This window comes from Bradyrhizobium pachyrhizi (genome assembly GCF_029714545.1).
Taxonomy (GTDB): domain Bacteria; phylum Pseudomonadota; class Alphaproteobacteria; order Rhizobiales; family Xanthobacteraceae; genus Bradyrhizobium; species Bradyrhizobium pachyrhizi.
Genome location: NZ_CP121667.1, coordinates 1,535,004 through 1,591,213 on the forward strand (window position 1 = coordinate 1,535,004; position 56,210 = coordinate 1,591,213).

52 protein-coding genes (2 of these 52 cut by a window edge) are annotated in these 56,210 nt (G+C 64.8%); 24 read left to right on the forward strand and 28 right to left on the reverse strand.

Features of this window, described 5'->3' with window-relative positions; translation table 11 throughout:
* The 3 genes from QA639_RS06940 to QA639_RS06950 all read right to left on the reverse strand — a co-directional run.
* Positions 1-1,091: the 5' portion of a tripartite tricarboxylate transporter permease gene (locus QA639_RS06940; protein WP_028332963.1), read on the reverse strand. Its footprint begins 418 nt before the window's first position; only the first 1,091 of its 1,509 coding nucleotides appear in the window; the start codon lies at positions 1,089-1,091; its stop codon lies beyond the left edge, outside the window.
* Positions 1,092-1,097: 6 nt separating this feature from the next.
* Positions 1,098-1,583 carry a tripartite tricarboxylate transporter TctB family protein gene (locus QA639_RS06945; RefSeq protein ID WP_028332964.1) on the reverse strand — a complete coding sequence of 162 codons (486 nt, stop codon included), beginning with the start codon at positions 1,581-1,583 and terminating at the stop codon, positions 1,098-1,100.
* Positions 1,584-1,820: 237 nt separating this feature from the next.
* Positions 1,821-2,786 (reverse strand): Bug family tripartite tricarboxylate transporter substrate binding protein, encoded by a 966-nt coding sequence (locus QA639_RS06950; RefSeq protein WP_028332965.1) that lies wholly within the window; start codon positions 2,784-2,786, stop codon positions 1,821-1,823.
* Between the two features lie 378 nt (positions 2,787-3,164).
* Here QA639_RS06950 and QA639_RS06955 point away from each other — a divergent pair, with 378 nt between their 5' ends.
* From QA639_RS06955 to QA639_RS06985, 7 genes are all read left to right on the forward strand, one after another.
* Complete coding sequence (locus QA639_RS06955; RefSeq protein ID WP_283089432.1) at positions 3,165-3,581, forward strand: hypothetical protein; 417 nt, start codon at positions 3,165-3,167, stop codon at positions 3,579-3,581.
* Positions 3,578-4,441, forward strand: coding sequence for an alpha/beta fold hydrolase (locus QA639_RS06960; protein ID WP_198400177.1), 864 nt, complete (start codon positions 3,578-3,580; stop codon positions 4,439-4,441). The genes QA639_RS06955 and QA639_RS06960 overlap by 4 nt, the downstream gene beginning before the upstream one ends.
* 30 nt (positions 4,442-4,471) lie before the next feature.
* The gene (locus QA639_RS06965; protein ID WP_028332968.1) at positions 4,472-5,389 is read left to right on the forward strand and encodes an amino acid ABC transporter substrate-binding protein; all 918 of its coding nucleotides are present in this window, start codon (positions 4,472-4,474) and stop codon (positions 5,387-5,389) included.
* Positions 5,390-5,539: 150 nt separating this feature from the next.
* Positions 5,540-6,271: an amino acid ABC transporter permease gene (locus QA639_RS06970; RefSeq protein ID WP_050385176.1), complete on the forward strand. Its 732-nt coding sequence runs from the start codon at positions 5,540-5,542 to the stop codon at positions 6,269-6,271.
* A 2-nt stretch (positions 6,272-6,273) separates the two neighbouring features.
* Entirely contained in the window at positions 6,274-6,966 is a 693-nt protein-coding gene (locus QA639_RS06975; protein WP_026192237.1) for an amino acid ABC transporter permease, read from the forward strand.
* A gap of 69 nt (positions 6,967-7,035) precedes the next feature.
* On the forward strand, positions 7,036-7,767 hold the full coding sequence (locus QA639_RS06980) for an amino acid ABC transporter ATP-binding protein (protein WP_016845632.1): 732 nt from the start codon (positions 7,036-7,038) through the stop codon (positions 7,765-7,767).
* Between the two features lie 175 nt (positions 7,768-7,942).
* Positions 7,943-8,803, forward strand: a complete 861-nt coding sequence (locus QA639_RS06985) for a D-amino-acid transaminase (protein ID WP_028332971.1) — start codon at positions 7,943-7,945, stop codon at positions 8,801-8,803.
* A 155-nt stretch (positions 8,804-8,958) separates the two neighbouring features.
* On the opposite strand, the gene QA639_RS06990 is transcribed toward QA639_RS06985, so the two are convergent.
* The 3 genes from QA639_RS06990 to QA639_RS07000 form a co-directional block, all read right to left on the reverse strand.
* Positions 8,959-9,417, reverse strand: coding sequence for a carboxymuconolactone decarboxylase family protein (locus QA639_RS06990; protein ID WP_028332972.1), 459 nt, complete (start codon positions 9,415-9,417; stop codon positions 8,959-8,961).
* 27 nt (positions 9,418-9,444) lie between these two features.
* The gene (locus QA639_RS06995; protein ID WP_283089433.1) at positions 9,445-11,058 is read right to left on the reverse strand and encodes an MDR family MFS transporter; all 1,614 of its coding nucleotides are present in this window, start codon (positions 11,056-11,058) and stop codon (positions 9,445-9,447) included.
* A gap of 309 nt (positions 11,059-11,367) precedes the next feature.
* Complete coding sequence (locus QA639_RS07000) at positions 11,368-12,516, reverse strand: HlyD family secretion protein (RefSeq protein WP_283089434.1); 1,149 nt, start codon at positions 12,514-12,516, stop codon at positions 11,368-11,370.
* A 142-nt stretch (positions 12,517-12,658) separates the two neighbouring features.
* On the opposite strand from QA639_RS07000, the gene QA639_RS07005 reads away from it, so the two are divergent.
* The 4 genes from QA639_RS07005 (at position 12,659) to mctP (ending at position 16,678) form a co-directional block, all read left to right on the forward strand.
* On the forward strand, positions 12,659-13,570 hold the full coding sequence (locus QA639_RS07005) for a LysR family transcriptional regulator (RefSeq protein WP_283089435.1): 912 nt from the start codon (positions 12,659-12,661) through the stop codon (positions 13,568-13,570).
* A 303-nt stretch (positions 13,571-13,873) separates the two neighbouring features.
* Positions 13,874-14,845, forward strand: a complete 972-nt coding sequence (locus QA639_RS07010; protein ID WP_157344515.1) for a tripartite tricarboxylate transporter substrate binding protein — start codon at positions 13,874-13,876, stop codon at positions 14,843-14,845.
* Between the two features lie 145 nt (positions 14,846-14,990).
* The gene (locus tag QA639_RS07015; protein ID WP_157344517.1) at positions 14,991-15,176 is read left to right on the forward strand and encodes a DUF3311 domain-containing protein; all 186 of its coding nucleotides are present in this window, start codon (positions 14,991-14,993) and stop codon (positions 15,174-15,176) included.
* Positions 15,177-15,187: 11 nt separating this feature from the next.
* The gene (mctP, locus tag QA639_RS07020; protein ID WP_028332978.1) at positions 15,188-16,678 is read left to right on the forward strand and encodes a monocarboxylate uptake permease MctP; all 1,491 of its coding nucleotides are present in this window, start codon (positions 15,188-15,190) and stop codon (positions 16,676-16,678) included.
* Here the strand turns inward: mctP and QA639_RS07025 are convergent.
* Positions 16,649-20,125, reverse strand: coding sequence for an indolepyruvate ferredoxin oxidoreductase family protein (locus tag QA639_RS07025; RefSeq protein ID WP_157344519.1), 3,477 nt, complete (start codon positions 20,123-20,125; stop codon positions 16,649-16,651). The two genes, mctP and QA639_RS07025, sit on opposite strands and share 30 nt — an antisense overlap.
* Before the next feature lie 156 nt (positions 20,126-20,281).
* Between QA639_RS07025 and QA639_RS07030 the strand changes: the two genes are divergently transcribed.
* A complete protein-coding gene (locus QA639_RS07030; RefSeq protein ID WP_157344521.1) occupies positions 20,282-20,737 on the forward strand; it encodes an Lrp/AsnC family transcriptional regulator in 456 nt (151 codons plus the stop codon).
* A gap of 172 nt (positions 20,738-20,909) precedes the next feature.
* On the opposite strand, the gene QA639_RS07035 is transcribed toward QA639_RS07030, so the two are convergent.
* On the reverse strand, positions 20,910-21,404 hold the full coding sequence (locus tag QA639_RS07035; protein WP_157344523.1) for a hypothetical protein: 495 nt from the start codon (positions 21,402-21,404) through the stop codon (positions 20,910-20,912).
* A 57-nt stretch (positions 21,405-21,461) separates the two neighbouring features.
* Positions 21,462-21,809 carry a hypothetical protein gene (locus QA639_RS07040; protein WP_244978565.1) on the reverse strand — a complete coding sequence of 116 codons (348 nt, stop codon included), beginning with the start codon at positions 21,807-21,809 and terminating at the stop codon, positions 21,462-21,464.
* Positions 21,810-22,001: 192 nt separating this feature from the next.
* On the opposite strand from QA639_RS07040, the gene QA639_RS07045 reads away from it, so the two are divergent.
* Complete coding sequence (locus tag QA639_RS07045) at positions 22,002-22,922, forward strand: LysR family transcriptional regulator (protein ID WP_028332983.1); 921 nt, start codon at positions 22,002-22,004, stop codon at positions 22,920-22,922.
* Between the two features lie 250 nt (positions 22,923-23,172).
* On the opposite strand, the gene QA639_RS07050 is transcribed toward QA639_RS07045, so the two are convergent.
* Genes QA639_RS07050 through QA639_RS07060 form a run of 3 tightly spaced genes read right to left on the reverse strand, consistent with a single transcriptional unit; the run spans position 23,173 to position 26,412 of the window.
* Positions 23,173-23,958 (reverse strand): fumarylacetoacetate hydrolase family protein, encoded by a 786-nt coding sequence (locus tag QA639_RS07050; RefSeq protein WP_050384255.1) that lies wholly within the window; start codon positions 23,956-23,958, stop codon positions 23,173-23,175.
* 12 nt (positions 23,959-23,970) lie between these two features.
* The gene (locus tag QA639_RS07055) at positions 23,971-25,335 is read right to left on the reverse strand and encodes an LLM class flavin-dependent oxidoreductase (RefSeq protein ID WP_028332985.1); all 1,365 of its coding nucleotides are present in this window, start codon (positions 25,333-25,335) and stop codon (positions 23,971-23,973) included.
* A 24-nt stretch (positions 25,336-25,359) separates the two neighbouring features.
* Positions 25,360-26,412, reverse strand: a complete 1,053-nt coding sequence (locus tag QA639_RS07060) for an Ldh family oxidoreductase (RefSeq protein WP_157344525.1) — start codon at positions 26,410-26,412, stop codon at positions 25,360-25,362.
* 402 nt (positions 26,413-26,814) lie between these two features.
* On the opposite strand from QA639_RS07060, the gene QA639_RS07065 reads away from it, so the two are divergent.
* On the forward strand, positions 26,815-30,930 hold the full coding sequence (locus QA639_RS07065) for a bifunctional diguanylate cyclase/phosphodiesterase (protein ID WP_283089436.1): 4,116 nt from the start codon (positions 26,815-26,817) through the stop codon (positions 30,928-30,930).
* On the opposite strand, the gene QA639_RS07070 is transcribed toward QA639_RS07065, so the two are convergent.
* From QA639_RS07070 to QA639_RS07080, 3 genes are all read right to left on the reverse strand, one after another.
* Positions 30,904-31,245 (reverse strand): hypothetical protein, encoded by a 342-nt coding sequence (locus QA639_RS07070; protein ID WP_028332988.1) that lies wholly within the window; start codon positions 31,243-31,245, stop codon positions 30,904-30,906. The genes QA639_RS07065 and QA639_RS07070 overlap by 27 nt on opposite strands.
* A gap of 56 nt (positions 31,246-31,301) precedes the next feature.
* Positions 31,302-31,541 carry a DUF2171 domain-containing protein gene (locus QA639_RS07075; protein ID WP_016846164.1) on the reverse strand — a complete coding sequence of 80 codons (240 nt, stop codon included), beginning with the start codon at positions 31,539-31,541 and terminating at the stop codon, positions 31,302-31,304.
* Between the two features lie 70 nt (positions 31,542-31,611).
* Positions 31,612-32,082, reverse strand: a complete 471-nt coding sequence (locus QA639_RS07080; RefSeq protein ID WP_244978566.1) for a cupin domain-containing protein — start codon at positions 32,080-32,082, stop codon at positions 31,612-31,614.
* 218 nt (positions 32,083-32,300) lie between these two features.
* Here QA639_RS07080 and QA639_RS07085 point away from each other — a divergent pair, with 218 nt between their 5' ends.
* A complete protein-coding gene (locus QA639_RS07085; protein ID WP_028332990.1) occupies positions 32,301-32,900 on the forward strand; it encodes a 3-keto-disaccharide hydrolase in 600 nt (199 codons plus the stop codon).
* Positions 32,901-32,948: 48 nt separating this feature from the next.
* Here the strand turns inward: QA639_RS07085 and QA639_RS07090 are convergent, their stop codons facing one another.
* From QA639_RS07090 to QA639_RS07120, 7 genes are all read right to left on the reverse strand, one after another.
* On the reverse strand, positions 32,949-34,436 hold the full coding sequence (locus tag QA639_RS07090) for a hypothetical protein (RefSeq protein WP_050384252.1): 1,488 nt from the start codon (positions 34,434-34,436) through the stop codon (positions 32,949-32,951).
* A 123-nt stretch (positions 34,437-34,559) separates the two neighbouring features.
* The gene (locus QA639_RS07095) at positions 34,560-35,666 is read right to left on the reverse strand and encodes a glycoside hydrolase family 5 protein (protein WP_283089437.1); all 1,107 of its coding nucleotides are present in this window, start codon (positions 35,664-35,666) and stop codon (positions 34,560-34,562) included.
* A 429-nt stretch (positions 35,667-36,095) separates the two neighbouring features.
* Positions 36,096-37,043, reverse strand: a complete 948-nt coding sequence (locus QA639_RS07100) for a DUF5996 family protein (RefSeq protein ID WP_283089438.1) — start codon at positions 37,041-37,043, stop codon at positions 36,096-36,098.
* Between the two features lie 133 nt (positions 37,044-37,176).
* Positions 37,177-38,793, reverse strand: coding sequence for a B12-binding domain-containing radical SAM protein (locus tag QA639_RS07105; protein WP_283089439.1), 1,617 nt, complete (start codon positions 38,791-38,793; stop codon positions 37,177-37,179).
* 248 nt (positions 38,794-39,041) lie between these two features.
* Positions 39,042-39,641 carry an NAD(P)H:quinone oxidoreductase gene (wrbA, locus tag QA639_RS07110; protein WP_028332995.1) on the reverse strand — a complete coding sequence of 200 codons (600 nt, stop codon included), beginning with the start codon at positions 39,639-39,641 and terminating at the stop codon, positions 39,042-39,044.
* An 89-nt stretch (positions 39,642-39,730) separates the two neighbouring features.
* Positions 39,731-40,429: a pirin family protein gene (locus QA639_RS07115; RefSeq protein ID WP_283089440.1), complete on the reverse strand. Its 699-nt coding sequence runs from the start codon at positions 40,427-40,429 to the stop codon at positions 39,731-39,733.
* Between the two features lie 75 nt (positions 40,430-40,504).
* A complete protein-coding gene (locus QA639_RS07120) occupies positions 40,505-41,257 on the reverse strand; it encodes an SDR family NAD(P)-dependent oxidoreductase (RefSeq protein WP_028332997.1) in 753 nt (250 codons plus the stop codon).
* 117 nt (positions 41,258-41,374) lie between these two features.
* Between QA639_RS07120 and QA639_RS07125 the strand changes: the two genes are divergently transcribed.
* From QA639_RS07125 to QA639_RS07140, 4 genes are all read left to right on the forward strand, one after another.
* Positions 41,375-42,289: a LysR family transcriptional regulator gene (locus QA639_RS07125; RefSeq protein ID WP_016846155.1), complete on the forward strand. Its 915-nt coding sequence runs from the start codon at positions 41,375-41,377 to the stop codon at positions 42,287-42,289.
* A 172-nt stretch (positions 42,290-42,461) separates the two neighbouring features.
* Positions 42,462-44,897, forward strand: coding sequence for a Nal1-like putative serine protease (locus QA639_RS07130; protein WP_283089441.1), 2,436 nt, complete (start codon positions 42,462-42,464; stop codon positions 44,895-44,897).
* A 397-nt stretch (positions 44,898-45,294) separates the two neighbouring features.
* Positions 45,295-46,284, forward strand: a complete 990-nt coding sequence (locus QA639_RS07135; RefSeq protein WP_050384270.1) for a tripartite tricarboxylate transporter substrate binding protein — start codon at positions 45,295-45,297, stop codon at positions 46,282-46,284.
* A 141-nt stretch (positions 46,285-46,425) separates the two neighbouring features.
* Positions 46,426-46,806 carry a hypothetical protein gene (locus QA639_RS07140; RefSeq protein ID WP_168856521.1) on the forward strand — a complete coding sequence of 127 codons (381 nt, stop codon included), beginning with the start codon at positions 46,426-46,428 and terminating at the stop codon, positions 46,804-46,806.
* Here the strand turns inward: QA639_RS07140 and QA639_RS07145 are convergent.
* The 4 genes from QA639_RS07145 to QA639_RS07160 are packed head-to-tail and all read right to left on the reverse strand — an operon-like array spanning position 46,803 to position 49,782.
* The gene (locus QA639_RS07145; protein WP_283089442.1) at positions 46,803-47,276 is read right to left on the reverse strand and encodes a YbaK/EbsC family protein; all 474 of its coding nucleotides are present in this window, start codon (positions 47,274-47,276) and stop codon (positions 46,803-46,805) included. The two genes, QA639_RS07140 and QA639_RS07145, sit on opposite strands and share 4 nt — an antisense overlap.
* A 5-nt stretch (positions 47,277-47,281) precedes the next feature.
* Positions 47,282-48,025 (reverse strand): haloacid dehalogenase type II, encoded by a 744-nt coding sequence (locus tag QA639_RS07150; RefSeq protein WP_028333001.1) that lies wholly within the window; start codon positions 48,023-48,025, stop codon positions 47,282-47,284.
* Positions 48,022-48,861: a dienelactone hydrolase family protein gene (locus tag QA639_RS07155; RefSeq protein ID WP_283089443.1), complete on the reverse strand. Its 840-nt coding sequence runs from the start codon at positions 48,859-48,861 to the stop codon at positions 48,022-48,024. Before QA639_RS07155 ends, QA639_RS07150 begins: the two co-directional genes overlap by 4 nt.
* 36 nt (positions 48,862-48,897) lie before the next feature.
* Complete coding sequence (locus tag QA639_RS07160; RefSeq protein ID WP_018269758.1) at positions 48,898-49,782, reverse strand: 4-hydroxyphenyl-beta-ketoacyl-CoA hydrolase; 885 nt, start codon at positions 49,780-49,782, stop codon at positions 48,898-48,900.
* A gap of 453 nt (positions 49,783-50,235) precedes the next feature.
* On the opposite strand from QA639_RS07160, the gene ykgO reads away from it, so the two are divergent.
* Together ykgO and QA639_RS07170 are read left to right on the forward strand one after the other, a co-directional pair.
* Complete coding sequence (gene ykgO / locus QA639_RS07165; RefSeq protein ID WP_002718645.1) at positions 50,236-50,361, forward strand: type B 50S ribosomal protein L36; 126 nt, start codon at positions 50,236-50,238, stop codon at positions 50,359-50,361.
* Positions 50,362-50,484: 123 nt separating this feature from the next.
* Positions 50,485-51,153, forward strand: a complete 669-nt coding sequence (locus tag QA639_RS07170) for a tetratricopeptide repeat protein (RefSeq protein WP_051376054.1) — start codon at positions 50,485-50,487, stop codon at positions 51,151-51,153.
* Positions 51,154-51,250: 97 nt separating this feature from the next.
* Here the strand turns inward: QA639_RS07170 and QA639_RS07175 are convergent, their stop codons facing one another.
* Positions 51,251-51,427 carry a hypothetical protein gene (locus tag QA639_RS07175; RefSeq protein ID WP_018269760.1) on the reverse strand — a complete coding sequence of 59 codons (177 nt, stop codon included), beginning with the start codon at positions 51,425-51,427 and terminating at the stop codon, positions 51,251-51,253.
* Positions 51,428-51,786: 359 nt separating this feature from the next.
* On the opposite strand from QA639_RS07175, the gene QA639_RS07180 reads away from it, so the two are divergent.
* Together QA639_RS07180 and poxB are read left to right on the forward strand one after the other, a co-directional pair.
* Positions 51,787-52,749, forward strand: coding sequence for an alpha/beta fold hydrolase (locus tag QA639_RS07180; RefSeq protein WP_157344546.1), 963 nt, complete (start codon positions 51,787-51,789; stop codon positions 52,747-52,749).
* A gap of 111 nt (positions 52,750-52,860) precedes the next feature.
* Complete coding sequence (gene poxB, locus QA639_RS07185) at positions 52,861-54,597, forward strand: ubiquinone-dependent pyruvate dehydrogenase (RefSeq protein ID WP_157344548.1); 1,737 nt, start codon at positions 52,861-52,863, stop codon at positions 54,595-54,597.
* Between the two features lie 187 nt (positions 54,598-54,784).
* Here poxB and cycA read toward each other — a convergent pair whose 3' ends face one another.
* A complete protein-coding gene (gene cycA / locus QA639_RS07190) occupies positions 54,785-55,180 on the reverse strand; it encodes a cytochrome c-550 CycA (RefSeq protein ID WP_028333007.1) in 396 nt (131 codons plus the stop codon).
* Positions 55,181-55,415: 235 nt separating this feature from the next.
* Between cycA and QA639_RS07195 the strand changes: the two genes are divergently transcribed.
* Positions 55,416-56,210: the 5' portion of an FAD-linked oxidase C-terminal domain-containing protein gene (locus QA639_RS07195; RefSeq protein ID WP_028333008.1), read on the forward strand. 699 nt of this gene lie beyond the right edge of the window; 795 of the gene's 1,494 nt are visible here — the first part of the coding sequence; it begins with the start codon at positions 55,416-55,418; its stop codon lies beyond the right edge, outside the window.

Genomic DNA, 56,210 nt, shown 5'->3' on the forward strand with positions numbered 1-56,210 from the left:
ATATACATGCTGGCGACGATGCCCCAGAACAGCGTCGGATTCTGCGAGATCATCAGCGGTCCCGGCTGCAGGCCGTGGATCACGAAGGCGCCGAGCAGCAGCGCCATCACCACATTGGGCGGGATGCCGAGCGTCATCAGCGGAATGAAGGCGCCGCCGGCCGCGGAATTGTTCGCCGATTCCGGCCCCGCGACGCCCTCGATCGCGCCGTGGCCGAAGCGCTCCGGATGCTTCGAGAGCCGCTTCTCCAGCGCGTAGGAGGCGAACGACGCCACCACGGCGCCGCCGCCGGGCAGGATGCCGAGGAAGAAGCCGAGCACCGTGCCGCGCGCCACCGGTCCGGCGCTGGCCTTCCAGTCCTCCTTGCTCGGCAGCAATTGGTTGATCCTGGTCTTGATGATGTCGCGCTTGATCGCCTGCTCGGTGTTGAGCAGCACCTCGGCGACGCCGAACAGGCCCATCACGACCGGCACGAGGCCGATGCCGTCGATCAGCTCGAGGCGGCCGAAGGTCAGCCGCGGCTGCGCGGTGATGCTGTCGAGCCCGACCAGGCCGAGCACGACGCCGATGCAGGCCATCAGCAGCGCCTTGGCCATCGAGCCCTGGGTGAGGAAGGTCAGCACCACGAGGCCGAGCACCATCAGGCTGAAATATTCGGCCGGCCCGAACGCGATCGCGACGCTGGCAAGCGAGGGCGCCACCAGCATCAGCGCGATCAGCGCGAAGGTGCCGGCGATGAACGAGCCGAAGGCGGAGATGCCGAGCGCGGGGCCGGCGCGGCCCTGCTTGGCCATCTGGTGGCCGTCGATACAGGTGACGACGGAAGCGGCTTCGCCGGGGATGTTGACCAGGATCGAGGTGGTCGATCCGCCATACATCGAGCCGTAATAGATGCCGGCCATCATGATGATGCCGGATTCCGGCGTGCCTGACAGCGTCACCGGCAGCAGCAGCGACATCGCCGAGATCGGGCCGATGCCGGGCAGCACGCCGACCAGCGTGCCGATGAACACGCCGATGAAGCAGTAGAGCAGATTGATCGGCAGCAGCGCGACGCCGAGGCCGTGGGCGACGTTGACGAGAGTATCCATGGGCGCTCAACCGATCTCGAACATGCCGCTCGGCAGCTGGATCGCGAGCAGGTGCTTCAGCACCCACCACATCCCGAGCGGGGCAAGGATGGACAGCGGGATCGCCAGCGACCAGCGCACCGGATCGATCACGCGGAGCAGCAACAGCATCAGCGGGATCGCCGACAGCAGGAAGCCGAGCGGCTCCAGCGCAAAGGCGAACGCGGTGAGGCAGACGATGACCAGCACCGGCTTGCCCCAGCGCGCATTCTCCCAGCGCGAGGCGAAGGTCGGGCCGCCCTCGGTGACCGCCGCGATCATGATCGAGGCCGCGAACACGCACATCAGGATGCCGGTGTAGAACAGCACGTAGCCGGAGCCGGGATCGTTGATGGTGCCGAGCTTCAGCTTGAGGCCCGACCAGATCACGAAGGCGCCAAGCCCGAGCCCGATCAGCCCGCCCCACAGCTCGGAGTTGTTGAGGCGGAATTTGACGTTGGTTTGGTCAGTCATGTGGAGTGCCTTTAGGTCACCGTCGTCCTGAAGTGGCGAAGCGCCATCATCTCCCCACGCGTCGTCCCGGCGAAAGCCGGGACCCATCACCACGGGGTCAGGTTGTTGAAACGAGCTGTGGCCCCAGCGTTGCGTGACAACAACCTTCGGTGGTTATGGGTCCCGGCTTTCGCCGGGACGACACAGTGGGTGGTTCTCGCGCATCCCGTTGTTAGTCCCGTCGTAGCGGACTGAACACTACTTCTTCGCCAGCCCGAGCGTGTCGATCACCTTGCGCTCGGACTCGGTGACCTCGCCCACGAACTTCTTGTAGTCCTCGGTGTTCTTGTAGTTCGGCACCATGTCGTATTTGGCCAGCGTTGCGATCACCGCCGGGTCCTCGATCGCCTTCTTGAAGGCATCGTGCAGCTTGGCGACGATCTTGGGGTCCATGCCCTTGGGGCCGGCGATGCCGAACGGCGAGTCATAGACCATGGGGTAGCCGAGCTCCTTCAGCGTCGGTACGTCCGGATAGTTCGGCGAGCGCGCGCCGGTCCACACCATCAACAGGCGGAGCTTGCCGGCATCGACCAGCGGCCGCCAGCCGGTGGAATCCGCCTGCAGCATGGTGTGCTGGCCGAGCACGGCGGCATTGGTCTCGGCGCCGCCCTTGAACGGCACCTGGGTCAGCTTGATCCCGGCCATCAGGGCGATCTGCTCCATGCCGATATGCAGCGAGGTGCCGGTGCCGGGCGTCGCATAGGTCACCTTGCCCGGGTTCTTCTTGGCGAAATCGACCACGTCCTGCCAGGTCTTGAACTGCGACTCCGCATTGGTGGTGACGCCGAAAGTGTAGCCGGTGAGGTGGATGATGTAGGAGAAATCCTTCGCCGGATCCCACGACACCTCCTGCATCAAGGGCAGGCGGAACACGGTGATCGGGATCTGGGCGATGGTGTAGCCGTCGGGCTTGGCGCCGGCGGCCATCGTCGCGGGGCCCACGGTGCCGCCGCCGCCCGCCTTGTTGTCGACCGCGATCGGCTGGCCCAGCACCTTGGAGGCGCTCTCGGCGATCGCCCGCATCGAGATATCGGTCGAGCCGCCCGCCGGCCATGGCACGATCAGCGTGATCGGCTTGGTCGGATAATCCTGCGCCTGCGCCGCTGTCGACACCAGCATGCCGGCGGCGGCGAGCAGGACCATCAAGCGATTGCGGTGCGACATCTCGATCTCTCCCTTGTGACCGCGTTCGATCGCGGCCGCGTCTTGTTCGGTGTTGGCAATGATCGTCCCTGTCATGCTGGGACCGAGGGCGCATTGGACAGAACGGGGCGGGCAACGGAAGCGCGAATTGCGCTCGAAGCGCCGGCTGCGACAATTGGTCTGCCGCGACCTGCCGAGCGGCGGAATTCAATCGGCATTTGGTCTGACGGATTGGCCGTTCCTGGCAACATGCGGGGAGGGCGCGGCGTGCGCGCGCATGACCGGCAAGCCGGGTTTGGTCAAGCGAATAATCAAGGGAACCCAAAGGCATCGGCGCCTTGCGGGATTGTGCCCTTCCGGTCATCATGGGTTGTCCGCCGCAGGAAGCTTCCCCGACAGATGACGCCATCGCCTGACGCCACCGACGACGCTGTGATGAGGGCGTTTGCCGGCCTTCCCGCGTTGCTCGACGAGGCCCCTCGGCTGGTCGCGCGCGGGCGGCTGCTCGATTGCGACTGCCTGCTCGGCCCGATGGCGCGGCCGTTTCATGCCGCGATCCGCGCCGGGCGTATTGTCGAGTTCGTGCCTTCGCCGGTCCTGATGCGCTCCTGGCGCTTTTCCTATCGCGCGACGCCGCAGGCCTGGTCCGCCTATTGGCAGGCCGAGCCAAAACCCGGCTGGCACGATCTGTTGGCGCTGACCAAGCGCGGCGAGGCGGTGCTGGAAGGCGACCTGCATCCCTTCATGGCGCATCTGCAATACTTCAAGGACCTGCTGGCGCTGCCGCGGCAGCATTTCGCGGCGGCCGTATCATGAGCGGCAAGATCATGAACGGCCACGTCGAGGCGATGGTCGGCCGCTACGTTCACGTCGAGATCGGCGGCGAGCTGCACCGCATCTATTTCGAGGAGAACGGCGCGGGCATTCCGCTGGTCTGCCTGCACACCGCGGGATCGGATGCGCGGCAGTGGCGCCATCTGCTCGCGGACGCGCAATTTGCCGAAAATTTCCGCATCATTGCCTTCGATATGCCCTGGCATGGCAAGTCGAATCCGCCGATGAGCTGGACCGGCGATGAATACCAACTCACCACTGCGCGCTACACCGAGACCATCCGCGCTTTCTGTCGGGCGTTGGGGCTGGAGAAGCCTGTGGTGATGGGCTGCTCGATCGGCGGCCGCATCGTGCTCAACCTTGCGATCGAACATGCCGCCGAGTTCCGGGCGCTGATCGGGCTCGAGGCGGCCGATTTCCAGGCGCCGTGGTATGACACCAACTGGCTGAACCGGCCGGACGTTCACGGCGGCGAAGTCTGCGCCGCGCTGGTGTCCGGGCTGATCGCCCCGCAGAGCCCGGAGCCTGCGCGGATGGAAACGCTGTGGGCCTACAAGCAGGGCGGTCCCGGCGTGTTCAAGGGCGATCTGTATTTCTACCGTGTCGACGGCGACCTGCGCGGCCGGGTCGCGTCAATCGATACTAAAGTATGCAAGCTGTATCTCCTCACGGGCGAGTATGATTTCTCCTGCACGCCTGAGGACACGAGGCGGACGGCAGCGGCAATAGGGGGCGCCAGCGTCACGATCATGGAGCAGCTCGGTCATTTTCCGATGAGCGAGCATCCGGAGCAGTTTCGCCGCTATATCGCACCCGTCCTCGCTGATATTCTCACGCACTAGAACGACCGTTTCCACGCAAGGAGTAGACGTATGACACGCAACTATCTGATCGGCTTCGCGCTCGCCGCCGCGCTCGGCGCGAGCCAGGCGCAAGCCGACGAACTGACCGGAACGCTGAAGAACATCAAGGACACCGGGGCGATTACGCTCGGCTACCGCGATTCCTCGATCCCGTTCTCCTATCTCGACGACAACCAGAAGCCGGTCGGCTACGCCATGGACATCTGCTACAAGATCGTCGATGCCGTGAAGAAGGAGCTGAAGCTCGACAAGCTCGAGGTCAAGCTCAACCCGGTGACCTCGGCGACGCGTATTCCGCTGATGGCCAACGGCACCGTCGACCTCGAATGCGGCTCGACCACCAACAATGCCGAGCGCCAGAAGCAGGTCTCCTTCACCAACAGCCACTTCCTGACCGCCAGCCGCTACGTCACCAAGAAGGCGAGCAAGATCAATTCGATCGACGATCTGAAGGGCAAGACGGTGGTCTCGACCGCCGGCACCACCAACATCAAGCAGCTCACCGAGGCCAACCTCGCGCGCGGGCTGAGCGTCAATATCATCCCGGCCAAGGATCATGCCGAGGCCTTCCTGATGGTCGAGACCGATCGCGCGGTCGCCTTCGTGATGGACGACATCCTGCTTGCGAGCCTCGTCGCCGGCTCGAAGTCGCCGGATGACTACGTGATCTCCAAGGACGCGTTCTCCAAGCCCGAGCCCTACGGCATCATGCTGCGCAAGGACGACGCGCCGTTCAAGAAGGTCGTCGACGCCGCAACCGCCGCGCTCTACACCAGCGGCGAGGGCCAGAAGATCTATGACAAGTGGTTCACCCAGAAGATCCCGCCGAAGGGCCTGAATCTCAACTCGCCTGCTGGACCGGAGATGAAGAAGCAGTTTGCGAAGCCGTCGGACTCTCCGGATCCGGATGCCTATCTGGTCAACTGACCGCTGCGTATGACCCGTTGCCCCTTTTGGGAGCGGGTCCTGAAAGTTAGCATGTCCGGCCATTTTTGGAGGAGAATGGCCGGACATTTGCATAGACGCCGCGCGCGATGCCGGCGTTATGCGTGACCGGCACGGCCGCGTGGGGGACCTGTGAACTATAATTGGAACTGGCACATCTTCCTTGAGCCGAACCCGATGGGGACCGGCACCTATCTCGACCTGTTGCTGTCGGGGCTGGTGGTCACCGTCAAGGTGTCGGTGCTGGCCTGGATCATCGCGCTGGTGTCCGGCTCGGTGATCGGCGTGCTGCGCACGCTGCCGTCGCGGACGGCGTCGTGGATCGGCTTCTGCTGGGTCGAGTTCTTCCGCAACATGCCGCTGCTGGTGCAGCTGTTCCTGTGGTTCTTCGTGCTGCCCGAACTGTTGCCGCGGTCGGCCGGGCTGTGGCTGAAGCAACTGCCGAATGCGCCGTTCTGGACCGCCGCGATCGGCGTCGGCTTCTTCATGTCGGCGCGCGTCGCCGTGCAATTGCAGGCCGGCATCACCTCGCTGCCGCGCGGGCAGAAGCAGGCCTCGACCGCGCTCGGCCTCACCACGGTGCAGACCTATCGCTACGTGCTGCTGCCGATGGCGTTCCGCATCATCCTGCCGCCGCTGACCTCCGAATTCCTCAACACCATCAAGAACAGCGCGGTCGCCATCACCATCGGCCTGATCGAACTGACCGGCCAGGCCCGCTCGATGCAGGAATTCTCGTTCCAGGTGTTCGAGGCGTTCACGGCGGCAACCGTGCTCTACCTGCTCCTCAATTTCGTCGTGGTGACCGCGATGCGCTTCCTCGAGCGCTATGTCGCGATCCCCGGCTACATCACGGGCAAATGACGATGATCGGCAGTTTCGATTTCGACGTCATCCGCCGCTCGCTGCCCTACCTGTTCCTGGAGGGCATGCGCTTCACGCTGACCTTGACCGCGCTCGCAGCGTTCGGCGGCCTGGTGTTCGGCACCCTGATCGCCCTGATGCGGCTGTCGAGCTACAAGGTGCTCGGGCGCATCGCGGGCTTCTATGTCGACTTCATCCGCTCGCTGCCGCTGGTGCTGGTGATCTTCTGGTTCTACTTCCTGGTGCCGTATATCGGGCAGTGGCTGACCGGCGCGTCGCGGCCGATCACGGTCGGCGCCTTCGCCTCCTCGCTGATCACCTTCATCGCGTTCGAGGCTGCGTATTTCTCCGAGATCATGCGCGCCGGCATCCAGTCGATCTCGAAGGGCCAGCCGGCCGCGGCCAGCGCGCTCGGCCTGACCTATGCGCAGTCGATGCGCTACGTCGTGCTGCCGCAGGCGTTCCGCAACATGCTGCCGGTACTGCTGACGCAGACCATCGTGCTGTTCCAGGACACCTCGCTGGTCTACGTGCTGTCGATCCCGGATTTCCTCGGCGCCGCCAGCAAGGTCGCGCAGCGCGACGGCCGGCTGGTCGAAATGTACCTGTTCGCCGCGCTGGTCTACTTCGTCATTTCCTGTGTCGCGTCCTACGGCGTTCGGCGCCTGCAGGCGCGCATCGCCATCGTTCGCTGAGGCATGACCCGGAAAAGTGGGAACCGGTTTTCCGACAAGGTCATGCCTAAACAAAAAAGCTGAGCCATCATGATCGAGATCAACCACGTCAACAAATGGTACGGGCCGAGCTTCCAGGTGCTGAAGGACTGCACCACCAGCGTCGCCAAGGGCGAGGTGGTGGTGGTCTGCGGTCCATCCGGCTCGGGCAAGTCGACCCTGATCAAATGCGTCAATGCGCTGGAGCCGATCCAGGGCGGCGACATCACGCTCGACGGCGTCAAGGTCAACGATCCCAAGACCGACCTGCCGAAGCTGCGCTCGCGCGTCGGCATGGTGTTCCAGCATTTCGAACTGTTTCCGCACTTGCGGATCATCGACAATCTCCGCCTCGCGCAGGAGAAGGTGCTCGGCCGCAAGGCTGAGGATGCCACCGCCAAGGGCATGAAGCTTCTGGAGCGCGTCGGGCTGAAGGATCACGCGAAGAAGTTTCCCGCCGAACTGTCCGGCGGCCAGCAGCAGCGCGTCGCGATCGCCCGCGCCCTGGCGATGGACCCGATCGCCATGCTGTTCGACGAGCCGACCTCGGCGCTCGACCCGGAAATGATCAGCGAGGTGCTCGACGTGATGGTCGACCTCGCCCGCGAGGGCATGACCATGATGGTCGTGACCCACGAAATGGGCTTTGCCAACAAGGTCGCCGATCGCGTCATCTTCATGGACCGCGGCGAGATCGTCGAGGACGCCAAGAAGGCCGACTTCTTCGGCACGCCGCGCAGCGACCGCGCGCAGAAGTTCCTGTCGAAGATCTTGCAGCACTGAGGGAGTCTCTCCGCCTGTCATTCCGGGGCGCCTCGAAGAGGCGAACCCGGAATCTCGAGATTCCGCGTTCGATGCTGCGCATCGCCCCGGAATGACGACGGCTACAGGGTTTTCCCCCGTTAACAATTTGCGTATACGAAGGCCTGAAACCCCCTTCGTCCGCAGGAGAACTCGCGTGGAAAAGATCGCTTACGTCAACGGCTCGTTCGTGCCGCATTCGGAGGCCAAGGTCTCGGTCTTCGACCGCGGATTCCTGTTCGCCGACGGCATCTACGAGGTGGCGGCGGTGCTCGAGGGCAAGCTGATCGACAACGCCTCGCACCTGGCGCGGCTCAAGCGTTCGGTCGGCGAGATCCAGCTCGCGCTGCCGGAGACGCTGGAGCGGATCGAGGAGATCCAGAAGGAGCTGGTTGCGCGCAACGACCTCGTCAACGGCATGGTCTATCTCGAGGTCACCCGCGGCGCCGACAAGGGCCGCGACTTCGCCTTCCCGAAGGCCGACGTCAAGCCGACGCTCGTGATGTTCACCTCGGAAAAGGACATCATCAACGCGCCCTCGGCCAAGACCGGCATCAACGTCATCACGGTGCCCGACATCCGCTGGGAGCGGCGCGACATCAAGAGCGTGGCGCTGCTGGCGCAGGTGCTGGCCAAGCAGGCGGCGGCCGCGGCCGGCGCCGGCGAAGCCTGGATGATCGAGGACGGCAAGGTCACCGAGGGCGGCTCGTCCTCGTCCTTCATCGTCACCCAGGACGATGTCATCGTGACCCGGCAGAACGGCAACGAGATCCTGCCCGGCTGCACCCGCAAGGCGGTGGTCAAGCTCGCCGAGGAACGCCAGCTGCGCATCGAGGAGCGCGCCTTCACGATCGAGGAAGCGCTCGCCGCCAAGGAAGCCTTCATCACCAGCGCTTCCGTCTTCGTGCAGGGCGTGGTCGCGATCGACGGCAAGAAGGTCGGAGGCGGCAAGGTCGGCCCGATCACCGACCGCCTGCGCGAGATCTACGTCGAGTTCGCCCGCGCGACGGCGGTTTAGGACCGTCGCCGCACTTTACGCTGTCATCGCCCGGCGCGACCGCGGCGATCCAGTATTCCAGAGACGGCGGTGCTTAAGCCGAGGCGTCGCGGCGTACTGGATGCCCCGCATGAAGCGGGGCATGACAGCGGAATATATCGCTGAGAGTATGGTCCTCACGCCGCCGCCTTCGCCTTCACCGGATGCACCGCGCGGAAGCCGATGGCGATCCGGTTCCAGGCGTTGATCGCGCCGATCAGCGTGGTCAGGTTGACCAGTTCGCTGTCCGAGAACTGGGCGCGCACCGCCTCATAGTCGGCGTCGGGCGCATGCGTCTCCGCAACCAGCGTCAGCGCTTCGGTCCAGGCCAGTGCCGCGCGCTCGCGCTCGCTGTAGAGCGGGGATTCGCGCCAGGCGTTGAGCAAATAGAGCCGCTGCTCGGTCTCGCCGTGCTTGCGGGCATCCTCGGTGTGCATGTTGATGCAATAGGCGCAGCCGTTGATCTGCGAGGCGCGGGTCTTGACCAACTCGATCAGCGATTGCTCGAGGCCGCTCGCAGCTATCTGGTTTTCGACCGCGACCAGCGCTTTGATGGTCTCGGGTGCGGCCTGGTAGAAGTTCATGCGCGGCTTCATGGTCGTTCTCCGTGGTTGTGGTTTGGGTTAGTGCGCACCGCCGCCAGCGAGCTGGCCCGGCTTCTTCAGGAAGAGTGTCGCCGCGAGTGCGATGATCAGCGCGATGCCAAGCAGATAGAAGGTATCACTGAAGGCGAGGATGTAGGCCTGCTTCTGCACGACCTTGCCGATCGCCGCGATTGCGCGGTGGGCGGCCGCGGCCTGATCGGCGACGCCGTGGTTCATGAAATACTGCGTCAGCTGCTCAATCCGGTTCCGCGTGGCCTGTTCCAGCAGCGAGACCGACTGCATCAGCACGTTGGAGTGATATTGCTCGCGCTTGGTCAGCAGCGTCTGCAGCACGGCGATGCCGACGGCGCCGCCGAGGTTGCGCATCATGTTGAACAGCGCGGAGGCCGAGCCCGCGTTCTCCAGCTCGATGCCCGCGGTCGCAACGGCCGACAGCGGCGCCATCACCAGGGCCTGACCGATCGCGCGGACGATGTTGGGCCAGAACAGCTGGTCGGTGGCGTAGTCGTTGGTCATGAAGATGTTCATGAAGTTGGAGCCGGCGAACAGCGCGAAGCCGACGCCGATGATGATGCGGGGGTCGAAGCGCTGCATCAGCCGCGGCACCAGCGGGATCAGCACGAGCTGCGGCAGCCCGGTCCAGGCCAGCACCATGCCGATCTGCTCGGCATTGTAGCCCTGGATGCGCGACAGGTACTGCGGCAGGATGAACACCGAGCCGTACAGCGCGATGCCGAGCAGGAAGTTGGCCAGCATGCCGAAGCCGAAATTCCGGCGGGCGAGCAGGCGCAGATTGAGCAACGGCTTCGCCACGGTGAACTCGACGATCAGGAAAGCGACCAGCGCGACCGCCGCGATCACCGACAGGCGGACGATGAAGGGCGAGCCGAACCAGTCGTCCTTGTTGCCTTCCTCCAGCACGGTCTGCAGCGCGGCGAGCCCGATCGCCATGGTGATGATGCCGAGCCAGTCGCCCTGGCGGATCAGCGACAGCTTCATCGGGCTCGGATCGAGCGAGACGTACAGCATCGCGATCATCACGGCGCCCGGCACCAGATTGACATAGAAGATGTACTGCCAGCCCCAGTTCTCGGTGAGATAGCCGCCGATGGTCGGGCCGATCGCCGGCGCGAACGTCGCCGACAGCGCGAACAGCGCGAGCCCGATCGGCTGCTTAGCCTTCGGCAGCAGCGTGATGATCAGCGTGAATGCCATCGGGATCAGCACGCCGCCGGTGAAGCCTTGCACGGCGCGCAGCGCGATCATCTGCGGCAGGTCCTGCGCCAGCGCGCATGCCGCCGAGAACACCAGGAACAGGAACGCATTGGTGAGCAGATAGATGCGCACCGAGAACACCTGCGCGAGCCAGCCGGAGAGCGGGATCACCACGATCTCGGCGATCAGATAGGAGGTCGAGATCCAGCCGCCGTCGTCGATCCCGGCGCCGATCGCGCCCTGCACATCGGCGAGCGAGGCGTTGACGATCTGGATGTTGAGCACCGCCATGAACGCGCCGAGCGTCGCCCCGATCACCGCGATCCAGGTCTTTGTCGGGATCGCTGGTGTCGACGGCGTGGCGGGGAGCGCGGCGGCGTTCGCTGCGTCGGCGGCTGTGGGCTGAAGTGCGGTCATCGGCGTGTTCTCTGGCTTGCACACGCAAGATGTATTAGGCGGCCACTTTCGATAATCCGAGAAAGACTGGAAGGATTGTTCTGTCGCGGTTGATAATCGGGCGCTGTTACGTCTGTCAGCTGTCAGCTCGTGAGGTGGGCACGCCTGTCAAGGCTCCCTCTCCCGCTAGCGCGAAGGGTAGGTGGGGGCTCTCTCCGCGAGTCGTGTCGTGGGGAGAGCCCCCACCCGCCGCGCGCTACGCGCACGTCGGCCTCCCCCGCAGGCGGGAGAGGCGAAGAAAGTTCGCACTCTTATCGTTGACCGTAGTCTCTATCCGCCGTTCGCCCGCGTCGCCGACGCCAGCCGCCGCTTCTCTTCGCGCTCGGCCAGCACGGTTGCCTTGGTGTTGACGGTCGGGATCGCCGACATGCCGGGGCGCAGGAGGCCGGTGAGGCTGTGGTCGTCGAGCACGATCTTCACCGGCACGCGCTGCACGATCTTGGTGAAATTGCCGGTGGCGTTGTCGGGCGGCAGCAGCGCGAATTCGAGGCCGCTGGCCGGCGACAGGCTGTCGACATGGCCCTTCAGCGTGGTGCCGCGAAAACTGTCGACCGTGAGCTCGACCGGCTGGCCGTTGCGTACATGGGTCAGCTGCGTCTCCTTGAAATTGGCGACCACATAGACCGCGTCCAGCGGCACCACCGCCATCAGCTGGGTGCCGGCCTGCACATATTGCCCGACGCGCAGCGAGCGGGCGCCGACCGTACCGTCGACCGGCGCGGTGATCCGGGCGTAGGACAGGTTGAGCTCGGCCTGCTGCTCGACCGCGCGAGCGCGGTCCACCTGCGCTGCGGCCTGGGCGTGCTGCGTGGTCAGAACGTCGACCTTGCGCTGCGCCGCCGACAGCGCCGACTTCGCGTGCTGCAATTGCGCGGTGTTGGCACGCAGCGCTGCGTCGGTCTGTTGCGCGCGCTGAATGGTGCCGGAGCCGGATTTCATCAGCCCGTCGTAGCGGCTCTGCTCTTCCTGCGCGAATTTCAGGTTGGCCTCGGCGGCGGTGACGTCGGCCGTGCTCTGGTCGATGATCGGCTGCTGCAGCTCGAGCTGGGCATCGAGGTTGCGCACCGACGCGCTGGCGGCGTCGACATCGGCCTTGGCCTGGCCGAGCGCGGTGCGGTAATCGCGGTCGTCGATCTCAGCCAGCAACTGGCCGGCCTTCACCGGCTGGTTGTCGGTGACCAGCACACGGGCGATGTAGCCCGACACCTTCGGGGCGATGATCGTGGAGTCCGCCTTCACATAGGCGTCGTCGGTGGTTTCGAGGTAGCGGCCGGTGGTGACGTAGTCGTAGCCAAAGTCGGCTGCCACGGCGACGCCGATGACGGCGACGAGCCCGAGCGCTGCCCGCTTGATCGCTTTCCGCGACGGGCGGAGGCCGATTTTGGCCGAATCTTCAGGGACATAAGTGGTGGTCGACATGACAGCCTCCGGGTCGAACATTCGCGTCCTTCCAGAAAGGGCGCCCAGTACGGCCCTTAGATGCAATGTCCTCCCTGCTGTGATAATCCCGATAAAACTGGAAGCATTATCAAGCCAGTGCTGATAATCCGGACCTTGCCGCATGGATCGCCTGACCAGCCTGACCGCCTTCGTCCGGGTCGTGGATTCCGGCGGTTTCTCCGCCGCTGGCCGCAAGCTCAACATGTCCACCACCATGGTGAGCAATCACGTGCAGTCGCTGGAGGACCGCCTCGGCGCCCGGCTGCTCAACCGCACCACGCGCAAGGTCAGCCTCACCGAGGTCGGCCAGGCCTATTACGACCGCTGCGTCCAGATCCTCGCCGACATCGAGCAGGCCGACGACATCGCGGGCGCGCAGCAATCGGTGCCGCGCGGCACGCTGCGCATCTTCACCAACACCCATCTCGTCCAGTTCCTGTCGCCCGCGGTGGCCGAGTTCCTCGCCACCTATCCCGAGGTCAAGGTCGATCTCACGATCGGCGAGCGCAATGCAGATCTAATCGACGAGAACTACGATCTCGCGGTGCGCATGGTGCCGCCGCCGGACTCCAGCCTGATCGTGCGCACCATCGCGACCTGGCGCCACGTGCTGTGCTGCTCGCACGGCTATATCGAACAGCACGGCAAGCCAACGCTGCTGGCCGACCTCCCTGCGCGCAACTGCATGCGCCACGCCAACTATCCCTATGGCGACGAGTGGCGCTTCGCCGACCGCAAGGGCACGCCGGCTGCGGTGCGCGTCTCCGGAAATCTGATTTCCAACAGCGGCGAAACCCTGAAGCTCGCGGCGCTGGCCGGCGTCGGCGTCTTCCTCGCGGCCGGCTTCCTGGTCCGCGACGAGCTGGAGTCGGGACAACTGGTCCGCCTGCTGCCCGAATACCGGCCGGTCGAGCTCACGATGAACGCGGTCTATCCGCACCGCCATCATCTCTCGGCGAAGGTCCGCACCTTCATCGACCTCCTGGTCCGTCACGCCACCGAGCAGCAGAAGCTGATCAATCCGTACTCGTGATGGGAGGTGTGCAGGGTGGGCACGCTTCCACTGAGCGGCCTCCGCGCTCCGGTGATGGAGCTGGTCGCATTTCTCTCTGTTCGTCGTCCCGGCCCCCGTGCGCAATTGCGCACTAGGCCGGGACGACAGTGTGTGTGTTGCACGGCCGGCGAGTCAGACATCCGCAAGCTCGCAGCCTCGCCGCGCCACCCCAGATGACGAAACTAGCAGCAGAGCGCTTTCCTGCCGCGTCATGACGGCCCGGCATCCCTTGCATGGCGTTCGCGTGTATGAAGACGGCAGCGTCTGCCGCCGGGGCCTGCCATGCCGCTTCGTCTTCTCGCATCACTGCTGTTCGCGCTCGCAGCAAACCTGCTGCTGCAACTGCCGGCGCGCGCCGCCTATCCGGACCACATCGTCAAGATCGTGGTGCCGTTCGCGCCGGGCGGCGGCACCGATGTCGTCGCGCGGACGCTGGCGCAGGAGATGCAGAAAGATCTCGGGGTCACCGTCATCATCGAGAACAAGCCGGGCGCCGGCACCATCATCGGCACGCAGAGCGTCGCGACGAGTCCACCCGACGGCTACACGCTGCTGATGGCGACCTTCGCCAATGCGGTCAATCCGAGCCTTTACAGCAAGCTGCCCTATGACGCGCACAAGGATTTTGCACCCGTGGCGCTGGTGGCGCGCTCGTTCAACGTCGTCGTGGTCAATCCCGCTTCGCCGATCAAGTCGATTGCCGATCTGATCGCGGCCGCGAAGGCCGATCCGGAAAAGCTGTCCTACGGCACCTATGGCACCGGCACCTCGGCGCATCTCGCCGGCGAACTGTTCAAGCACATGGCCGGGGTCAATCTCACCACCGTTCCCTACAAGGGCGCGGCGCCCGCCATCACCGACCTCTTGGGCGGCCAGATCCAGGTGATGTTCACCACGGTGGCAAGCTGCGCCTCGCTGGTCGAGGCCGGGCAGCTGCGCGCGATCGGAGTGACGTCGGCCGAACGCTCGCCCGCGTTCCCGCAATTGCCGACGGTCTCGGAAGCCGGCGCATCCGGCTATGTCGCCGAATCCTGGTACGGCCTCTACGCGCCGGCCAACACGCCGCCGGACATCATCGGTCGCCTCAACAAGTCGGCGGCCAAGGCCGTGCAGGCGGAGGCCTTCAAGAAGCTCAGCGTCAATGAGGGCCTGGTGATGGTGGCCTCACCGCCGGCCGAGCTCGACCGCTACTTTGCCGGCGAGGAGGCGCGCTGGCGCAAGGTGATAAAGGACGCCGGCATCAAGGCCGAATAGGCGCCATGCACCAGGTGACGATCACATCTTTTTGCGTCGCATTGCCGTAACCGTGATTCTAGACGCAACGAACCGGTTCCTGGATCGTTGCCACGATCAGCGGAACCTCCCGCCTTGAGCTATGTCTTGCGTTAACGAGTAGGCCATGTGGATCTTGTTGCTGCTGCCGTTCATCGGCTTGCTGTGGGTGCCGTTCTATAATTTCGTCGAGCCGTCGGTGTTCGGCTTTCCCTTCTTCTACTGGTACCAGCTCGCCTGGGTGCCGATCTCCTCGCTCTTGATCTGGCTGGTCTATCGCAGCCGCCGGCCCGATGCCGACGAGCCGCGGTGAGGGGAGATACCATGACCGATCACATCGCCTGGGTGGCGCTCTGCGTCTTCATCTTCTTCTTCGCGCTCGTCACCGTGATGGGCTTCTTCGCGGCGCGCTGGAAATCCGGCCCGGTCAGCGAGCATCTCGACGAATGGGGCCTTGGTGGCCGCCAGTTCGGCACCTGGATCACCTGGTTCCTGGTCGGAGGCGATTTCTACACCGCCTACACCGTGATCGCGGTGCCGGCGCTGGTCTATGCGGTCGGCGCCTATGGATTCTTCGCGCTGCCCTACACCATCATCGTCTATCCCTTCGTGTTCGCCGTGATGCCGGTGCTGTGGAAGAAGGCGCATGCCAGCGGCTACGTCACCGCCGCGGATGTCGTCCACGGCGCCTATGGCTCGCGCGCGCTTGAGCTCGCGGTGGCGTTGACCGGCCTGGTCGCGACCATGCCCTACATCGCGCTGCAGCTGATCGGCATGGAGGTCGTGATCAAGGCGATGGGGCTATCAGGCGAACTGCCGATCATCGCCGCCTTCGTCATCCTCGCGCTCTATACATATAGCTCCGGCCTGCGGGCGCCGGCGCTGATCGCCTTCGTCAAGGACATCATGATCTACATCGTGGTGCTGGCCGCCGTGGTCGTGGTGCCGGCGAAGCTCGGCGGCTATGGCGCGGTGTTCTCGGCCGCCAACGACGCCTTCACGGCCAAGGGCGGCGCCACCGGCCTGACGCTGAAGCCTTCGCAGTATCTACCTTATGCGACGCTGGCGCTGGGCTCGGCGCTCGCCGCCTTCATGTATCCGCACACGCTGACCGGCATCTTCGCCTCGAAGTCGGCGGATACCATCCGCAAGAACGCGATCCTGCTGCCGGCCTATACACTTCTGCTCGGCCTGATCGCGCTGCTCGGTTACATGGCCTATGCCGCCAACATCAAGGTGACCTCGCCGAACGACGTGGTGCCGATGCTGTTCAAGACGCTGTTCCCGGAATGGTTTGCGGGCTTTGCGTTCTCGGCGATCGCGATCGGCGCGCTGGTGCCGGCGGCGGTGATGAGCATCGGTGCCGCCAATCTGTTCACGCGCAATGTCTGGAAGTCCTACGTCAACCCGGACATCTCGCATGCGGGTGAGGCGTCGGTGGCGAAGATCACATCGCTGGTGGTCAAGGTCGGTGCGCTCGCCTTCATCCTGTTCCTGCCGACGCAATATGCGCTCGACCTGCAATTACTCGGCGGCCTCTGGATCGTACAGACCCTGCCGGCGCTGGTGTTCGGGCTGTTCACCGTCTGGTTCCGCGCCGAAGGGCTGCTGCTCGGCTGGGCGGTCGGCATCGGCTGGGGCACGTACACCGCGTGGAGCAACGGGCTGAAGCCGCTCGCCAGCATCACGCTCGGCGATGCCAGCTACAGCTTCTATGTCGGCCTCGGCGCGTTGCTGCTCAACATCGTCGTGGCGGTGCTCGCGACCGTAGTGGTCGGCCTGATATCACCCGCCAAGCGCCGCGCGGCGGCCTGAGCCGTCGCGTTGGTCTGACGGGGCGGAGATAAGTCGCGCGGTGAGCCGCGCGACTTCCGCCTTGCTCTTTTCGATCGCGGCGTCCTTCACCGGCCCATAGCCGCGGATCTCCATCGGCGCCTTTGCCAGCGCGACGAGATCGGGCAGCCGTGCCTTGTCGAGCTTGCCGAGCATGGTCTCGATCAACGCCTCATACCAGGTGATCAGCTCGCGCTCGGTGCGGCGCTCCGCGGTGTAGCCGAACAGGTCGAAGGGTGTGCCGCGCAGCCCTTTCAGGCCCGCGAGCAGCCGCAGCGGTGTCTGGATCCACTGCCCGAATGCGCGCTTCCTCGGCCGTCCCCGTGCATCGCGCCGCGCCGACAGGAATGGCGGCGCAAGGTGATATTGCACCGTGAAGTCGCCGTCGAATTCTTGGCCGAGCTCATCGAGGAAGCCGCTTTGCATATGCAGCCGCGCCACTTCGTATTCGTCCTTATACGCCATCAGCTTGAACAGCGACCGGGCCACGGCGTCGGTCAAGGTCTCACTGCCGAGCGCAGCTTCGGCGCGACGCACGCGGTCGATCGTAGCCCGATAGCGCGCAGCGTAGGCCGCGTCCTGATACGCCCTGAGGAAGTCGGCGCGCCGCGCGATCAACTGCTCCAGCGTTTCGGGCACATAGGCCGCAGCACCGTCGGCCTTCGGCAAGAACTCCGGATCCGCGAAGGCGATCCGGCCCCAGGCCAGCGCCTGCCTGTTGCGCTCGACGGCGACGCCGTTGAGTTCGATCGCGCGGGTCAGCGCCTCCAGCGAGACCGGCACCAGGCCCTGCTGCCAGGCAAAGCCGAGCATCATGATGTTGGCAAACACGCTGTCGCCGAGCAGCCGCTCGGCCAGCGCGTTTGCGTCGATCATGGTGAGGTTGCCTGACCCGATCACCCGCTCGATCGCGCGCAAGCGAACCGGCGAGGCGAGGTCGGCATCGCGGAAGCGCACCACGTCGCCGGTCGGCATCTCGGCGGTATTGACCGCAGCGCGCATTCCCTTGCGATAGGTGCCGGACGCTTTTGCCGACGAGCTCACCACGAGGTCGCAACCGATCAGCGCGTCGGCCGCGCCCTGGTCGATCCGCACCTGATGCAGCGCGTCGGGCGTAGCCGCCAGCCGCAGATAGCTCAGCACGGGGCCGAACTTCTGCGCAAAACCCGTGAAGTCGAGCACCGAGACGCCGCGACCCTCGAGATGCGCGGCCATCGCGATCAGCGCGCCGACGGTGATGACGCCGGTGCCGCCGACGCCGGTGACGAGGAGATCGTAGGGCCGCTCCAGTCCCGCGAGCTCCGGCACCGGCAGCGCAGCTGCGCGTGTCAGCGGATCGATCGCGCTCGCGCTCTTCGCCCGCCGCTTGCCGCCCTCGATGGTGACGAAGCTCGGGCAGAAGCCGTTGAGACAGGAAAAGTCCTTGTTGCAGGTCGAGAGGTTGATCCTGCGCTTGCGGCCGAACGGCGTCTCCTTCGGTTCGACGCTGAGGCAGTTGGATTCCACCGAGCAGTCGCCGCAGCCTTCGCAGACGAGGTCGTTGATGAAGGCAAAGCGCGCGGGATCCTCGATCGTGCCGCGCTTGCGCCGCCGCCGCTTCTCGGTGGCGCAGGTCTGCTGATAGATCAGCACGGTGACGCCGGGAATTGCGCGTAGCTCGCGCTGCACGGCGTCCATCGCCTCGCGCGGATGGATGGTGACGCCCGCGGGCAGGTCGGCCGGCGAGAAATGCGCGGGGTCGTCGGAGACCAGCGCGATCCGCGCGACGCCCTCGGCGCGGACAGAGTGCGCGATCGCCTGCACGCTGACCGGGCCGTCGACCGGCTGGCCGCCGGTCATCGCCACCGCGTCATTGAACAGGATCTTGTAGGTGATGTTGGCTTTCGCGGCGATCGCCTGCCGGATCGCCATCGAGCCGGAGTGATAGTAAGTGCCTTCGCCGAGATTCTGGAACACGTGGCTGTTGCCGGTGAATTTCGATGATGCCGCCCAGTTGACGCCTTCGCCGCCCATCTGGATCAGCGACGAGGTCTCGCGGTCCATCCAGCTTGCCATGAAGTGGCAGCCGATGCCGGCCAGTGCCTTGGAGCCCTCGGGCACTTTCGTCGAGGTGTTATGCGGGCAGCCCGAGCAGAAATACGGCGTGCGCGTCGCGCCCGGCACCGCGATCGTGCGGTCGCTCTCGGGCACCAGCGCGGCGACGCGGCGGGCGAGCTGCAGCTCCGGAAACATCGGGTCGAGCCGGCGCGCCAGCACGTCGGCCAGCATGCGCGGCGACAATTCACCGGTCCAGGAGATCAGCCGCGCGCCGCTCTCGTCATGCTTGCCGACCATTCGCTCCGGCTTGGAGCCGGGATAGTCGTAGAAATATTCCTTGAACTGGCTCTCGATGATGCCGCGCTTCTCCTCGACCACGAGGATCTCACGCTTGCCCTTCACGAACTCCATCGCGTCGTGCAGCGCCAGCGGCCACACCATGCCGACCTTGTAGATGTCGATGCCGAAGCGGCGGCAGGCGGCTTCATCGAGGCCGACCAGCCGCAGCGCCTCCATCAAATCGAGATGCGCCTTGCCCGTGGTGACGATGCCGTAGCTCGCTCCCTTGATGTCGTAGATGTGGCGGTCGATCGGATTGGCTTTCGCGAAGGCGTAGACCGCGTGCTTCTTCGCCTCCAGCCGTTCCTCGATCTGCGGGCCCGGCAGATCCGGCCAGCGATAATGCAGGCCGCCGGGCGGCGGCACGAAATCCGGCTGCACGAAACGGCGCGGCGGCCGCAGCTCGACCGAGGCGCCGGATTCCACGATCTCCGAGATCGCCTTGAAGCCGACCCACATGCCGGAGAACCGGCTCAGCGCGTAGCCATATTCGCCGAAGGCGAGATATTCGCCGACATCGGCCGGATGCAGCGTCGGCATGAACCAGCTCATGAAGGCGACATCGGACTGGTGCGGCATCGAGGACGACACGCAGCCATGGTCGTCGCCGGCAACGACAAGCACGCCGCCATGCGGCGAGGAGCCATAGGCATTGCCGTGCTTCAGCGCATCGCCGGAGCGGTCGACGCCGGGGCCCTTGCCGTACCACAGGGCGAACACGCCATCGACCTCGCGATCTCTTTGCGTCTCGACCTGCTGCGAGCCGAGCACCGCAGTCGCCGCGAGGTCCTCATTCACCGCGGGCAGGAATTCGATGCGGTTGTCCTTGAGCTGCTCGCCGATCTTCCACAGTTCGAGATCGACGCCGCCGAGCGGCGAGCCGCGATAGCCGGAGATGAAGCCCGCGGTATTGAGGCCGGCGGCGCGGTCGCGCCGCGCCTGGTCGAGCACGATGCGAACGATGGCCTGCGTGCCGGTGAGGAAGACGCGGCCGCGCTCGCGGCTGTAGCGCTCGGACAGCTGGTAGGCGTCGAGCAACGGCATCTGGCCCATGACTGACCCCTTCGGGAATCGCGATGTCTGATCCGACTAGGCTATGCCTGTGGGCCTGGTAGGTCTTACCTATCCATTCATTCGTCGACGGGAAATCGGCAGGATATTGCTGAAAGCAAGATAGCAAGGTAGAATTTACCAAATCGGAGGCTCGCAATGGTCGAAGAGCAGGACGAGAAAATCCTCGCCGAGCTGCAGAAGGACGGCCGCGCCACCAACCTGCAGCTTGCGGAAACCGTCGGGATGTCGACCTCGGCGTGCTGGCGCCGGGTCCGTGCGCTCGAAGAGTCCGGCGTCATCTCGGGCTATTCGGCGCTGGTCGCGCGTGAGCGCGCCGGCTTTGCGACCTCGGCGATCCTGCACGTCTCGCTGGAGCGGCATGACGTGAAGTTCGTCGACGAGTTCGTTGCCCGGGTGATGAAGCGCCGCGAGGTGCTGGAATGCTTCGCAACCACCGGCGACGCCGATTATCATCTGCGCGTCGTGGTGCGCGACATGGACGCCTACAACAAATTCCTCGACGAGTTCATGTTCCGCATCCCCGGCATCCGCCACGTCCGCACCAACGTGATCCTGAAGGAGATCAAGACCGGCGTGGCGTTGCCGTTTTGAAGTGTGCCGCGACGGCCGCGCCATACATGCGCTGTCGTCCCGGGGTAGGCCGGGACCCATAACCACGAATACGCATTGTTGCGCGGGACTGGAACGACGGGTCCCGTCCACCACATCGGCTGCGGAGTGTGGGTCCCGGCCTTCGCCGGGACGACGATGTTTGATGCGGCATCTACGCCTCCGCCGATTTGGTGCGCGTCAGCAGCATGAACACCATGACATGGCTGACCAGCAGCAGCGGCACATAGAGCGCCGGAATATAGATGCCGGCGCCGAACAGGCCGGGATCGCCGATCTTCACGCCGTTGTAATAGGCATTGAGCAGATCCAGCGTGCCCCATATGTTGAACAGCCAGACGATCGGAATCGCGATCGCCCACCGCCAGGACAGCGCCGCCATCGCGAGCAGAGCGAGAACGGCGGCGACGAGATCGCCCCATCCGACCTCGCTTGCGAAATCCGCGCTCAAGTGCGGCGACACGAACCCGGCCACCATGAAGTTCATGCCCAGGAACCGGAACGCATGGAACGCTGCGAGTAGTCGGAGCGCGCTGTCACGTGGCATCGCGCGGACCGCCGGCCAGACATAGGTGACGGCCACGACAGCACTTGTCAGAAACGCGCCGGCGACGCTGAGGACGAATGGAAGATTGAAGCCCGGGGGCATCGGCGGATTTCCTTGTTGTCGATCGGTTCGGTTGGCTTGCGTTCAGGACCTTGACGCTCAGGGCTTGGCGACGAGCAGGCGGAGCGGCAGCAGCGGGCCGACCCCGATGTACTCGTGATCCATCAGATCGAGCTTGGACAATGGCAGGCCTTCCATGATCGCGTGCGCCTCGGATGGATCCTTGGCATCGAGCAGGAAGACCACGCCGCGCCCGTCGGAGCGCGAATACCATTCGCGAATCTTGCCGTTGAGATAGAGCTGCACAGTCGCGCGGATTTCGTCCGGCATCACGGCCATCACCTGATCGCGGGTGACGCCGGCTTTCGCGGTGAGGATGACCATCACGCCGGTGGTGACGGTGGAGGCGGCTTGGGCTTGAGCTTGGGCAAAGGAGGGAGCGGTCATGGAAGTGGTGCCTGTCAAAGTGAGGGTGAGAGCCAGGATTGTGTGACGGATTGTTCGCATCGGTCGCAGGTCTTCGCTCGCGACGGGTGTCGTGATGTTGCGTGGAGCAGCGCGCGTCGCGTTGCCGCTGCTTGTGGCTCCGATGTAGGGTGGCTTTCCGCGAGCGACTATTCGCGATAATGTTCACAGGCCATGAAGCAGAACTTCACAGTCCGGCAAGGCGCGCTCGACGGCGTCGAGGCATTCCTGGCCGTCGCGCAGCACCGCAGTTTTCGCCGCGCGGCGGCCGAGCTCAGCGTCACGCCGTCGGCGATCAGCCAGGCGGTGCGCGCCCTCGAGGCGCGCCTCGGCGCCGTGTTGTTCATCCGCACCACCCGCAGCGTCGGGCTGACCGACGCCGGCGAACGGTTTCTGGCGCGCGCAAGACCGGCATTCGAGGAACTGGTCGCGGCGAGTGGGGCGGCGCGCGAACTCGGGCAGAAGCCCGCCGGGCTGTTGCGCCTCACGGTGCCGCGCTCGGTGGTGCCGATCCTGCTGGAGCCGCTGATCGCCTCGTTCTGCAAGGCCTATCCCGAGATCGAGGTCGAGCTCGCCGCCAGCGAGGAATTGGTCGACCTCGCCGCCGGCGGCTTCGATGCCGGCATCCGGATGGGCCAGTTCATCAACCCGGACATGGTCGCGGTGCGACTGACCAAGCCGTTCCCGTTCGCCATCGTCGGCAGCCCGGACTATCTCGCGCGCCGCGGCCGGCCGAAACGCCCGGACGATCTGCGCGCGCACGCGTGCCTGCGGCTCCGGCGATCGAACGGCGGGCTCGCGCCATGGTCGCTGAACGACAACGGCCGTTCGATCGAGCTTGCCGTGTCGGGATCCTTCATCGGCCATGATTTCCCGACGCTGGTCGGCGCTGCCATCGAAGGCGTGGGCCTCGCGCAAGTCCCCGCACCGCTGATATCAGGCGCCGTGAAGGAGAAGAAGCTCGTCCGCGTGCTGGAGCCATTCGCGCCGACCACGCCGGGCGTGTTTCTCTACTATCCCGGTCACCGCCAGATCATGCCGAAGCTGCGCGCCTTCATCGATCATGTGAAGCGCCGGCCGGGAGCCGCGCGATGAGCCAAATGTAGGATGGGTGGAACGAAGCGTGATGACACCGCGCTGTTTGAAATCTTGAATCGAGAACCATCCCCATTGTCGTCCCGGCGAAGGCCGGGACCCATTACCACCGATGCTCATCGTTGCGCGACGCCGTGGCCGCAGCTTTCTTCAACAATTCAGCCCTGTGGTTATGGGTCCCGGCCTTCGCCGGGACGACATCGAGGATGAGGCGCGCGCGGGGATGACAAGTCCGGCAGTGCGCCAGACCTCACACCTTCTCCCTCACGAACCTGTTCCGCAATGTCCCGATGCCGGTGATGTCGATCTCGACCACGTCGCCGTCCTTCAGGTCCGGCGAGGCGCCGTCGGTGCCCATCCAGATCACGTCGCCGGGCGACAGCGTGAAGTATTTGGTCAGCTCGACGAGGAACGGGACGATGCCGAAGATCATCTCGTTGGTGTGGAAGCGGCCGGTCTCCTTGCCGTTGACGCGGATCGCGGTCTCCATGCTGTCGAGGTCGACATTGGTCTCGATCCACGGGCCCATCGGCTTGAAGGTGTCGGCGTTCTTGGCGCGCCACAGTCCGCGATCGGCCTTCTGCCAGCTGCGTTCGGAGACGTCGTTGCCGATGGTGTAGCCGAACACGCAGTCCATCGCGTTGGCCTCGGTCAGGTGCTTGGCGGTCTTGCCGATCACGACGACGAGCTCGCCCTCGTAATGGATCTTCTCGGTCGCGCTCGCGGGGATCACGACGTTCTCGTCATGGGCGATCAGCGCGTTCTGCGCGCGGTAGCCGATCTCGGGACGGTCGGGAACGTTCGGCACGGTGCCGGCCTTGTCGGCGGCTTCCTTGAGGTGTTTCAAATAATTCAGCCCGACGCAGTAGAAGGTTCGCGGGATCAGCGGCAGCTCGATCTTGACGTCCTTCAACGCATGCGTCTTCGACGTCTTGCTCCATTCACCGAACGGATCGCCGTTGACGGTGGTGACGGTGTCGCCCTCGACGAGGCCCCAGGAAGTCGTGCCTGCGGCGGTGAATTTCAGCCAGCGCATGATGATGTCCCTCTATTCCGCGGCCTGCGCGCGGGTCTTCCAGGCGCCCGCGGCCGGGCGCTTGAGCCCAAGATTCTCGCGCAGCGTCGTGCCGGCGTAATCCGTGTGGAACAGCCCGCGCTTCTGCAACTCGGGCACCACGTGGTTGACGAAGTCGGCATAGGAGCCCGGCACGTAGCTCGCCGCGACGACGAAGCCGTCGCAGCCGCGATTGACAAACATCTCCTCCAGCCGGTCGGCGATCTCCTTCGGGCCGCCGACCATCGCGTCCTGTACCTGGCCGCGGCCGGAGAAGGTGATGAAGTCGCGGGTCGAGGGATTGCTCTTGCCGGAGGTGCGCAGCACGCCGTCGCGGATGCCGAGCATGCCTTGCATGCCCTGCAGCTCCTCGGTGGTCAGCGGCTCGTCGATCGGTTTGGCGCCGAAATCGAAGTTGAGGCCTTCGGCGAGCAGCGACAGCGCATCGATCTCGAGCGGCAGCTTCTGGATCACCGCCATCCGGTCCTCGGCCTCGGCCTTGGTCGCGCCGGTGACCGGGGTGATCAGATTGCAGAGGAACATCTGGTCGGGATCGCGTCCCGCCTTGGCGGCTTCGCCCCGGATCGCATCATAGCCCTGCTTGGCATTGGCGAGGTTGCGTGCCGCGGTGAAGATCACCTCGCCCCAGCGCCCGGCAAAGCGCTGGCCGCGGCCGGAGGCACCGGCCTGGATCACGACGGGATGGCCCTGCGGCGAGCGCGGCACCGTGAACGGGCCGCGCGAGGTGAAGAACGCGCCCTTGTGGTCGAGCCGCTTCACCTTGGTCGGATCGGCGAAGCGACCGCTCTTCTTGTCGATCACCAGCGAACCGTCTTCCCAGGCATCCCAGTGGCCGAGCACCACCTCCATGAACTCGTCGGCGCGGTCATAGCGATGATCGTGCTCGAGGTGCTGCTCGCGGCCCATGTTGAGCGCTTCGCCGTCATTGACCGACGTCACCACGTTCCAGGCGGCGCGGCCACCGGTCATCAGGTCGAGCGTGGCGAAACGGCGGGCGACGTCGAACGGCTCGAAATAGGTGGTGGAGGCGGTCGAGGCGAGGCCGAGCTTGGTGGTGACCATGCCCATCGTGGTCAGCACCACGATCGGGTCCATCTTCACGCAGCGGATGCCGTATTCGACGGTGTGGGCGTGATCGTTGCCGTAGCGATCGGGCATTGCGAGGCGATCGTCGAAGAACGCCATGTGGAACTTGCCGCGCTCCAGGATGCGCGCGATCTCCTGATAGTAGTCCGCCGACATCGAATCGTCGCGCGATTCCGGGTGGCGCCAGGAGCTCGGCAGGTTGGTGCAGTTCTGCGCCTGCAAAAAGCCAACCAGCGCCATTTGCCGTGTCATGTCGTTCTCCTGTGTCCGGAACTATCAGCGAAGGTCGAGCTCATCGGTGAGCTTGTAATCGGCGGCGAGTGCCTTGAGCTTGTCCCAGGTCGCATCCTCGATCTCGATGCCGTCCTTGCGCCGCCGCTGCTCGCGCAGATATTCGATCTCGCCGGGATAGAACACGCCGCGGCTCCCTTCCGAGGGCGGCGTCGATTTCAAATAGCGGGCGAAGTCGGCGACTTCCCTCCTGAAGTCCTTGAGCGGACGGAATGCGGCGACGTTGAACACCGCCATGAAGCAGCCGTCGTTGTGCCGGCCGGTCGGCTCGACGCCGAAGCCGAGCCCGGTCAGGAGGCCGCACAGCACCTCGACCATCGCGGCAAGGCCCGAGCCCTTGTAGCCTTCGCTGCCGCCGAGCGGCAGCAGCGCGCCGCCCTTGCGGTAGTCCTTCGGGTCCGTGGTGTCGCGCCCCTCGGCATCGATGATCCAGCCCTTCGGGATGCTCTCGCCGCGCGCCACCGCGAGCTGGATCTTGCCGGCGGCGACCGCCGAGGTCGCCATATCCAGGTAGAACGGCGCCTCGAGATCGGAGGGCACCGCGATCGAAAGTGGGTTGGTGCCGAGCCGGGCCTCGCGGCCGCCGAACGGCGCCACGTGTTTCGGCGAGCGGCCGGAATCGGCGGCCGCAATCCCGATCATGCCTTCGCGCATCGCCATCATCGGGTAATGCGCGAGCCGTCCGACATGGCTCTGCCGGAACACGGTGCAGGCCGCGACATTGGCAGTCTTCGCCTTGTTGATGGTCATCTCCATCGCCTTGGCGTTGACGTGGAAGCCGAAGCCCCAATGACCGTCGATCACGGTCGTGGTCGGCGTCTCCTGCACGATGGTCCATTTCGCGCCGGGCACGATGTGGCCGGCCTTGATGCGGTCGATATAGGTCGGGATTGCGATCACGCCGTGGGAGTCGTGGCCGGCGAGGTTGGCGTTGACGCAGCCGGAGGCGACGGCGCTGGCCTCCTCCTCCGATGCGCCGGCGCCCCGCAGGAGCGCCGCGCCGATGCGCGTGAGACGGTCGGCCTGGACGATCGGCATGGGATTTTCCTCGCGGTCTGCCCGCGTGATGCGCGGGTCGTGCTTGCTGTAGTCGACGTCATGCTCTCAAAGCGCCGAGGGGCGAGCAAGGGCAGAAAATCCGGTCGGCCATACCGCCAGCAGGGTGCTCGCCGCCGCGATTTCACGGAGTGGAACGGGCGCGGTCGCGTTACGGAATTTGGCTGCTCCGGCGGCGCGAGCGGGACGTCCATCCGCGCCTCGCCGTCCTCCGCCTCAGGCTGGCACACCGGTGTCCGTAATATCCCGGAAAACCGCCGCCCGCGTTCGTCAGCCGTTTACTTTGTCGTGCAACTTGCCGGATACGCTAACCACCACTTAGGCCTCTCGCGGGCAATGTTCCCCGCCAGATTGGAGGGGTTGGCCCCGGGGCCTTCAGGAATCGTGCAGTCGAGCATCGGGCGTACCTTCGCGGCGTTGAGTGCCACCAACGAAGCGATCCTGTACGCGAAATCACCAGAAGAATTGTACGGCAAGGTCTGCGAAGCCGCGTTCTCGAGCGGGAGCTTCCTTGCCGCGACCGTGTTTTTGCTGGAGCCGGATACCGGTCTCCTGAAGTTCGCGGCTGGCTACGGCGACGATGTCGCGCGACTACGCAGTATCACCATTTCCGCGATCGCGAACACCCCGGAGGGAGAAGGCGTCGCCGGCCGGGCGTTCCGCGATCAGAACGCCTGCGTCGCCAACGACTATGTCAACGACGCCCGCTCGGCCGCCTGGCGCAGCGGTGCCGCGGCGGCCGGCGTCGGCGCGGCGGCGGCCCTGCCGCTGGTCTGCAACCGGCGCAGCGTCGGCGTCTTCATGGTGACGCGGCGCGAGGCCCAGTCGCTGGGCGAAGAGATCGTTTCGCTGCTGGAGCGCATGGCCGCGAACGTGTCCTTCGCGCTCGATAATTTCGACCATGAAGCCTCGCGCAAGAGCGGCGAGCGGGCGATGCGCCGGCTCAACCGCATGTTCGGTGCCATCAGCGCAACCAACGAGGCGATCCTTCGCGCCAAGACCGAGCACGATCTCTATCAGCGGGTCTGCGATGCCGCGGTGTTCAGCGGAAAGTCCTTCGCCACGGTGGTGCTGCTGGCCGAACCCGACACGCACTGGTTCGAGCCCGTCGCCGGCACCGGCGAGGCGCTCGACCTGATCACGCAGACGCGCTTCTCGACCGATCCGGACAACGTCTACGGCAAGGGGATTTGCGGCGAGGCGTTCCGGACCCAGCGGCCCTGCGTTGAGCACGATATCCCGATATCGATGAGCCCGTCGCATATGCCGATCGGCGGCAGCGGCCTGATGGCCTGCGTCGCGCTGCCGCTCACCCGGTTCGGCAAAAGCGTCGGCGTCCTGATCTTCTTCACCGGCAATTCCTGGGCGCGTGACGAGGAGATCATCGCGCTGCTTGCGGGGATCGCCGAGAATGTCTCGGTCGCGCTCGACAATTTCGGCCGTGCCACCGAAAAGGCCAGGACCGACGCCGAGCGCGAGCGGCTGTCGCGGATGTTCGCGGCGCTGAGCGCGACCAACGAGGCGATCATGCGCGCGAGATCACGGCTCGAGATGTTCGAGCTGGTCTGCGCGGCGGCGGCGCATGGCGGCGGATTCAACTCCACCAGCATCCTGATCGCGAAGCCCGGCGACGATTTCCTGGAGATGATGGCGGTCGCGGGACCGACCGCGGCAAATGCGCGCCGCCTCAACGTCTCGCGCAGCGAGGCACGCCCCGAAGGGCGCGGCGTCTGCGGCCGGGCGTTCCGCTCCCGGCGCGCCTGCATCAACAACGATTTTCTGGGCGACGTCGCCAGCAACCCCTTCCGCGACGTCATCGACCGCGAGGACGCGCGATCGGGCGCGGCATTCCCGCTGATCGTCGACGACGAGCCGGTCGGCGTGATGCTGTTCATCTCCGCCAAGCGCAACACCTTTTCGGCCGAATTCGCCGAGCTGCTGCAGCGGCTCGCCGACAACGTCTCCTATGCGCTGGGCAGCTTCGACCGTGCCGACGAGAAGGCGCGGACCGAGGAGCAGAAGGAGCGGCTGCGGCGGATGTTCGCGGCGCTGAGCGCGACCAACGAGGCGATCATGCGGGCGAAATCCCGCAGCGAACTGTTCGATCTGGTCTGCGATGCCGCGGCGGTCGGCGGCCAGTTCGTCTCGGCCACGATCAGGCTGGTGCGCCCCGGCGAGGCCTTCCTGGACAATGTGGCCGCCTCGGGCCCCGACCGGGTGCGGGCCCGCGAGGTTCAGCTGTCGGCCGACGCGACGCGTCCGGAGGGACAGACGCTGACCGGCGTTGCGATCCGCACGCGCAGGCCCTGCATCAGCAACGACTATCTCAGCGATTTCGGCCCCGAATCGCACGTCTATCCGGCCGTGCGCGACAGCGGCAGCAAATCGGGCGCAGCCCTGCCGCTGCTCAAGAACGGCGAGGCGATCGGCGCGCTGGTGTTTCTCTCCAGCGAGTTCGGCACCTTCAGCCCGGAGATGATGGCGCTGCTGCAGCGGCTTGCCGAGAACGTGTCGTTTGCGCTGGCCAATTTCGATCGTGCCGACGAGAAGGCGCGGGACGACGAGCAGAAGGAGCGGCTGTCGCGGATGTTCGCGGCGCTGAGCGCGACCAATGAGGCGATCATGCGGGCGAAGTCCCGCGCCGAATTGTATCGACTGGTCTGCGCGGCGGCGGCGACCGGCGGCAAGTTCACCTCGACCACGATCGCGCTGGCGCAGACCGGAAGCGACTATCTGCGGATCGTCGCGATTGCGGGGCCGGCGGCGGAGGGCGCGCGCCAGGTGACGCTTTCGACCAGCGAGGCGCACCCCGAGGGGCGCGGCGCCTGCGGCCGGGCGTTCCGCTCCGGCAAGGCGTGCATCATCAACGACTATTTTGCCGATCCCGAGACCGCCGCCTTCCATGAGCGCGCCCGGCTCGATGGAACGCAGTCCAGCGCCTCGTTTCCGCTGATCGTCAGCGGGCAGGTGGTCGGGGTCATGATCTTCGTCGCGATCGACAAGGACACCTTCACGCCGGAGTTCGCCGAGTTGCTGCAGCGCCTCGCCGACAATCTGGCGTTCGCGCTTGAGAGCTTCGATCGCGCCGATGAGAAACACAAGGCCGATGAGCGCATCGAATATCTTGCCTCGCACGACAGCCTGACCAATCTGCCAAACCGCGAGACGTTCAACGAGATGCTGCATCACGCGATCTCGGCGGCGGATCGCCATCGCCGGCACCTCGCGGTACTGTTCATCGATCTCGACCGCTTCAAGGTGATCAATGATTCGCTCGGCCACGACGCAGGCGACATGCTGCTGGTGGCGATCGCCGAGCGGCTGCGTGGATCGTTGCGCGCGAGCGACGTGGTGGCGCGGCTCGGCGGCGACGAGTTCGTGGTCATCCTCGAGGAAACCGCCGAGCGGGACGACGTCGAGCGCATCGCCGGCGATCTTCTGGTTTCGCTCAGCCAGCCGCTGCAGCTCAGCGGGCATGAGTGCCACACCACGGCCTCGATCGGCATCGCGATGTATCCGGCCGATGGCTCGGACGTGCAGACGCTGACCAAGAATGCCGACATGGCGATGTATCTCGCCAAGGAGGACGGCAAGAACGGCTTCCGCTTCTTCTCCAACGAGATCAGGGCGCAGTCGATCGAGCGCCTGACGATGGAGAGCGCATTGCGCCGCGCGCTCGAGCGCAAGCAATTCTCGCTCGACTATCAGCCCAAGGTGGACATGGCGAGCGGGCAGATCAGCGGCGTCGAGGCGCTGCTGCGCTGGACCCATCCCGAGCTCGGCAAGGTATCGCCGGGGCAGTTCATTCCGCTTGCCGAGGAAACCGGCCTGATCGTGCCGATAGGCCGCTGGGTGCTGAAGGAAGCCTGCGGGCAGAACATGGCGTGGCAGCGCCGCGGCCTCAGGGCCGTGACGATGGCGGTCAACCTTTCACCGCGGCAGTTCGGCGATCCGAATTTGCTCGACGACATCGACGCGGCGCTGGAGGAGAGCGGCATGTCGCCGGCGCTGCTCCAGCTCGAGGTCACCGAAAGCATGGTGATGCGCAACGTGACGCGCGCGGTGCGCGTGCTCGACGCGATCCAGAATCGCGGCATTCGGCTGGCGATCGACGATTTCGGTACCGGCTATTCGTCGATGTCGCTGATGAAGCAGTTCCCGATCGACACCATCAAGATCGATCGCTCCTTCGTGCGCGACCTGCCCAACGATTCCGAGGACGTCGCGATCGCGCAGGCAATTATCTCGATGGGCAAGGCGCTCGGCATGACCATCGTCGCCGAAGGTGTCGAGACCTCCGAGCAGCAGGAATTCCTGCGCGCCCATGCCTGCGACGAGATGCAGGGTTTCCTGTTCAGCCGCCCGCTGCCGCCGCGCGATCTCGCCGAATTGTTGAAGCCGTCGCAGGCAGAGGCGTCACCGCCGTTGCAGCCGTCGCTGGATGGCGAGGCGACCAGCGAGGCCGGGCCGGATCTAGGGCGGAAACGCGCTGTCGTCTGACGGCTGTACGGGCAGGTCGCGAACGTCGGAATCTGTGGATGCGACCTTGCGCGAGAAATCATAGGGCCACGGCAGGATGTCCTGGCCGGCCAAGCTCTGGCGCAACACAAGGGCAGCTTCCGCAAAGCGCGCGCCGTCAGGCAGGCGGAACTGGCGGCTCCAGGCGGATGGCAGCGGTTCGGCGGCATCGCGCATCTCGAATGCCGGCCCCCACCACCAGGCCGGCGCGGGCGGCCGTTCCGGTTCCGGAATGGCGCGCCAGCGCACGAACTCGTCGACGATGCGGGCAAATTGCAGCTTGGCGGCGGGATGCATCGAAGGCCCTTCCTTGGGCCGGGATGATAGCATCGCTCCCACCTCGCGCAACGCGGCTATTGGCGGCCGTGCTGCCAATGCGCCGTCACATCGGAGCCCGATTTGTTGAGGTGGACATGCTGGTCGACATGATCGACCCAGGACAGCGGAATGAAGTGATGGTGCTGACCGTCAGGCGAGCTTTGCTTGGTCAGCTTGATCTTGTCGGTGCCTTCCATGTGGTCGACCTTGCCGACGGTTTTCTTGTCCGACGAGATCACATCCATATGTTCCCGAATGTCGGCAGCGTTTGCCATGCGTCATCTCCTCGTCATGCTGATGGGGATGAAACGCCGCCTGGATGCAAAGGTTGCTAGCCGGTTCCGGCTACTTCTGCTCGACCTCGGTCGCGGTGGCCGGGCCTTCGCCCATGATCAGCAGCACGGCGTCGTCGTCCTTGGCGCCGTCCCAGTGCACCTGCTTGCCGAAATGGGTGACGAAGCTGCCGGCCGGCATCGCCACGGTGCCGTGATCGGGATCGAATTTCGGACCCGAGCCCACCCACCAGGTGCCCTTGAGCACCACAATGTAACGGTCGTTGGGATGGAAGTGCGGACGGCTGAAGTGATTGCCCTTGGTCCATTTGGTGTAGACCATGTAGAAGCCGGGCTTCGAGGGATCGCCGACCACGACCGCATTCTGCGCGCCGCGTGCGTCGACCGGGCTCCAGGGAATCTGATCCGGCAGCTTGTAGGTGACGGCGGCCGGATTGAGCTCAGCCGCGGAGCTGACGCTCAGAATGCCGGCGAAGGCCAGCGGCGTCATCAGGTATCGCCATGATCGGTTCGACGCCGTCATCGGTATGCTCCCAGATCGGATTTCTCGGGCGACTGCCGCGCCCGTATGCCGCGCAAGCTAGTCGCCCTCGCTTCCGCCGGGCAAGACGCGTCCGTGCATGTCTGATCCCAGGATTGCGACAGCGATCCGTGACACAACGCAGTTGCAGTATGAAAAAGCATTTACGCCGCCGCAGACGATGATAGGTTGCGCGCCAACCAAAAGACGGGAGGATAACCTTGAAGAAGCATCTGTCGATACTGGCGGCAGGACTTGTGATCGGTGCGGCCGCGCTGCAATTTTCCACCGCCGCCTCGGGGGACGACGGCTGGGTCACGCTGCTCGACAGCTCCAAGAAGGGTGACTGGGACGAGGTCGGCAAGGCCAATTGGGCGATGAAGGACGGCGCGCTGGTCGCCGACAAGCTCGACGGCAAGGATCTCTCCTATCTCGTCAGCAAAAACCAATACAAGGATTTCCAGATCCGGGCGGAGTTCTGGACCGACGAGGATGCCAACAGCGGCATCTTCATCCGCTGCGAAGGCAACAAGGTGATCGACTCCAAGGTCTGCTACGAGGTGAACATCTTCGACAAGCGGCCGGACCCGACCTACGGTACCGGCGCGATTGTCGACGTCGGCAAGGTCGATCCGATGCCGAAGGCGGCCGGCAAGTGGAACGTCTACGAGATCACGGCGCAGGGGCCGCATTTCGTCGTGACGCTGAACGGCCAGAAGACCGTCGACGCCCAGGATTCCAAGCACGCCAACGGCTATATCGCGCTCCAGTATGGTTCGGGCGTGGTCAAGTTCCGCAAGGTGCAGATCAAGCCGCTCTGACGGCGTCGGTTGAGCGGGGCCTCGATCGCACTGCGACGAGGCCCCTCCTTATTGAGGAGCACTGTCGGTCGTAGAGACCTTCCGATCGTCGCCTTGCGTGCGCAGATGATGGCCGATCACGAGCCCGGTCAGGCACAGCAACAGCCCAAGTGCCGGCGGCGCAAACAGCGCCTCTTCCTGGAAGATGCCGTTCACCAGCACGACCATCGTGCCGAAGGCGGCGAGCCCCTGGATGAGGATTCCCGACGAGGCGTAGAGCCGCCAGGCCTTCAGCGCCATCGCCAGGAAGTAGCCAAGCGGCACCAGCGAGCCGATCCCCATCTGGTACAGCAGCACGCCGACGGCGCTCTCCACCGCGCCGTCCATCGTGCCGGCCGCCTGCGCGGCGTTCCAGTCGATCGAGAAATAACCCTCGGAGAGGTTGCCGCCGACGCCAAGTCCGCGGCCGATGGGATTCTGCCGAAAGCCGTCCCATCCGCCCATGAAGCCGATCACGTGGAAGTCGCCGATCTGGAGTCCGATATAGATCGCCGCGATGGCGTACAGCACGAGCCCGACCAGCGCGACGGCAAGGGTGACGGTTGCGCCGAGCAGCCACGTTGCCGTCCAGCCCAAGGCGACGAAGATGACCAGGATGAGCGCGCCTTTCACGCTACAGCAAATCAGCAGCGGGATCGCAGCCAGCGCCAGCCAGCGATATCCGACCGCGAACAGGAACAGGATGGAGAAGGCGATTCCGTAACCGAAGCTGATCGGGCTCATATTCGGTCCGAAGATGCGCAGCAACGACGAGAGGCCGAGGTCCTCGAACAACGGGCTGTTGAGAAAACTGAAACGGAAGCGATCGATCAGATCCACCGGCACCCTGCCGGTTGCGCGCATCTCGGCTTCCCAGGATCCGGAGCGGCTCGCCTTGAGTTCGTCGAAGTGCCAGAACGTGTAGCCGTTGGTGATGGAGAGCCAGAAATCGCGGAACAGCAGTTCGACATATCCGCAGACGATCAGCAGCGCGGCAACCGTCACCAGGAAGGGCGTGATGCGGATCTCGAAGGTTGCGGCCGTCAGCAGCGATAGCTGAAACAGAAACAGCGGCAGCGCTATGTTGCGCAGATAGACGAGGGCCGCGTGCGAATCCTGCGTGGCGCCGAGCAGGAAATACGCCGTCACGGTTGCGAGCGTGATCAACCCCCATTTCATGATCCGGTCGATCTCGGCGGAATGTTTCCGCTCGTGCAGCGCGTAGAGCGCCAGCGTGACCAGCCACATCACCGCGATGACCAGGAAATTATAGCCCTTGACGAAATCCATCTCCTGCTCGGTCGTCATGTAGGACGACAGGATCGAGACGAAGAGGTTCTGGAAGAAGATGATGAAGATGGCGATCGACGGCGCGTAGGCCGGCACCGCGAGCACGATGGCGCAGCCGATCAGACTTTCGACGACGATCGCGAGCCCGGCGTTGGCCGCCTGCATGATCGGCGCGAATGCGATCGATGCCACGGCGATGCCGAGTGCAGGAATCAGATCGCCGGCCAACAGCGGCCGCGGGGCTATCTCTGCTCGCACAGGCTCTGACCTAACGTGACCGGACGTGTGGGCGTGCCACACCGCATCGTCGATCTAGCCGCGCATTGTGTAAGAACCGGTTAACCAGATGGGTCAGCGGGTCCCGAGCAGGGCCCTCAGCGCCTCGCGGTCGACCTTGCCGGTGACCGGGTCGGCGAGGCCGAAGCCTTGCGACAGCTCCCAATGGGTCCAGCCCCAGCACTGTTGCCGGGCGTAGGCCGTCACGCCGGCGAGCCAGCGCAGCCGGCTGTCGCGCGGGGCGCCGGCCTTGAGCACCCCGAATTCATTGATGATGATTGGGCGGGAATATTGCCGTTGCCAGGCGGCGGCGGGTTCAAGCCATTTGTCGATGCCGCGGTCGGGAATGGCGCGGTCCACCATCGCGAGCGCCTTGCGCTTGTCCAGCGCGGTGAGCTGATCCCGCAGCTGCTGAACCCTGGGATCGTCGGCGCGGACCGGATAGGGCAATCCGGTGACGTCGTGCAGCGGCTCACTCGGATCCCAATGGGCCTGATGGGTGAACACCATCGGATCATAGAAGTGGATGGCATAGACGACATTCGGATCGTCGAGCGGAGTGAAATCCGGCAGCGAATCCGCGCGCTGCCAGTTGACCGGACCGGTGATCAGCGTGGTTTGCGGCAGCAGGCCGCGAACGAAGCCGGCCAGTTCCCGGACTTCGCCCTGCCATTGCGCGGCCTCGACATCCGGCTCGTTCAACAGTTCCGCAAACACACGGTCGGACGGATAGCGCTGCATGATCCGTGCGAGCTCGGTCCAGGCGCGCTTCATTTCGATCATCGCGCCGGGCGGATCGTCCTTGTGCAGCGCGTTGAAGCTCTCGCCGGAATGCAGATCGATCGACACCGCATAACCGAGCGCGAGCAGGGTCTTGAGCGCCGCATCGACGGTGCGCAGGCGGCTGTCGATCTCCGCTTTCGCGGCGAAGCGCGGCATGACGAAATCGGCGGGCACCGGCAGCCGGATGTGGGTCATGCCGGCCTTGCGCAGCTCGAGCAGCAGGCCGCGGGGTGGCGCCGACCGCGGATCGGCGATCCAGCCGTCGGCATTGACGCCGCGTGACAGCGCCTCGAGCCGGTCGGCCGGGACACCTTCGATCAAGGCGGGGCAGGCCCGCGCGGCGACCGACAGCAGAATCGACGCGCTGACCGCGAGGGCAAGGGTCGATGGCCGCGTCATGACCGATCAGCGTGCGATGGTTGCCGCGGGATCGTGACGGGTTGCGGGGCGCTCACGAATATACTGCCTGTTGTGTTCGAGTCGGCCGGGGTTGCGGGCGTCGTCCGAAAGATAGCTCGGCCAAGCAACGATGCGGTAAAGACGTAACACGAAAGTTTAACTTATGCGCCTTCGGCGACTGTCCACGAGAATCGCAAATGCAGTGTTTGGTCGCGACCGCGCCGTGCTGGCGCTGCGTCACTCCGAAATTCTCAGCGCGGCTGAAGCAGGCGCTCGGCAAGGCGACCCCGTCGCGCGAAGAGGATTGAGCCGCCGGTGCGGCGCGCCGCTAAAGCGCGATGAGATTAGGTTGAATCGTCATCGCGCCTTAGCTCTTTGTTTGAGCATGATCTTTTCGGAAAACCGCTTCGCACTTTTCCGGATCATGCTTTAGATCCCTCGGACCACGCCCGGCTGGCCCGGTGCGCATTCCAGCGCAGCACGGTCCCAGTTCGCGTTGATGGCCGCGGCCTCATAGCTCGATTGCAGGAATTCGAGCAGCGCCTTGTCGGGGTCGGCAGCCGTCCGCACGGCGTCGTAGGGCAGGATGAATTCGCCAAGCGCCTCGCTGAAGAACGCAGCATCGGGCCGTACCGGCGTGCTGCGATAGCCCGCGGGTTCCGGATAGGCGTAGGAATAGAACGCGGGATAATCGATCGCGCCGCCGCCCGGCCAGAAGCCGGCGCTGCTGACCTCGTGCGAATAGGCCTCGTGCGCCACCTCATCGGGCAAATGGGGCACGCCGCCGGGATGCCGCGGCGCGGTTCTGCCGGAAAACCGCGTCACCGCGAGATCGAAGCTACCCCAGAAGAAATGCACCGGGCTCGCCTTGCCGAGAAATCCGGTCCGGAATTGCTTGAACACGCGGTCGCAGTTCACGAGGATCCGGTGAAACCTGTGCACGGCATCCGCGTCGTAGGACGCATGCTGCGTATCCTGCGAGAACCGGATCGCATCGGCGACTTCGTTCGGTATCTCGTCAATGGCGACGTCGATGCCGAGGTCCTTCAGATTGGTCATGACCGCCGCGTAGAAGCTTGCGACCGATTGACCGGCCAGCGCGAATTGCCGTTCGGTGCCGTCGCTGGTCGAGATGCGCAGCATGTGATCGATGAAATCGAAGTCGATCTGGAACGTGCGATCGCCGTCGGGGATCGGCGAGGTCGTCAGCCCGCGCGCCGTGACATAGAGCGTGACGTGCCAGGAGTGATTGAGCCAGGGCGACTTCACCAGCCGGATCTTGCCGGCGATCTGGGTGAAGAGCTGGAGCGTGGCACAGCTGTCGCGCCACGCCGCGGTCGGCAGTTCCGGCCAGCGGGTCTTTTGTGCGTTAGTCATGACAAAACCTCTGGGCTGCGCGACGTACAGTGTTTCGTCTATCACGAATTGATCGCGATGACCTTGGGGGAACCGATCCTATCGTTCCGCGCGACGTGCTCTGGTCGGCGAAGCGCACGAACGCGCTTTGCCGTCAAACCGCATGTAGGTTAGTTCGCGGCCCAAGCTCCGTGACCCTCACCGGCGGCATATCGTCGAGGGCGGCAATCCGGCGGTCAATCTCACGGATCACGTGTTTCGAGAATGGCCCGAAATGCAAATACAGCGCCATCAACATCACGATGTAGCGAAGCGCGCCCGGATTGGACTTGGCGACCTCGACGAAGGTCTTCCAGAACGGTTCGCGGACCTCCGGCAAGGCACGCATGATCGTGTGCACGCCCTCGAGGCCGCCAAGCCTCTTGCGTACGTCGCCATCCGGCAGGTCGCGGCGCCGGTCGGACCGGTCGAGCATGGCGGCGAGCCGCGACAGCCGTCCTGCATAGGCCGTCGGGTTGAACACGTGCCCGAGCACGGCCTTGTAGTCCTCGAGGATGTCACGCAGCGGACGTATGGTGTCGAAATTGCAGCCGAGCGTGCATTGGTCGCCCGCCTGCTCGACCTTCATGAGATCATGGCCTTCGTGCAGGCGGCCTTCCTTCGCCAGCCGCCGCGTCAGCTGCGTGCCCGGCAGTGCATAGAGCAGTCCAACCATGCAGACTGGAATGCTCGCCTCCTCGATGAAGTCGATCATCGCGTGCCCCATCGAGGCTTTCTCGGTATCGAACCCGACGATGAAGCCCGCGGTGACGAACATGCCGTAGCCATAGATCTTGTGAATGCATTCGGCGATGTCGCGCCGGGTGTTCTGCTTCTTCTTCATCTGCACGAGGGTCTCCGGATCCGGGCTCTCAATGCCGACGAAAATCCCGAAGAAGTTCGCGTCCTTCATCGCCTGCAACAGCTCGCTGTCGTCAGCGATATTGATCGAGGCTTCCGTCGAAAACTCGAACGGATAGTCTCGCTCCTCCAGCCAGGCTTTGAGCTGCGGCAGCAGGATGCGGAGGTTTTTCTTGTTCCCGATGAAGTTGTCGTCGACGAAATCGACATGTCCGCGATAACCGTGATCGTAGAGCGCTTGCAACTCAGCGAGAATTTGATCGGGGGTCTTGGTGCGCGGCACACGACCATACAGCTCGATAATATCGCAGAACTCGCAGGTGAACGGGCAGCCACGCGAATATTGCACGCCAATGAAGAGATAGTGGTCGAACTTGATCAGGTCATAGCGGGGCATCGGGCTTAACGTGACGTCGATCTTGAATTTCTCGGCGACGAACACGCCCTTGCGCTCTCCACTTTCCCAGGCGGCGACGAATTGCTGAATGATTTGTTCTGCCTCACCGATCACCTGGAAGTCCGCGTCGGCGTAAAGATGCGGGCTGGAGGAGACGTCAGGTCCGCCGACACATACCGGCTTGCCGTGCCGGTGTGCGAGATCGATCAGGTGGAGAAAATCAGGCTGCTGGTTGAGCATGCCGCCGATCATGACAAGATCGGCCGAGTCGAGATCGGCGTCCGTCAAGGGCTCGGTGTTACGGTTGATGAGGCGAATATCCCAATGCTTCGGCAGCATGGCGGCGACGGTGATCAGTCCGAGTGGCGCCGCCGGATACTTCGCATCGACGAGTTCACAAGCTTCCGTATAGTTCCAGAAGGAGTCTTGAACGAACTTCGGATAGATCATTAGGACGCGACAGGGAACCGTCATGTTGCTCCGGCCTGGATATTGACGCGCACGATGACACGCGGCTTGTCGCCGCTCAAGGGCTCGATTCGCGGCCAATTGTCAGGCGATCTTGGGCATGGACGCCTATTACGTCGATTATCGGCCTTTCTTGGCGTCTCTTGGCATCTCTTGGCGTTGGAGCAGCGATCGCTCTTGCGCCGTTGTCCGGCAACGACGTTGCGACTTAGGTAGGGGCGGCAATCGCGAACGAGAATGCCGCCCCCATCGCATCAGCCGTGAAGTTTCCTCGCGGTCTCCGCGACCGCGCGGCCCTGATAGCGGGCGCCGGCGAGTTCGTTCTCGCTCGGCTGGCGGCTGCCGTCGCCGCCGGTGATCGTGGTTGCGCCGTAGGGCGCGCCGCCGGTGACCTCGTCGAGCTTCATCTGGCCGGCGAAGCCGTAGTTCAGCCCGACCACCGTCATGCCGAAATGCAGGAGGTTGGTGATGATCGAGAACAGCGTGGTCTCCTGGCCGCCATGCTGGGTCGCGCTCGAGGTGAAGGCGCCGCCGACCTTGCCGTGCAGCGCGCCCTTTGCCCAGAGGCCGCCGGCCTGGTCGAGGAAGTTGGCCATCTGCGAGGCCATGCGGCCGAAGCGGGTGCCGGTGCCGACGATGATCGCATCGTAATTGGCGAGATCGTCGATCTTGGCGATCGGCGCGGCCTGGTCGAGCTTGTAGTGCGAGGCCTTGGCGACTTCGGCCGGCACCAGCTCGGGGACGCGCTTGATGTCGACGGTGGCGCCGGCTTCGCGCGCGCCTTCCGCGACGGCATTCGCCATGGCTTCGATGTGACCGTAGGCGGAGTAATAGAGAACGAGAACCTTGGCCATGATGGCCTCCTTTGGGTTTGAGGTAGGGGAAGATGATTTGGGGAGGGGCATGCGCGGACGTCGGTCCGCGCATGCAGGGTGAGTGGTGATCAGGCCGCGTCGACCAGCACGAGCTCGGCATCCTCGAGCGCGGTGATCTTCAGCGTGGCTTCGTCGCGGATCGCGGCGCCGTCGCGCGCATTGACGCGCACGCCGTTGACCTCGATGCTGCCGGCCGCCGGCACCAGATAGAGGTGACGGGCCTTGTCGGCAGCGTATTCCGCGCTCTCGCCGGCCTTCAGCGTGGTGGCGAGCACCCGCGCATTGGCGCGGATCGGCAGCGCGTCATTGTCGCCGTCGATGCCCGAGGCGATGGTGACGAGCTTGCCCGAACGGTCCGCCTTCGGGAACGGCTTGGAGCCCCAGGTCGGCTGGCCGCCCGTCGTCGTCGGCTCGATCCAGATCTGGAAGATCTTGGTCATCGCCGGCTCCAGATTGTACTCGGAGTGACGGATGCCGCTGCCGGCGCTCATCACCTGGACGTCGCCGGCTTCGGTACGTCCCTTGTTGCCGAGCGAATCCTGGTGCGTGATCGCGCCTTCGCGAACATAGGTGATGATCTCCATGTTGGCGTGCGGATGCGCCGGGAAGCCGGAGTTGGGCGCGATCTCATCGTCGTTCCACACGCGCAGCGCGCCGTGGCTGACATTGTCGGGATCGTAGTAGCTCGCGAACGAGAAGTGGTGCTTGGCCTTCAGCCAGCCGTGGTCGGCACCGCCGAGCTTTGCGAATGGTCTGAGTTCGATCATGGTCATTCCCCTTGATGTCGATGTTGAGGAGCGGGCCGGGCGCTCTGCGCCCGGCGTCTCCAGAAAATTTTGCGATCAGGCGCCGAAGCCGCCGTCGACGTTGAGCACGGTGCCGGTCACGAACGACGCTTCCGGGCTCGCCAGGAACACGACGCCTGCCGCGACTTCTTCGGGGCGGCCGAAGCGCTGCAGCGCATGCTGCAGGCGTTGCGTCTCGGCAAACTCGCCACCGTCCTTCGGGTTCATGTCGGTGTCGATCGAGCCGGGCTGCACCACATTTACCGTGATGCCGCGTGGTCCGAGGTCGCGCGCCGCGCCCTTGGTGTAGCCGACGACGGCCGCCTTGGTGGCGACGTAGTCGGCAAGGCCTGGGAACGAGGCGCGATCCGCCAGCATGGAGCCGACGGTGACGATGCGGCCGCCTTCGCCCATCAGCTTGGAGGCGGCGCGGATCGCGGTGATCACGCCGTCGATGTTGATCGCCTCCTGGCGGGCGAGCGTCGCAGTGTCGGCCTCGGGATCGTCGACCGCGCCGCCCGATGCGACACCCGCATTGTTGACCAGGATGTCAAGCCGGCCAAAATCCTTGGCGACAGTCTTCACCAGCTGATCGACATCGGATGACGAGGCCTGGTCGGCCTTGTAGGCGCGGGCGTTGACGCCCTTGCCCTTCAACTCGGCGACGACGGCCTCGGCCTTCTCGGGAGAGGCGACGTAGCTGATCGCGACGCTCGCACCTTCCGCGGCGAGTGCACGCGCGCTGGCTGCGCCGATGCCGCGCGAACCGCCGGTGACGAGGGCAACCTTGCCTGTGAGCTTCTTGGTCATTGGATTTCTCCATTGATTGAATTTCGATGACCCTTGGATATGCCTCCGGCTGTGGTATAGAAATAGAAACTATTGAAACTCATTGTTTCCAGTATTGAGCAATCAGGACAGCGGCCCATGTCGAAACTGCCGGACTTCGAGGCGCTCGCGATCTTCGCAAAAGTCGTGGAATTACGGTCATTTGCGGCGGCCGCGACCGAGCTCTCGCTGTCCAAGGCGACGGTGTCCAAGGCGGTCAGCCGGCTGGAGGAGCGGCTCGGCGCCCGGCTGTTCAACCGCACCTCGCGGCGGCTGGCGCTGACCGATGCCGGCCAGAAATTGTCGGAGCGCGCCGCGCGCCTGCTCGCCGATGGCGAGGCCGCCGAGAACGAGGCGCTGGCGCAATCGACCACGCCGCGCGGCCTGGTGCGGCTCGCGGTGCCGATGAGTTTCGGCATCAAGACGGTGGCGCCGCTGCTGCCGGAATTCATGGAGGCCTATCCGGAGGTTTCGATCGACCTGCACCTGAGCGATGCCACGGTCGACCTGATCGGCGAGGGCTTCGACGCCGGCCTGCGCATCGCGCGGCTGCCGGATTCATCGCTGATCGCGCGGCGGCTGTGCGGCATGCCGCGCTACACGGTGGCCGCGCCGTCCTATCTGAAGCGCCACGGCCGGCCGACCCATCCGATGCATCTCGCCGAGCACAAATGCTTCGGCTACGCCTATCTCTCGACCCAGGGCGTCTGGCACTACACCAATGCGTCAGGCGAGCAGGCGAGCGTGCGTCCCGCCGGCCAGCTCCGGGTCAACAACGGCGAGGCGGTGATGCCCGCGCTGCTCGCCGGTCTCGGCATCGCCGATCTGCCCGACTTCATCGTCGGCGATGCGATCGCGCGCGGCGAGGTCGAGGTGATCCTGAAGGGCTGGAAGCAGCCCGAGGGCGCCGTGCATCTCGTCACCCCGCCCGGCGGCCCGCGGCCCGCCCGCGTCGAGGTGCTGGCGGATTTCCTGGCGAAGCATTTCGCCAAAGGCCGCGCGCAGCGGAAATAGAAATCCGCACGCGGACCGGTGGAAGGACATCCGCCCCGCCCCGTCACATTCGTGTCATCCCTTTTAAATTGTATAACTTATGTGAACTAACCCATGATCGTGGGCTGCCGCGATCGTCTATTTCTGCGTCCTGGACCGGTGTTGCCGCAAAGCGCATTTTCGGAGGAACCAGATGATTGATCTGACCAAGCACGATTTCACGTCATTGTCGGTGAAGGACCTGCTCGATGCCCGCGAGGCCTATCACGTGCATCTGGCACATCTGCAATCGGTCTATGCCACGGCGATCGGCCGCTATCTGATCCGGGACAACGACCGCAACGCGACGGAAAGAAAGGCGCACTCCAAGCCGCAGGCGCTCGGTCCGCGCACGCTGTTCAATTCGTCGGTCAAGGATTGGTCGTGGCCCTGCATCCTCGTTTTCGTCCGCGACTGGATGAAGCGCTCCGAGCTGAAAAACCATCCCGAGAAGCAGGACCAGCTGGTACCTCCGTTCCTCTATCTGCCGGACGGTCGCGTCGTGCCCACCTGCGTCGTCAAGGTCGATCCGAACGAGGGCAGCCCCGGCACCGTCGATCCGCCGGTGTTCAGGAGCGATCTGGTCGGCGGCGGCTTTCCGGTACAGACCATGATCCAGGGCAAGATCCACCGCGGCTCGATCGGCTGTCTCGTCACCAACGGCGAGACGGTGTTTGCGCTCTCCAACCGTCACGTGGTCGGCGCCGCCGGCCGCGAGATCTTCGCCGGCTTCAAGAACACCGATCGCCGCCTCGGCGTCAGTGATGCGCTGCAACTCGGCAAGCGCGCCTTCAGCGAGGTCTATCCCGGCTGGCCCGGCTCGCGCGTGGTGGCCAATCTCGATGCCGGCCTGATCCGCGTCGATGACGTCAAGGGCTGGACCGCGCAGGTTTACGGCGTCGGCCAGGTCGGCGACGTCGTCGACCTCAATGTCGGCACCTTCCGTCTCGACATCATCAACCAGCCGCTGATCGCGTTCGGTGCGACCAGCGGATTGATGAAGGGCAAGATCCTCGGCCTGTTCTATCGCTACAAGACCGTCGGCGGCATGGAATATGTCAGCGATTTCGTGATCGGCCCGCGCGACGGCGACACGCCGCTCAACAATTATCCCGGCGACTCCGGCACGGTCTGGTTTGTCGACGATCCGGACGCCAAGAAGAACGCCAGCGGCGCGCGGATCCTCAGTCCCCTGGCGCTCGAATGGGGCGGCCAGGAATTGTTCGGATCGAGCGGCAAGGTCCCGATGCAGGTCGCGCTCGGCATCTGCATGTCGACACTGTGCCGCGAGCTCGATGTCGAGTTGATCGGCGACTGGAATGCCGGTCACACCGAGTATTGGGGCGAATGGGGCCACGTCAAGATCGGTGCCTACGCGACCGGTCTGATCGATGCGAAGCTGCCCAAGCTCGCCACCATGATGGACGCCAATTCCGACAATATCGGCCTCGACGACAAGCTGCTCGCCGACCTCAAGCCGCATCAGCGAGGCACATTCTCGCCGCTGGCCGATGTCGCCGACCTGGTCTGGCGTTTCACCCGGCACACCGACGAAAGCAATCACTTCGCCGACATGGACAAGCCGGGCAGGGACGGCAAGACGCTGCTCGATCTTTGCGCGGAGTCGACGCGCAACGTCGATCCGAAGGTCTGGAACGACTATTACGAAGGGATCGGCGAGGACCGGCGCGGCGCGCTGCCGTTCCGGGTCTGGCAGATTTTCGACGAGATGGTCGAGTACGCCGCCGCCAACAAGAAGCTGGAGTTCGTGTGCGCCGCGGGCATCGTCGCACATTACATCGGCGATGCCTGCCAGCCGCTGCACATCTCGCAATTCCACCATGGCCTCGATCCGAACGACAAGGCGCACGCCAAGGTGCACAGCGTGTACGAGACCACGATGATCGGCCGCCACGGCAAGGATCTCATCAAGATGATCCCTGACGCCAGGACCAGCGACGTCGCGGAGATTGCTCCGGGCGGCACGCCGACCGGCCGCGACGCAGCGGTTGCCGTGGTCGCACTGATGCAGCGAACCGTGAAGCGGCTGCCGCCGATGACCATCGTCAACCTGTTCAATTCGCATATGGGCAGCGGACAGGTCGAGGCGCTGTGGTCGAAGCTGAAGGACGCCACCGCGGCCTGCATGCAGGACGGTGCCAAGACCCTGGCCCGGGTCTGGGAAGCGGCCTGGCGCGCCGGCGCGGGCGAGGACCGCGGGCAGGGCGGCAAGTTCGATCAGGACAGTTTGAGCAAGCTCTACAACGACCCCAGCTTCCTGCCGGCGTTCCCGCTCCAGCAGCTCACACTGGATGCCGACGACCACCTCGTTCCGATCGGAGGCAGCAGCACGCGGCGCCGCAGCGCGACAACCGCGCGACGCGCGCGTCCGCAAGCAGCGAAGAAGGCCGCCAGGAAAGCTGCGAGGGAAACGGCCAGGAAGGCGCCGAAGAAGGCGGTGGCGCGCAAGCGGCCGGCCGCAGCTGCTCCGGTCCGACGCGCAGCCGCCAGCAAGAAGACCGCGACCAAGCGCGGCGCGGCCAGCAAGCGGTCGGTCGGAAAGACCCGCAAGGCGGCGCGCAAGCGTTAGAGCAAGATGATTTACATCGCATCGCGCAGCGGATTCAGCTTTACCTCGCCCCGTGTGCGGGGAGAGATCGGAACGCATCGCTAGATGCGTTCCGGGTGAGGGAGCCTCCACAAGTCCAACCGTCGCCATTTACGCGGAGGCAGCCCCTCACCCCAACCCTCTCCCCGTAAGAACGGGGAGAGGGAGCACAGCGCCGTCGTTATTCGATCGAATCTCAGCATGCACTCGGCCCGACCCGCCCGGCTCGATCTTCCCCATCGGTCAGCCCGCGTCGGATGCGGCAGCGGGACGCTTGAGATCAGCGCTCCGCTCCTGCACCATGTGATCAAGCCGCGGTTCTGACCGCGGCATCGCGATCGGCTGCGATCGCCAAAAAATGATTGGGGAGAAACTCTCGATGAATCGCCGCGAACTCCTGCGCGCCGCTGCCGCATTGCCGCTTGCGCAGGCTGCGCTCGCCAAGCCAGCGTTTGCGCAAGGCGCCTATCCCAACCGCAACATCACGATGATCGTGCCGTTTCCGGCCGGCGGCCAGGCCGACCTTGCGGCGCGGCCGGTGGCGCTTGCGCTGGAGCGTATCCTCGGCAAGCCTGTGATCGTCGACAATCGCGCCGGCGGAGCAGGCGGATCGATCGGCAATGCGCAGGCCGCGCGCGCCGAGCCCGATGGCTACACGCTGCTGATGACGCTGTCCTCGCTCGCAGTGCTGCCGGAGGCCGACCGGCTGTTCGATCGTCCGGTGGCTTATGAGGTGTCGCAGTTCGCGCCGATCGCGCGTGTGCTTGCCGACCCGACGCTGCTGGCGGTGCCGGCCTCGGCGCCGTGGAAGACGCTGCAGGAATTCGTCGACGACGCGAAGAAACGCCCGGGACAGATCCCCTACGGCTCGTCCGGTCCGTACGGCACGCTGCATGTCGCGATGGAGATGTTCGCGGCGAGCGCAGGAATAAAGCTGCTGCACGTGCCGTTCCGTGGCGCAGGCCCGGCGCTCACCGCGCTGCTCTCCGGGACCGTGCAGGCATTGGCGTCGGCGCCGGGCACGCTCAAGCAGCAGGTCGAGGACGGCAAGATGCGCGTGCTCGCCAATTGGGGCGCCGAGCGGATCGCGAGCTTCCCCGATCTGCCGACCTTCAAGGAACTCGGCTACAAGGACGTCGAGTTCTACATCTGGGCGGGACTGTTCGCGCAGTCAGCGCTGCCGATGCCGATCATGGACCGGTTGCGCGCGGCGATGGCCGATGCCGTGAAGGCGCCGCAGGTAATCAAGACCTTCGAAACCGCGGGCAGTCCTGTCGCTTATATGGACGCGCCGGCGTTCTCAAAATTTGTTGCAGAGGACAGCGCGCGGTTGATCGCGGCGGTGAAGAAGATCGGCAAGGTCGAATAGGGAACTCGCGGGACAAACTCTCTTCACTTTTAGTTGTCTGCGCGAACGATCCTTGGCCGCATTCATTGGGCAGCTTTGGAGCAAATCGCGGCGCGGGAACATGCGCGCGCGGGCCAGTATCTGGAACAACGGGAGCCCGACATGCGATCGCAGCGGATCGTCCTGAGCCTTGCCATAGCGATCGGCGGAGCTGTCACGGCAACGGCCGCCGTCGCCGAGGAGTATCGGGGAACCTGGGAACAGCAGATGGCGTGCACACCGGACGTGTGGCGGCTCTGCAGCGACCAAGTGCCCGACGTGCAGCGCATCGTGGCTTGCCTGCGGCAGAACACGCCGCAACTTTCCAACAGTTGTCGTGCCGTGTTCGAATCAAACGCGCAACAGTCGCAGACACAGGGGCGAGCCCAACAGCCGCAAGCGCAGGGCCGCGCGCCGCAGCAGCCGCAGATGCAGCAGCGGCCGCGCGCACCACAGCCGATGCAGCCGGCGCCATCGCGGCCGCCGTTCGACGATGAAGACTAGTCCCCAGGTCTGACTTCGCAGACGTCGACCCATTCGGCCGCAGTCAGCTCCGCCATCCTGTCGGGCGTGATGCGGACCGCGCTGTGGGTCGAGCCTGCCGCCGGCACCACGACATCGAACGCCTTCAGCGATACGTCGCAATAGACCGGCAGCGGCGTCTTCAGCCCGAACGGGCAGACACCGCCGACCTCGTGGCCGGTGATGTCGGCGACCTCGTCGAGGCCGAGCATCTTCGGCTTGCCGCCGAACGCCGCCTTCACCTTCTTGTTGTCCATTCGCGACGTCCCGGCGGCGACGATCAGCACCACTTGGTCGCCGACCCGCAGGCTCAGCGTTTTGGCGATCCGCGCCGGCTCGACGCCATAGGCCTCCGCCGCCAGCACGACGGTCGCGGAGCTCGTGGTGGATTCGATCACGGAGATTTCGGGCGCCTTCTCGGCGAAGAAGGCGCGGACGGACTCGAGGCTCATGTCGTTCAGGACCTTGCAGACACCAGGGCGGGAAGTTCGGAGAGACCGTGGATCCGGTGATCGGGCACGACGCCGAGCTCGTCCATCTGGGTACGTAGCGTCTTGAACATCGTCAATGGGGCGACCGTCTCGCTTTCGACGCAGGCCAGCGCCATCGCCTGCGGCGTCACCCGCTCGATCCATGCGACGTTGAGGCCGAACGACTTGGCACCGCAGGCGTCCCACGGATTGGAGGAGATGAACAGCACCTCCGCCGGCGGTACTTTCAGCACCTCCTCGATCAGCGTGTAGGCCTCGGGCGCCGGCTTGAACACCTTGTGGGCGTCGACGCTGATGGTCGCGTCGAGCACGCGGTCGAGCCCTGAATTGCGCACCAGCGCATTCAGCATGTCAGGGCTGCCGTTGGACAGGATCGCGAGCTTCTTGTCCTTCATCGCCTCGAGCGCGCCGACCGCGTCCGGATACAGCGCCAGATGCTGATATTTGTCGATGATGCGGGCGAAGGTCGCCGCGTCATATTGCAGGCCGAGGCAGCGCAGCGTGTAGGCGAGGGAATCGCGAGTCACGATGGCGAAATCCTGGTAGCGCCGCATCAGCGAACGCAGCCAGGAGTATTCGAGCTGCTTGATGCGCCAGATCTGAGTGATGATGTCGCCGTAGCCGGGAAACGCATCCTCGGTGACGTCGGCCACCGACTGGACGTCGTAGAGCGTGCCGTAGGCGTCGAAGACGATTGCCTTGATGGTCATTGTGATCTCTCTTGCCCGCCGATTGTCGCATACAGGAATTTCCTGAGTGCGTCGATGGATTGATCCCTGGCCACCTCGTTGAATTCGAGGTGATGACCCAGCATCTGCACCGGCGTGCTGTAATGCGGCACGTCGAAACCGTGATAGGCGCCGGGATAGACAATCAGCTCGATCGGGTGTCCCGCACTATTCTGCCGGGAGATGCCGTAGTCGTCGCGGCCCTCGGCCAGGGTCCGGCACTCCTTGGCCGGCGTCCAGTCGTCGAGCTCGCCGACCATGATCAGCGTCGGCACCGTCATGTCGCCCTTGATGCCGAGGCAGGGTGGGTAGAACGCGACGGCCGCGCGGAATTTCTCTGCCGCGTTATGTTCGATCGCGCCACGCTCGACCGAGAGCAGGGCGAGCCAGGCGCCTTGCGAGAACCCGACCACCGCGACGCGATCGGGATCGACCGCCGATTGCCGTGCGAGATAGCTCAGCGCACGATAGGCGTCATGGACGGTTGCGGCCGGCGCGCCGCCCGTGCAGGCGCTGGTGATGCCGCGCGGCCCGAACCGGTCGACCGTGAGCGTGACATAGCCCCAGGCCGCCAGCCGCTTGCCCCAGCGCTCGTCGAGTTGCTTGAAGAAGCCGCCGCAGCCGTGCAGCAGCACCACGGCGGGTGAGGGGCCCGGTCCATCGGGTGTTCGCAGATAGCCTTGCAGCGGCTGCGCACTTGCAAGCGGGCTCTCGAATTCGACGAACGCGGGCGGTTGCCCGCCGCGTGCCGCGCAGCAGAGCCCTGCGCTTCCGACCAGGAGTGCGGAGAGGGTGGCAAGTCCGGTGAAGTTCGTCATGAACCACCTCCGAAGCTTGCCGCCGACAATACTCCCTTAGATCCCCAAAATCTTCCGCGCGTTGGCCTTCATGACCTTCGGCCGGATCTCCTCGCGGATGTCGAGCTTGGCGAAGTCGGCGAGCCAGCGGTCCGGCGTGATCACCGGCCAGTCGGAGCCGAACAGCATCTTGTCCTGCAGGATCGAGTTGATGTAGCGGACCAGGATCGGCGGGAAGTATTTCGGCGACCAGCCGGACAGGTCGATATAGACGTTCGGCTTGTGGGTCGCGACCGACAGCGCCTCTTCCTGCCAGGGGAAGGAAGGATGCGCGAGGATGATCTTGAGGTCGGGGAAATCCGCCGCGACGTCGTCCATGTACATCGGGTTGGAATATTTCAGCCGCATCCCCATGCCGCCCGGCATGCCGGAGCCGACGCCGGTCTGGCCGGTGTGGAACAGCGCGATCGCGCCGCCGTCGTTGATGGCTTCATAGAGCGGATAGGCCATGCGGTCGTTGGCGTAGAAGCCCTGCATGGTCGGGTGAAATTTGAAGCCGCGGACGCCGTATTCCTCGATCAGCTTGCGTGCCTCGCGGACGCCGAGCTTGCCCTTGTGCGGGTCGATCGAGACGAACGGGATCAGCACGTCGAGATGGTCGGAGGCGACCTCGAGCATTTCGTAATTGTTGTAGCGGCGGAAGCCGGTCTCGCGCTCGGCGTCGACCGGGAAGATCACGGCGGCGATGTTCTTGGCGCGGTAGTAGGCGGCGGTCTCCGGCACGGTCGGCGGATGCTTGTGCGGCGACTTGAAGTAGTCGGCCATCTGCGCCTGGAAATCGTCATAGCCGTCGTCGCCATGCATGCCGCACGGCTCCTCGGCATGGGTGTGGATGTCGATCGCTGTGACCTTTTCGATATCGGGCAGTTTGAGCTTGGGCATTCGGCTTCCCCGGCGGGCGTGTTCATTGGTGATGGAAAATAATTATATGATATAACGATTTTCGCAAGCGCCGAGGGGATATGGTCGCGCGCCGAGCTCAAAACGACACGAGGTCCGGTCATGGGCGGGCGCGAGGAGGACGAAAACGCGATTCGGCGGCCGTGACGCCATGGTCAAAGAGAGATGGCGGGTCGCGTCGTTGGTCCGGATAATTGTGGTCGTCGCCGTTTCCGAAGCGATCTCAATGGCGTGGCGCGGTGCCTTGGGCGGGTTCCCGGCCAGAACAGGCCCGAAAATCGGCCCGTCTCGGTTGACATTTAACGGTCCGATGGCTTAGAACGCGGCCGTCCCGGGCGGCAGGCCGCTTATCGGGATAAATCCCATTTTGCCAAATATTGGCATTGATCAGGTACGGCCTCCAACACGGGCCTTTCGAAGTAACAGGATTGTCCCATGAAGGTCCGTAACTCGCTCAAGTCGCTGCGCGGCCGCCATCGCAACAACCGTCTGGTTCGCCGCAAGGGCCGCGTCTACGTGATCAACAAGGTCCAGCGCCGCTTCAAGGCGCGCCAGGGTTGATCCGACAAATCTGATCGACAAGGCTGATCCCGCCCGGATCGCCGGCCGATTCCGATCACTCCTTCACAGGTCTTTGACGCCGCGCTGCTTTGCAGTGCGGCGTTGTGCGTCTAGACTTCGGCCATGGGATTAAAGCTCGGATTCAAGTTCCTGGGACCCACCAACCGCTGGCTGGCGATCCTGATCGCCGCGCTTCTGGCCATGCCTGTTGCAGCCGTCGCGCAGGACGATCCGCGGGTGGTCCCGCCGCCCAGGGCCCAGAAAAAACTACCTGAGGCTCCGACCAAGCTGCCGAAGGTGCCGGCCGACCGGACCCGCGGGCTGGATTTCCTGTTCGGCGCGCTGAAGGCCGCGCCCGACGAGGATAGTGCCCGGCATGTCGAGGCGCGGATCTGGGCGCTGTGGCTGCAAACCCCGAGCGATACCGCGGCGCTGTTGATGGTGCGTGCCAAGGCGGCGATCGACGCCCAGAATGTCGATGTCGCGCTGAAGCTGCTGGACGCGGTGATCAAGCTCCGCCCCGACTATGTCGAGGCCTGGAACCGGCGTGCGACGATCTACTACTTGAAGAACGATTACGTTCGTTCGCTGGGAGACCTGCAGCAGGTGCTGACCCGCGAACCCCGCCATTTCGGCGCGCTGGCGGGCGTCGGCATGATCATGCAGGACATGGGCGACGACAAGCGTGCGCTCGACGCCTTCCGCAAGGCGCTGGCTGTCGATCCCTACCTCGAGAAGGTGCCGCAGATCGTCAAGCAGCTGACCGAAAAGGTCGAAGGCCGCGATATCTGATTGCGTGCGATTGATCGCGATCGTGGGGCGATGGCCGCGAATGGGCACGTTGCGCGCGAGCCTGATGCTTGCTCGCGGTACGGTCCGGCGCAGGAGGCTAGTGCAAGAACTTGCCGCGGGACGCGGTGTCCTGGGCTACGGCAGCATAGAATTGCTGAAGCTCCGCCTCCAGGTGCTCATTCACCAGCAACAGTGCCTTCAGGGCGCCGCGCAGGTCGCCATTGCAGCTCGCCACGATCTGATCGATGGCCGCATCGCTAGGGTCGGAAATCATGGTACTCCTCCGATTACTTCCCGTTGAACTCGTCATGCGGACGCCGGTTCCTGTGGATACTGTGTACAAACCAGGAAGCGTTCCAGTGGCGTCCCGGTTTCGATGAAGCCTCGCGTCTGATGGCGAAATTGCCACCGCCAATCTATGAAATGACTAATGACGCAGGTATGAACCCGCTATCCACAGGCTGGGCGCATTGTGGACAACTCCGCGCCGGGACGCGAGCCGGAAAATCGACAATTGGCTTTCCATACAAGAGCATGCCCGGGCAGGGGGCACATCCGCGCGAAATCTGATTTCGGCTTCGTCGTAATTGTCAGGTGCCCAATCAGGTGCCTAAGACCTTTCGGATCTCCTCGATGTTGACCGCAATCATTGCGCTGGCGGCCGCAGGGCTCGCCCTGGCGCTGGCGACGCAAATCGGCACCCTGCTGATCCAGCGCGCCTTCCGGCCTCAGGGGCGGATGATCGATGTGGCCGGGGCGCGGCTGCATGTCGTCGAACTCGGCCCGCACGACGCGGTCGGGCCGCCGGTCGTGATGCTGCATGGTGCAAGCTCCAATCTGCGCGCGATGCAGCCGCTCGGCGATCGCGTTGCCAAAGCGCGCCGGGTGGTCCTAATCGACCGGCCGGGTCACGGCTGGAGCACGCGCGAGCGCGTCGCGGATTCAACACCCGCGATCCAGGCCCGGATGATCGTGGAGGCGCTGACCAGGCTCGGCGTCGAGCGGGCGATCGTGGTGGCGCATTCCTGGGCCGGCGCGCTCGCCTTGCGCATTGCACTGGATCATCCGGACCGCGTCGCCGGCCTCGTGCTGCTCGCCCCTGTCGCCTATCCGTGGCGCGGCGGCGCCGGCCGTTACAATGATGTGATCTCGACGCCGCTGATCGGGCCGTTGCTCGCGCACACGATCACGCTGCCGCTCGGTCTCCTCGTCGCCAATTCGGCCACGCGTGGCGTGTTCGCGCCGCAGCCGGTCCCGGCCGATTTCGTCCGCGACAGCGAGTCATTGCTCCTGCTGCGCCCGCGCGAGTTCATCGCCAATGCGCGCGACCTCGTCACGCTGAAGGCCGCCGTCATCGAGCAGGCGCCGCGCTATGCCGAGATCAGGGCGCCGCTGTCAATCATTTCGGGCGACATCGACAAGACGGTCTCGACCGGCATCCATTCGCGGCCGCTCGCCGCCACGGCACCGAACGCCAAGCTCATCGTGCTGCCGGGCACAGGTCACATGGTGCAGTACGTCGCGCCCGATCTCGTGGCGTCCGAGATCGAGACGATGGCCGACCTGATGGTGCCGGACGTGGTGACGGCGCAATAGCTGCGGCGCGTTTGCGCCGCGCGAATGTGATCCGGCAAGGCTTGCGCCGCCGCGTGGCGCCGAACATCATGCGGCCCACGCGGTTTCGGATTGCATTAAAGGACACATCTCATGCGGATCGACAACATTGCCGACCTCATCGCTGAAACCCTTGCCCAGGCCGGCGTCAAACGCATCTACGGTGTCGTCGGCGACAGCCTCAACGGCCTGACCGAGGCGTTGCGCAAGCGCGGCACGATCGATTGGCTGCATGTGCGTCACGAGGAGGTGGCCGCGTTCGCCGCCGCCGCCGAATCCCAGATCACGGGCGCGCTCGCGGTGTGCGCGGGCTCCTGCGGTCCCGGCAATCTCCACCTCATCAACGGCCTGTTCGATGCGCATCGCAGCCGCACGCCGGTGCTGGCGCTGGCGGCGCAGATCCCGTCGGCCGAGATCGGCGGCGGCTATTTTCAGGAAACCCATCCGCAGGATCTGTTCCGCGAATGCAGCCATTATTGCGAACTGGTGTCGGATCCGGCGCAACTGCCCTACATGCTGGAGAACGCGATCCGCGCCGCGGTCGGCAAGCGCGGCGTCGCCGTATTGGTGCTGCCGGGCGACGTCGCGATGCGGACAGCGCCGAAGCGCGACATCGCGCCGAATGCCGGCCTGCTGCCGCCGGCGCCGGTGGTGCGTCCGGCCGAACCTGAGTTGAATGCGCTGGCGGCGCTGCTCAATGGCGCGCGGCGCGTCACGCTGTTCTGCGGCCGCGGCTGCGCCGGCGCGCATGACGGCTTGACCAAGCTTGCCGAGACGCTGAAGAGCCCGATCGTGCACGCACTCGGCGGCAAGGAATATGTCGAATACGACAACCCCTACGACGTCGGCATGACCGGCTTCATCGGCTTCTCGTCCGGCTATGCCGCCATGCATGGCTGCGACGTGCTGCTGATGCTGGGCACCGATTTTCCCTACAAGCAGTTCTTCCCGACCGGCATCAACATCGCGCAGGTCGATATCCGCCCCGAAAATCTCGGCCGCCGCTGCAAGCTCGATCTCGGCATCGTCGGCGACGTCGGCGAGACCATCGCCGCGCTGCTGCCGAAGCTCCATGTGAAGACCGACCGCAAGCATCTCGACGCCAGCCTCGCGCATTACAAGGACGCCCGCGCCGGGCTCGACGATCTCGCCCGCGGCAAGCCGGGCCAGAAGCCGATCCATCCGCAATATCTGGCCCGTCTGCTCGGCGAGCAGGCGAGCGACGACGCGGTGTTCACCGCCGATGTCGGCACGCCGACGATCTGGGCCGCGCGTTATCTGAAAATGAACGGCCGCCGCCGTCTGGTTGGCTCCTGGGTGCACGGCTCGATGGCCAATGCAATGGCGCATGCGATCGGGGCGCAGGCGGCGCAACCCGGCCGGCAGGTGGTGTCGATGTCCGGCGACGGCGGCTTTGCCATGCTGATGGGCGATTTGATCACGCTGACCCAGGCCAAGCTGCCGGTGAAGGTCGTGATCTTCAACAACAGCGTGCTCGGGTTCGTCGCGCTCGAGATGAAGGCCGCCGGCTTCATCGAGACCGGGGTCGATCTGAAGAATCCGGATTTCGCGGCGATGGCCCGCGCCATGGGCATTCACGGCGTCAGGGTGGAGGATCCCGGCGAGCTCGAGGGCGCGATCCGCGACATGCTCGCGCATGACGGCCCGGCGGTGCTCGACGTCGTGACCGCGACGCAGGAGCTGTCGATGCCGCCGACCATTACGCTGGAGCAGGTGAAGGGATTCAGCCTGTGGGTGCTGCGCGCGGTGATGAGCGGCCGCGGCGACGAGGTGGTCGATCTCGCCAAGACCAATCTGTTGCCGCGCTGATCGCGGGGGCGAGCATGATCCGGAAAAGTGCGTAGCGGTCTTCTTTCGCGACAAGCGCGGAACGCGTTTGCGCGGAGATCATGCTTAAATCAGAGAGCCCGAAGGGGATGGCATTCGAAGAAAGGCCATCCCCTTCTGGCGTCCGCCCTGGCTTGCGCGCAGGACGGACGACGTCCGATACCGCCGATTACTGCTTCTGCTTGCCGTCCTTGTCGAACGACGAGACGTAGGCCCAGAGATTGTTGGCTTCGTTCTCGTTCTTGATCCCGGCGAAGGCCATCTTGGTCCCGGGGATCTTGGCCTTCGGATCCTTGATGTATTCGAGGAAGGTGGCCTTGTTCCAGGTGATGCCGGAATTCTTGTTGGCATCGGAATAATTGTAGTCCGGCGCGGAGCCGGAATGGCGGCCGTCGAGGCCGTTGAGCTCGGGGCCGACCTTGTTCTTGGCGCCTTCGCCGATTGCGTGGCAGGCGAGGCATTTATTGAACGAGGTCTTGCCGGCGGCGGCATCCTGCGCCAGCGCGGAGGATGCGGAAGCCAGCGATGTGACGACCGCCAGCGCGCTCAAGGTCTTTAGGTTCATGGGGTTCTCTTCGTTTCGTCCCGGGAGGTAGTGATCGTTTGTGGCATGTCCGGCTTGGACAGGACAAGCCACGAAACTTTGACAGGTTTCGCGGCCGCCCGCTTGTCCGAGAGAGAACTCGCCATTGCGGGGTGGGGCAATCCGACCTTCGGCCGGTTCACTGAAACAGGTGCAGACGTGATTGATTTGTCGTAACAAATCGGCGAAGGGCAAAAAGCCCACCGAGGGAACAACGATGTCCATCATGATGCCGGCGGCCGACCAGGCCGTCCTCGCTCGCCGCGCCGAAATCGTGGCCGCCTTGCGCGCGATCGTCCCCGGCGAGGGCGTGATCGACAGTGCCGCCGAGATGCTGGCCTATGAATCCGACGGCCTGACCGCCTATCGGCAGCCGCCGATGGTCGTGGTGCTGCCCGATACCACCGAGCAGGTGTCGAAGGTCCTCAAATATTGCCAGGGCCAGGGCATCAAGGTGGTGCCGCGCGGCTCCGGCACCTCGCTGTCCGGCGGCGCGCTGCCGCTTGCCGACGGCGTGCTGCTCGGGCTCGGCAAGTTCAAGCGGATTCGCGAGATCGACTTCGACAACCGCGTCGTCGTCACCGAGCCCGGCGTCACCAACCTCGCGATCAGCCAGGCGGTCGCCCATGCCGGCTTCTACTACGCGCCCGATCCGTCGTCGCAGATCGCCTGCTCGATCGGCGGCAATGTCGCGGAAAATTCCGGCGGCGTGCACTGCCTGAAATACGGCATGACCACCAACAACGTGCTCGGCTGCGAGATCGTGCTGATGTCGGGCGAGATCCTGCGCATCGGCGGCAAGTCGGCCGAGAATGCCGGCTATGATTTGATGGGAATCATCACCGGCTCGGAGGGGCTGCTCGGCGTCATCACCGAGATCACGGTGCGCATCCTGCAGAAGCCGGAAACGGCGCGTGCGCTGATGGTCGGCTTCGCCGAGGTCGAGGCGGCCGGCGAATGCGTCGCCCGGATCATCGGCGCCGGCATCATCCCGGGCGGTATGGAGATGATG

Excerpts from the sequence above, each read along its gene's own strand:
- QA639_RS06945 (WP_028332964.1), bottom strand. The coding sequence starts at position 1,583 with ATGACTGACCAAACCAACGTCAAATTCCGCCTCAACAACTCCGAGCTG.
- QA639_RS06950 (WP_028332965.1), bottom strand. The coding sequence starts at position 2,786 with ATGTCGCACCGCAATCGCTTGATGGTCCTGCTCGCCGCCGCCGGCATG.
- QA639_RS06955 (WP_283089432.1), top strand. The coding sequence starts at position 3,165 with ATGACGCCATCGCCTGACGCCACCGACGACGCTGTGATGAGGGCGTTT.
- QA639_RS06960 (WP_198400177.1), top strand. The coding sequence starts at position 3,578 with ATGAGCGGCAAGATCATGAACGGCCACGTCGAGGCGATGGTCGGCCGC.
- QA639_RS06965 (WP_028332968.1), top strand. The coding sequence starts at position 4,472 with ATGACACGCAACTATCTGATCGGCTTCGCGCTCGCCGCCGCGCTCGGC.
- QA639_RS06975 (WP_026192237.1), top strand. The coding sequence starts at position 6,274 with ATGATCGGCAGTTTCGATTTCGACGTCATCCGCCGCTCGCTGCCCTAC.
- QA639_RS06980 (WP_016845632.1), top strand. The coding sequence starts at position 7,036 with ATGATCGAGATCAACCACGTCAACAAATGGTACGGGCCGAGCTTCCAG.
- QA639_RS06990 (WP_028332972.1), bottom strand. The coding sequence starts at position 9,417 with ATGAAGCCGCGCATGAACTTCTACCAGGCCGCACCCGAGACCATCAAA.
- QA639_RS06995 (WP_283089433.1), bottom strand. The coding sequence starts at position 11,058 with ATGACCGCACTTCAGCCCACAGCCGCCGACGCAGCGAACGCCGCCGCG.
- QA639_RS07000 (WP_283089434.1), bottom strand. The coding sequence starts at position 12,516 with ATGTCGACCACCACTTATGTCCCTGAAGATTCGGCCAAAATCGGCCTC.
- QA639_RS07005 (WP_283089435.1), top strand. The coding sequence starts at position 12,659 with ATGGATCGCCTGACCAGCCTGACCGCCTTCGTCCGGGTCGTGGATTCC.
- QA639_RS07010 (WP_157344515.1), top strand. The coding sequence starts at position 13,874 with ATGCCGCTTCGTCTTCTCGCATCACTGCTGTTCGCGCTCGCAGCAAAC.
- QA639_RS07015 (WP_157344517.1), top strand. The coding sequence starts at position 14,991 with ATGTGGATCTTGTTGCTGCTGCCGTTCATCGGCTTGCTGTGGGTGCCG.
- mctP (WP_028332978.1), top strand. The coding sequence starts at position 15,188 with ATGACCGATCACATCGCCTGGGTGGCGCTCTGCGTCTTCATCTTCTTC.
- QA639_RS07025 (WP_157344519.1), bottom strand. The coding sequence starts at position 20,125 with ATGGGCCAGATGCCGTTGCTCGACGCCTACCAGCTGTCCGAGCGCTAC.
- QA639_RS07030 (WP_157344521.1), top strand. The coding sequence starts at position 20,282 with ATGGTCGAAGAGCAGGACGAGAAAATCCTCGCCGAGCTGCAGAAGGAC.
- QA639_RS07035 (WP_157344523.1), bottom strand. The coding sequence starts at position 21,404 with ATGCCCCCGGGCTTCAATCTTCCATTCGTCCTCAGCGTCGCCGGCGCG.
- QA639_RS07040 (WP_244978565.1), bottom strand. The coding sequence starts at position 21,809 with ATGACCGCTCCCTCCTTTGCCCAAGCTCAAGCCCAAGCCGCCTCCACC.
- QA639_RS07045 (WP_028332983.1), top strand. The coding sequence starts at position 22,002 with ATGAAGCAGAACTTCACAGTCCGGCAAGGCGCGCTCGACGGCGTCGAG.
- QA639_RS07050 (WP_050384255.1), bottom strand. The coding sequence starts at position 23,958 with ATGCGCTGGCTGAAATTCACCGCCGCAGGCACGACTTCCTGGGGCCTC.
- QA639_RS07055 (WP_028332985.1), bottom strand. The coding sequence starts at position 25,335 with ATGACACGGCAAATGGCGCTGGTTGGCTTTTTGCAGGCGCAGAACTGC.
- QA639_RS07060 (WP_157344525.1), bottom strand. The coding sequence starts at position 26,412 with ATGCCGATCGTCCAGGCCGACCGTCTCACGCGCATCGGCGCGGCGCTC.
- QA639_RS07070 (WP_028332988.1), bottom strand. The coding sequence starts at position 31,245 with ATGCATCCCGCCGCCAAGCTGCAATTTGCCCGCATCGTCGACGAGTTC.
- QA639_RS07075 (WP_016846164.1), bottom strand. The coding sequence starts at position 31,541 with ATGGCAAACGCTGCCGACATTCGGGAACATATGGATGTGATCTCGTCG.
- QA639_RS07080 (WP_244978566.1), bottom strand. The coding sequence starts at position 32,082 with ATGACGGCGTCGAACCGATCATGGCGATACCTGATGACGCCGCTGGCC.
- QA639_RS07095 (WP_283089437.1), bottom strand. The coding sequence starts at position 35,666 with ATGACGCGGCCATCGACCCTTGCCCTCGCGGTCAGCGCGTCGATTCTG.
- QA639_RS07100 (WP_283089438.1), bottom strand. The coding sequence starts at position 37,043 with ATGACTAACGCACAAAAGACCCGCTGGCCGGAACTGCCGACCGCGGCG.
- QA639_RS07105 (WP_283089439.1), bottom strand. The coding sequence starts at position 38,793 with ATGACGGTTCCCTGTCGCGTCCTAATGATCTATCCGAAGTTCGTTCAA.
- wrbA (WP_028332995.1), bottom strand. The coding sequence starts at position 39,641 with ATGGCCAAGGTTCTCGTTCTCTATTACTCCGCCTACGGTCACATCGAA.
- QA639_RS07115 (WP_283089440.1), bottom strand. The coding sequence starts at position 40,429 with ATGATCGAACTCAGACCATTCGCAAAGCTCGGCGGTGCCGACCACGGC.
- QA639_RS07120 (WP_028332997.1), bottom strand. The coding sequence starts at position 41,257 with ATGACCAAGAAGCTCACAGGCAAGGTTGCCCTCGTCACCGGCGGTTCG.
- QA639_RS07125 (WP_016846155.1), top strand. The coding sequence starts at position 41,375 with ATGTCGAAACTGCCGGACTTCGAGGCGCTCGCGATCTTCGCAAAAGTC.
- QA639_RS07130 (WP_283089441.1), top strand. The coding sequence starts at position 42,462 with ATGATTGATCTGACCAAGCACGATTTCACGTCATTGTCGGTGAAGGAC.
- QA639_RS07135 (WP_050384270.1), top strand. The coding sequence starts at position 45,295 with ATGAATCGCCGCGAACTCCTGCGCGCCGCTGCCGCATTGCCGCTTGCG.
- QA639_RS07140 (WP_168856521.1), top strand. The coding sequence starts at position 46,426 with ATGCGATCGCAGCGGATCGTCCTGAGCCTTGCCATAGCGATCGGCGGA.
- QA639_RS07145 (WP_283089442.1), bottom strand. The coding sequence starts at position 47,276 with ATGAGCCTCGAGTCCGTCCGCGCCTTCTTCGCCGAGAAGGCGCCCGAA.
- QA639_RS07150 (WP_028333001.1), bottom strand. The coding sequence starts at position 48,025 with ATGACCATCAAGGCAATCGTCTTCGACGCCTACGGCACGCTCTACGAC.
- QA639_RS07155 (WP_283089443.1), bottom strand. The coding sequence starts at position 48,861 with ATGACGAACTTCACCGGACTTGCCACCCTCTCCGCACTCCTGGTCGGA.
- QA639_RS07160 (WP_018269758.1), bottom strand. The coding sequence starts at position 49,782 with ATGCCCAAGCTCAAACTGCCCGATATCGAAAAGGTCACAGCGATCGAC.
- ykgO (WP_002718645.1), top strand. The coding sequence starts at position 50,236 with ATGAAGGTCCGTAACTCGCTCAAGTCGCTGCGCGGCCGCCATCGCAAC.
- QA639_RS07170 (WP_051376054.1), top strand. The coding sequence starts at position 50,485 with ATGGGATTAAAGCTCGGATTCAAGTTCCTGGGACCCACCAACCGCTGG.
- QA639_RS07175 (WP_018269760.1), bottom strand. The coding sequence starts at position 51,427 with ATGATTTCCGACCCTAGCGATGCGGCCATCGATCAGATCGTGGCGAGC.
- QA639_RS07180 (WP_157344546.1), top strand. The coding sequence starts at position 51,787 with ATGTTGACCGCAATCATTGCGCTGGCGGCCGCAGGGCTCGCCCTGGCG.
- poxB (WP_157344548.1), top strand. The coding sequence starts at position 52,861 with ATGCGGATCGACAACATTGCCGACCTCATCGCTGAAACCCTTGCCCAG.
- cycA (WP_028333007.1), bottom strand. The coding sequence starts at position 55,180 with ATGAACCTAAAGACCTTGAGCGCGCTGGCGGTCGTCACATCGCTGGCT.